A 57671-nucleotide genomic window follows, 5' to 3' on the forward strand; every position below is an offset into this window, starting at 1 on the left:
CATTAGTAATCCTGTATGGAGATGCTTCACAATACCCTTCATCCCACCTGTATTGGATACAATCGTTGGTTTACCTAAGATCATCGTTTCAAGTACCACTATTCCGAAAGGTTCATATAAACTAGGAATGACTGCTAGTTCACTTCCAGCAATGAGTGAATTCCTTTGCTCATCAGTAACATATCCCACAAATGTAATATGGCTTTCTATATTTCGCACGTTAATTTGTCTTCGATACGTTTCGAGCATCGGTCCTTTTCCTGCTATCACAAAAAAGCAGTCTATTTCCCTCTCTTTTGCGATCGAGGCTGCCTCTATTATGGTTTCAAATCCTTTTTCTTTTACGATTCTACCAATAGAAAAAATGTATTTCTGATCCTTAAGTTCCGGAAATATTTCCTCTGTATCAAGTTCATTCAAGACAGGTTCAATACCATTTGGAATAATGGCTATCTTATCATTTTTCGCCTTAAAGATGGAGTTGAGAACATCTTTCATGTAATCGCTGCAAACAATAATTTGATCGGATTCGCAAATTAATTGCTGTTCCTTTTTATGAATAAACTGTTGCATTTCAGTATAAATACCGTTGTTCCTTCCATACTCTGTCGCATGAATGGTTGCTAGTAGTGGAATTTTCAGTGTTTCTTTTAATACAATCGAGGCTGAACCAACAAGCCAATCATGGGCATGTATGATATCAAAATGGATTTCCTCCGCTAATTGTTCTGCCTTGAAAGCCATAGCTAAATTAAGTCCACCTATCCACGAAAGAAAATTATCATCGTATTGGTTTAATGGTTTGACTCGATGAACATTTACGCCGTCCATATTTTCAAATGAAGGAAGATTACCATTTATTGCCGTTAACACATGAACTTCATGTCCTTTTTCTGCCAAATGAACGGATAATCCAAATACATGTCTTGAAAGACCCCCAACAATATTAGGAGGATATTCCCAGCAAAGCATCAGTATTTTTAAAGTCCGATAATTGGATGGGGTTTTATGCAAACCATCGAGCTGGGAGAATATATTATCCATTAATATTCTCCATGTTTTTTGAGTCCACGTAATAACTATACGTACTAACATGATCAATCCACTTTGGCGACTGCTCTTCATGTTGCTTAAGCTGGATTAGATCATGATTCATTTCAGTTCCATTCGGTATTTCCATCATCGGAGTTTGAATGGAATTAGAACGATATAGGGGGAAAAATTTCTGGTTGGAAATAGTAATCCCTAATTCTGCTACATAGCTGCGATTTGCAACCAATCCTTTGATGAACCAATGTCCTTTCTGATAAGGAACCGCGATTTCAAAAAAATGATGAGCATTTTTTCCGGTAAAAACCAAATCTGTTACATCATAGATCCGAACAACAGGGATAAGACTCTCAAAACTAAGATGAAAAAATAGTTCAATCATTTTTTTGGGTATTTCGGAAACTTCCCAGAAGAGAAGCAATTTGCGGGGGGTAACAAGCTTTGCGGCCAACTCACCTTTAATTGGAATAAAATCTGTAGATGGATTGTTAGTTATATTTCCTCCATCTCCTTTTAGGTTACTAATCTCATTAATCATGTCTTCCTCCATTTCTGCAAACAATCAATATATGCACCAAATTCCAAATTATGCTTAATACATGATAATTTAATCGTACCACCAGATTCAACCGCGCACAATAAACGCAAATTGTCGTTTCTTGAAAGACTTTAATATTAAATGCCAATCCGTTTCCCTTGTAAAATAAAAAAAGATAAGGCATAAAAATCCTCATCTTTAATAAACACTATTTATCATTAGTCATTTAAATTCACGCGGTTACCTGTCACAAGGTAAATGACATGCTCTGCAATATTGGTTGAATGATCTGCGATTCTTTCAATATATCTACATACAAACGCTAATTGAATAATTTGGTTTGTTGAGTTTGGATTTTGTGGAATATAGCCCAATAACTCTTGAATTAAGCTTCCAAACATTTTGTCCACTGCATCATCTTTATCCGCGCACTTCTTTGCCAACGTAACATCTTCTGAATAATAGGCTTTTATGGAATCAGAAACCATCTCTAAGGCCATTTCCATCATTTTTGGTATATCTATTATTTCTTTAAAATGCTCTTCATTGCCAATATGGATGGTCGATTTTGCTATATTTACGGCTATATCTGCAAAACGTTCAACCTCAGATGAAACCTTTAATGCCACATTTATTTTCCTAAGATCGGTGGCTACGGGTGATTGTCTTGCGATTAATAATAATGCTTTATCATTAATTTCATATTCTAACTCATCGATTTCATTATCACCATCAATAACCTGTTGTGCCTTTTCCATGTCCTGATTAATTAGGGCAATCATCGATTCTTGGATTGCGTGCTCCGATTTTTCGGCCATTTTTAATAGAAGATCTTTTAATTCTTTTAAATTATTATCAAAATTTGTCCTCGTACTCATAGTAGACACCTCATCATCCGAATCTTCCTGTAATATATCCTTCAGTCCGTGAGTCATTTGGATTAGAAAAAATTGTCGAAGTTGAATCTAGCTCGATTAATTCACCCATTAGAAAGAAAGCTGTTTTGTCTGAAACCCTTGATGCCTGCTGCATGTTATGGGTAACAATAACAATCGTATATTTTTCTTTTAATTCTAGGATCATTTCCTCAATTTTTAACGTAGAAATTGGATCTAATGCTGAAGTAGGTTCGTCCATTAACAACACTTCAGGTTTCGTTGCAAGTGCTCTTGCAATACATAGCCTTTGCTGTTGCCCCCCTGATAGGCCTAAGGCAGGAGCATTTAAACGATCCTTTACTTCCTCCCATAATGCTACATCCATCAGTGATTTAATGACAATCTCATCTAGATGCTTCTTTTTAGTGATACCATGGACTCTCGGGCCATAGGCAACATTATCAAAGATAGATTGTGGAAAAGGATTTCCCTTCTGAAAAACCATTCCAACATGTTTGCGTAGTTCGACGAGATCCATTTTCTTATCTAATATATTTTGCCCATTTAGATTAATTTCGCCCGTCATTTTTACATTTGGGACCATATTAATCATTAAGTTTAAAGTTTTGATAAATGTAGATTTTCCACAGCCCGAGGGACCGATGATTGCGGTAACCTCTTTTTTGTCAATTGGAAAGTTGATGTTTTTTAACGCATGATGTTCACCATACCATAAATTTAGGTCTTTAATATCAAATACTTGTCTGGTTAATGTTGATATTGGCACAACTTTCCCCCCTTATCCAAACCTTCCAGAGATATATTCCTCTGTCTTTTTAACAGATGGATTGGTAAAGATTTTTTCCGTATGATCATATTCAATTAAATCACCGCTTAAGAAGAAGGCTGTTTTATCGGAAATACGCGATGCCTGCTGCATATTATGGGTGACAATAATAATTGAATACTCTTTTTTTAACTCAACAATTAAATCCTCAACTTTAGCATTGGATATTGGGTCTAGTGCCGAGGATGGTTCATCAAGGAGCATGACAGTCGGTTTCATCGCAATCGTCCTTGCAATACAAAGACGTTGCTGCTGCCCGCCAGAAAGTGACAAAGCCGATTTATGAAGCCTGTCTTTTACTTCCTCCCATAATGCTGCTTTTTTCAGACTCACTTCCACCATTTCATCAAGTTTGCTTTTCTTTTTGATTCCTGCAAATTTAAGGGCGTGTGTAATATTCTCATAAATTGATTTTGGAAATGGGTTGGGCTTTTGAAAAACCATGCCGATTTCCTTACGGAGAGCAACGACATCTATTTGTTCCGACAGAATATTAAGATCTTCATATATGATTTCTCCCTCCGCCCTTGCTCCAGGGATGAGGTCATTCATTCGATTAATACTTCTTAAAAAAGTGGATTTCCCACAGCCTGATGGGCCTATGAGTGCTGTAACGGAATTTTTTTCAATATCAAGTGAAATCCCATTGACAGCTCGTTTTTCTCCATAGAATATTTCTAGATTATTTACCTTTAAGATATGTTCCTTTTGCAAATGGCTGTTAGACTGAACAGCTTGATTATCGGTCGATTCTTCTTTAAATGCTGTAACCATCCTATCTCCCCGCCCCTTATTTTGATGCTGTTACCTTTTTATGAATCATACTTCCTATCCACCTAGCTAATAAGTTAAATATTAATACCGATATTACTAAAACAGCAGCTGAACCATTAGAAACCTCTTCCACATCTGGAATTAACCCTTGTGTATTTACAGACCAAATGTGAACTGCAAGCGTTTCTGCTGGACGAAATATATTCAACGGTGATTGAGGTGAAAATGGATTCCAGTTTGCGTAATCGAGTCTTGGTGTTGAAAGACCGGCTGTAAATAATAAGGCAGCGGCTTCACCAAATACACGACCTGCAGCAAGAATCGCACCAGTTAATATCGTCGGAAAAGCACTTGGTAATAAAATGGTTTTTATCGTATGCCATTTGGTAATCCCTAAGGCAAGACTAGCCTCTTTCAAATCACTTGGGACGGCACGGATCGCATCTTCACTCACCCTTACAATTACAGGCAGGTTAAAAACCGTTAAGGCTAAGGCTCCTCCTAAAATGGTGTAGCCCCAGCCTGTTAAATTAACGAACATTAATAAACCAAACATCCCAATGACTATGGATGGTAAAGAGGCTAGAACTTCGATACAAGAACGGACCATGTCTGTAATTTTCCCCGGCTTAGCATACTCAGCCATATATATTCCACCGCCAATACCTAACGGAAGGGCAATTAACATCGTAATAAATAATATATAAAATGAATTGAACAATTGGTCACGAATTCCCCCGCCCGCACGTACATTGCTTGACGGAGAGGTTAAAAAGTCAAGCGAAATATGTTTAAATCCATTAATCAAAATATAAGAAAATAAACCAACTAATATAGAAATGATTATGATTGCAATGGCTATAAATACTCCTGTGGCAATCCGATCTGCAGTTTTACTGTTCATCACATTTTCCTCCTTGACGAAAGGTAGCGAATGAGGAGAATAAACGCAAACGACATGATTAATAAAATTAAGCCCATTGACCAAAGAGTATTATTTTCTACACTACCGTATGTTGTATGGCCCATGTTAAGAGTAATAATTGTCGTTAAGGTTGCTGATGCGTCTAATAAGCTTGTTGGTAAGTCTCTAACGTTACCGATGACCATTTGTACCGCAAGAGCTTCTCCAAATGCTCTTGCCATCCCAAGAACGATAGCAGTCAAGAGGGTAGGTAATGCAGCAGGTATTAAAACTTTTCTTATAGTTTGCCAGCGAGTAGCACCTAAAGCATACGAACCTTCACGAAGATTTTTAGGCAGTGAACTCATCGCATCGGTTGCAATTGTAGTTACTGTCGGCAAAATCATGATTGATAATACAATGGTACCTGAGAGCAAGCTAAAACCAAGTCCGCCCACATGTTCCCTGATAAATGGTACTAACACTGTAAGTCCGATGAAGCCATAAACTACAGATGGAATTCCGACCAAAAGTTCTATCACTGGCTGTAAAATTTTCCTTCCCCATGAGGGTGCAATTTCGGTCATAAAAATCGCTCCGCCAATACCTAATGGCGCTGCCACAATTGCTGCAAGAAAGGTTACCGCAAAGGAACCAAAAATAAACGGTAAAGCCCCATATTCAGGTTTTGCTTGATTTGTAGGATTCCAGTGAGTACTGGTTATGAACTCAATAAGACTTACACCATTTTTGATAAAGGATTGTAACCCCTTTGAACCTAGGAATATGGTTATCGAGATGGTTGCTGAGATCATGATGACAGCACACAAGATCACGAGAATTTTCCCGCGCAATTCCCCATCGAGCCAATTTTTCTTAGACCTTAACAATCTGTCTTTTGCAGGAACTAACTTTTCCATAATGCACCAAACACCCCTAAAATACGTCATAATAGGGTAAATGCTTAATAGCATTTACCCTTTCATTATTCAACCTGTTTTTATAGGTCTTTTTGATTTCCTTTTGCATCGCGCTCAACTTTCATTTTTGTTACAGGAAGATATCCTTGTTCTTTTAATAGTGTGTTTTGGATATCGTCAGACATTAAATAGTCAAGGAACGCTTTTGCAAGATCTTTTGCTTCACCTTTTGTATAAGAGTGTTGGTATGCCCAAACTGGGAATTTACCAGATTGCACATTTTCTTCAGTTGGTTCTACTCCATCGATTGCAAGTGGAGTAACAGATTCGTCAGTGAAGTATGAGAATGCAAGGTAACCCACTGCACCATCAGTTTCATTGATAATCTTTTTAACGGTGTTTGAAGAATCTTCCGTAATCCCTTCAGCAGGTGTGGCACCATCAAGGGCGAACTTATTGAATACTGCACGTGTTCCTGAAGAGTCCGGACGGTTTACAAGAACGATCTTCTGGTCTTTTCCGCCAAGTTCTTTCCAGTTTGTGATTTTTCCAGTGAAAACTTTAATTAAATCTTCCTTTTTAATATCTTTAATACCAACTTTAGGGTTAACTGCTGCTGTCATACCTACAACAGCTACTTTATGGTCAACAAGCTGATCAGCTGGAATACCTTCTTTTTCTTCAGCGAATACGTCTGAGTTACCAATTTGCACAGATCCTTCGGCAACTTGTGATAAGCCTGTACCAGATCCACCAGCGTTTACTTGAACATCAACATTTGGATTTTCAGTCATAAACTCTTCAGCAGCAGCGGCAACTAATGGTTGCATTGCAGAGGAACCTGAAACGGTTAACGAGCCAGAAAGTTCTGTAGTTTTATTATCTTTATTAGCAGCTTCATCTTTTTTATCAGTAGAGGCTCCACCACAAGCAGCTACAAATACCATTAATGCTGCTAGAGTAAGTAATAAGCCAATTTTCTTAAAGCTTTTCATTTGTTTAATTCCCCCTGTGAATTTGGTTTGTTAGTAATTTGTTCTGCCTTACATGTACAATAATAATCCGCAACTGTTAACCGAGTTTTAATTGAATGTAAAGGTTTTGTAAAGATATGTTGAGTTTGTGTAAATCAGAAAAATTCTCTAGATATAAATTGTCCTAAATACGTTAAATCAATACAGAGTAGAACTTAAAAATATAAAAAACACCTGCCTCAAATTGAGACAGGTGTTTCAGTAATATTAATGATCAGCTTGACTACTGTTTTGGGTTTATTCGTTATTTACTTCCTGTTGATCAGAGGTTGCATTTTTTTCTGTATTTTGACGTTCTTTCTTTAAGTCAAAGTACGCATCCAAGACTCTTCGGCCGATTAAATTATTGATGCTTGGACCGCTATTCCCTTGATATGCCCACGGTACGACAACAGCCATTGCCACCTCTGGATTATTAGACGGTGCAAAACTTACGAGACTTAGGTTCATTACTTCTGTCCCACGCTTTGACTTATCAGAACCGTCATAAAATGCCTGTGCTGTCCCCGTCTTTCCTGCAGGGTGATAATCTGCGCTCTTAAAGTAACTTACAGCTGTACCGTCACCCACCTGCATGACCATCCGAAAACCTTCTTGAACCCGTTTAATCCAAGATTGCTTCATATCTAAACGATTTAATACTTTCGGCTGAATTTCCTCAACAATAGGACCCAATTCATTATTTTCCATTTCCGGTTCGCGAATTTCCTTAACCAGATGCGGCTGGATCCGATTCCCACCATTTGCGATTGTGGAGACGTACTGTGCGAGTTGGATTGGTGTATACGTATCATACTGACCAATCGAAAGGAAAAGAAGTAAACCAGGAGTCCTTTCAGGACCTGGAAAGCCGCTCATTTCATTAGGTAAGTCAATCCCTGTACGCGTACCTAAACCAAATTGACTAAATGACTGCCGCATAGTATCAAAGGCAGAATAATCTAATGGGAGCGGTTGATTTGGTCTATATTGGCCACCAGCCATCGCAATAACAGTTTTCCACATATATACGTTGGAGGAGACCTGTAGTGCCCTTAAATCATTTATCCTGCCAAATGTCCTCCATGAAGACATGACAGGTGAGCTTGCTATTCTCAAAGGCTCATCTAGTTGTGTAGATCCTGGTTGTATTGCCCCAGTTTTATATCCAGTTAATATCGTCGCCCCTTTAACGGCTGACCCAACGTTATAAGAAGTGGTAATATTTCCTCCCGCAAAGTCCTTCATGACTGTTTTTCCTTTTTTATCTTTACCAATTTGTTTTCCTGCCAGTGATAGGACTTCACCGGTATGTGGATCCATCAGAACGACGAAGGCGCGATCTAGAAGGGAGGTATTCGGTTTTTGCTTTGCACTCCACATTTCTTCTTCGATGATATCTTCTACCTTCTTCTGAAGATCCATATCAATGGTTAAAACAAGATCTTTACCCCTTTTTCCTTCCGAAACTACTTCAGTTGAAAGTATTTTCCCGGACTTGTCCGTTACATTTTTCACTTTTGCCTTTTGACCATGTAATACATCTTCATATTTTAATTCAAGATAACTTTTTCCAACTCGGTCATTACGGCTGTAGTCACGGGCCATATACTTTTCTAATTGCTCCTTAGGAATCCCTGCATCGGAGGAAGTTACATCTCCTAATATGGATTTTAATGTATCACCGAAAACATACTTTCGTTCCCAATCAGTTGTTGTATCAACACCAGGTAAGTTTTCTAAGTTTTCACTAACAATCGCAAATTCTTCAGGTGTAACATTTTTATTTTTAACAATTTGTGGCGTCAAGGCATAACCACTATTAAAGTCCCTATAGATGGCAAGGGTTTCAAGATCTTCTCCAATAATACTGTTTACTTCATCCTCAGTTATTCGATCGATCTGAAGTTTATAAATTTGCTTATCATCCAATTTTTTTTGTTCATATAATGCCCATTCTTTTTTCGTAACTTTTGCTTCTGCTTCTTTGGGATGTTTTAAAATCCAATAATCCTTTTTATCACGAACAGGAACTTTCGATGTATCCTTGTTTATGATTTTTGCTAATTTTGCCGCGCTTTCCAACATTTCCTTTTGGGTGGTTTGTTGATATTTTGTGTAAGTAATCGCGTTCAAGGGTGTATTATCAACAATGATTTTACCATTGCGGTCGAACATCTTCCCCCTTGGTACAGGGTTATTTACGGTAATATCTTCCGTCCGTTCAATTTCACGTTTAAAATCATCACCAAATACGATTTGCAATTCACCAAGTCTAAGTATAAGGATAGAAAATAGCAAAAACACGACAAAGAATAACATGTTTAAACGAAAGGGCACATGTTCCTTCTTTTTTTTCTTTTTATTATTCAAGGTATATAAACACTTCCTTTTTTCACGGCTTAAAGTCACTTTCTCTATTTTAAAGGATAATTCCGCTTTTATCTATGAAAAACCCTTACCATTTTCAGCATAAAAGCCTCAGTGAAAAATGAAAAATGCGGTGAGTAAATAAAATACTCATCGCATTACGTTGCTGGTAAATGTACTCTTTTAATAAAAAGATAGATGCATGTGTGCCCTGCACCCAAAGCAAGAAGTAGGATTGGTATACTGATTTCTGCATTAAACCAAGTGATAGCAGCTAAAAAGGATAATATGGAAACAATCCTTCCCAAATTCAAGAATATTTCCCGAACTACAATGTACTCAATCCTCATTTCTGCTGCTTTCCAACCTGTTCCAATCACGTCATATGTAGTGGACATATATGGGACGAGCAAAAGCGGATAGGCAATCGCAATCATCCCGCCATAGATTAACAATTTGACAAAATTCACGTCCCAAACAATTAACAGGACAGACGCATATAGGATAAGTCCACCAATAAGAATCGCTTTTTTTCGAAACTTTTGTTTAATTAACCTAGACGCAAGATAATACGCTATAAATGATATTCCTGAATTAAGGAGACCAAATGTTCCTAAAGACAGTTCACTTCCTGTCGAAATATAAACAAGCACTGATATGACAAATGCAAAGGTCCCTTCCCTCAGTCCCTGGAAAAAGTTAGCGTTTGTAATCAAACGCCAATTTTCATTTTGTTTTCTTTCAATAAAGATCTGTTTAAAACAATAGCTTCCTGCCGATGGTCGTGGTTTCAATGAAAAACTCATAAAAACCGCAAGTGCAAATAAAGCTAGCGACATCCCAAAAACAATGGTATATCCAGTGAATTTGTCAAATCTAGTTATGATGATTCCAGCAGCGATTGGTCCAATCATTCCACCCGCAGACGATAATATCCCTAAAAAACCATTAAAAAAATCTCTCGTATCTGGTTCAGTGATTTCGAAAGTTAACACATTATAAGCAAGCCAATAAAACCCATAACCTACTCCTAACAGACTTCCTAATAAAAGTAAATAAGTAGAAGCCTTTGTGCCAGCGATTAAAACCATGACATAGAATAACGCTAAAAAAATCACACCGATTCTAAGCACGATTACTCTGTCAATTTTCTTGGCCCATCGGCCCGCTAAAATGAAGGTGAGCAGCTGTAAAACAACAATTGATAAATTAAAGAGGGCGATATCTGAATACTTACCCGTTTGTTTCCATAGATAAATATTTACAAACGTATTGGATAAAGCAACACTTAATGAATATAACCCACCAATAATCAGCAAAAGTGATAAATCTTTTGTTAGTTTAACATCACCTAGAATCTTAAATTTTTTTGCCATAAAAAACTCCCCTTTATCTTATGGGTAGTCTTTAACAAGCAAGTTTTTCTTATTCACTTATTCAAATCCAAAAAAAGAAGACAGCCTAAGCTGCCTTCTTACCATTGCTATTATTTTGCTTGACTGTAACGTTTTGAAACTTCATCCCAATTTACTACATTCCAGAAAGAGGAAATATAATCTGGGCGTTTGTTTTGAAATTTCAAGTAGTAAGCATGCTCCCATACATCAAGACCAAGAATTGGAGTTTTACCTTCCATTAATGGAGAGTCTTGGTTAGGCGTACTTGAAACTTCTAATTCTCCGCCAGACACAGATAGCCATGCCCAACCAGATCCGAAACGAGTAGTTGCTGCTTTAGCAAACTCTTCTTTGAAGCTTTCGAAACTGCCAAATTTGCTGCTGATTGCGTCAGCTAATTCACCAGTAGGTGCACCGCCGCCATTTGGAGAAAGGATTTGCCAGAATAATGAATGGTTAGCATGACCGCCGCCATTGTTACGAACTGCTGTACGTGCAGCTTCTGGAACCGCATCCAAATTAGCAATAACTTCTTCAACTGATTTAGAAAGTAATTCTTCATTACCAGCTAAAGCGTTATTTAGATTGGTTACATATGTGTTGTGATGTCTAGTGTGATGAATGTTCATTGTTTCTTTGTCAATATGTGGTTCAAGTGCGTTTTCTGCATACGGTAATTGTGGTAATTCAAATGCCATGATTATTCCTCCTATGTATATGGTGATTTTTTCAGCCTTAGAATTTAGAATATTTCTAAAGCTTTCCATTTTAAGATACCAAAGTCAGTGCTCAGTTTCAAATATAATGCTTAGGCTCTTAACATAAATACCATACCCTTAATGAAGGATTTTATTCTAAATTTTATTAAAACGTAATCCACTACCGTTCCTATCAATTATTCGAAAATTTGTCACCCTTCATCCAAAGGGCAATCTGTCAACGATTTTTGTCATATCCGACTTTTGTCACTACCAATTCATGTAAGGGCTCTATTGACACCTTGTTAATAATTTATTTTAATTAAAGAGAAGGGTGCCAAGGAGTGATTTTCTATGCAGAAAAGTAGTAATTCTATATATAATTTACTAGTTTACTTTTACGAAAAAAAAGAACCAATTCAAAAGATTAAAGCCGGTTCCGTTCTTTTTCAAGAGAAGGACCCTGCCCAGTATGTTTTCTTATTGCTTAAAGGAAGTATTTCACTTGGAAGAGTTCATTTACGCGGCAAGGATTTTATCTTAAAAATCTTAAATGACCAGGAATTAATTGTAGAGTATCAACTTTTCAAACCATCTCCTCATTATCAATTTTACGCAAAAACGATGACAGATTGTGAAATGATCTTTATCAAGAAGGAGCAATTTGAAGAATTTATTAAAAATGATCCAGAAGCAATGAGCGCTCTTGTTGCATGGCTAAGTACAGGTTATTTAAAGGCACAAATGAAATGCCAAGACCTAATTATGAATGGTAAAAAAGGCGGTTTATATTCTATCCTCATCCGCTTATCTAATACTTATGGAATTAAGACAGAAGATGGAATTCTTATTGATCTGCCCTTAACACATCAAGAATTAGCTAATTTAACCTATGGGACGCGTGAAGTTATTCAACGAGCCTTAAAAGATCTTCGCGAGAAAGAGATCATTACCTACGATAATCAAAAGTTTACTATAAAAAAACTCAACTATTTAAAAGAAGAAGTTGACTGTCAAAATTGTTCCTTTGAAATTTGCGGATTAAATTAACCAAACAAATCCACCCATATAAGTGGCTCAGGCTGTCGAAAAACTTTCGATAGCCTTTTATTTTAACCACTTTCTTTAATAATTCACCGCATTAATTCGCTATAATATAATAATATATAGGATTTTCAACTTGTCTGTTGATTTGCGCTCCAGGCGCTTCGCTCCCCGCGGAAAGCGAGTGCCCGGAGCGGAAATCAACAGGCCCTTTAGCAGGAGCAATCAATTACTAAAAATCGGGATTTTAGATTCAGACAAAATAAAAAATCACCGAGAAAACGACCCTTTCTCGACAATCAAAGCCACCCATATAGGTGGCTTTTTTACAAGACTAAAATGAAAAAATAAACAATCATAAGAATTTGAATAATTGTTTTTGTAATAACACTGCTTACAAATCCAATGACCGAGCCAAAACCAATTTTAATACTATCAGTGATATTTCTTTTGTTGAAGATTAATTCAGCTCCTATTGCCCCGATAAATGGACCAATAAGGATTCCTAAAAAAGGGATAACAAATGGTCCAACGATAATCCCTATCGTACTTCCCCAAATTCCGGCCTTGGAACCTCCATATTTTTTAATTCCAATCATATTAGCAATAAAGTCGGCAACAAATAAAAGTACAATAAACAAACCTTGAATCAACCAAAAGTACCATCGAAAGGGTTGAAAATTAAAAAAGACTCCATATAGTAAAAAGCCTGCCAATATAAATAACACACTTGGAACAATCGGATACACCAGACCAACAAATGCAACAATAAATAACAAAATGATGATACTCCAATAGACCAATTCCATTTTATCCATCCTTCATAAAACTTTTTCTAGATATTTTATACAGTTTACACTTTCCTTCATACGATTAAAACTTGGAATAGGTTTCAAAATATTAAATTGAGTTGCTGTCATTCTTGTATATAACCTTTACTAAAGATACAATAGATGCTGAAGCAATCATTTGTGATTTAATGTATAAAGGTGGTCATTATGAATATTTTCAAGCAATTGTATAAAAGTATCTACTCTCCTAAAGATATTGCCTTATTTCGATTCCAAGGGATAGGAAAAACAATATTATTTGTTTTCTTCTTAACATTAATTTCGATTCTGCCGTCAGTAATTTACTTAAGTACCGCACTTACCACGGGTGTCGATACGGCAAGAACCATTATTACTGACGAATTACCTGATTTTTCAATTCAAGACGGGCATCTAACAGCCGATACTAAAGTGCCCATTACATTAAATAAGGATGATTTTTCTATTATTTTAGACCCAACTGGAGCTATTTCTGCAGATGATATCCAAGATGAGGGAAATTCTTTTGCCATGTTAGAAGATCAATTTGTTTTAGCTGCAGGCGGCCGATTTGATACATATCCCTATTCCATGTTAGAAGGGCTAAACATTGCAAAGGGAGACATTGTGGATTTTATTAACACAATTGGCGGAATAAAATGGATAATAATCCCTGTGGTTTCTGTGTTTATCTACTTGTTTGCATGTGCTGGCAGTTTTATCGAGGTAACGGTATTGGCTCTAATTGGTTTATTATTAAAGAACCTTTTAGGTAGAAAACTAAATTACCGGCAGTTGTGGCGAATGGCTGCATACAGCGAAACATTACCAACATTGTTTTTTACCATTATGGCGGCAATTAAAACAACCGTTCCTAACAGCTTCTTGATTAATTGGTTTGTTGTGATCATCGTTTTATACCTGGCCATTAATGAAATTCCAAAACCCAAAAAAGTGAACTAAGAAGCGCCCAAAGCGGGCGTTTTTTTTATTAACTCGTTCTTTTTCCAATCGGACAAGCATACCAATGTACAAACTGTCTATTTGGAGGCTTGTCCGATGAAAAAGTTATTTGGTTTCTTATTAGCCGTTTTAATCATATATGTAATTTATATTGATTTAACTGTTGGCACCCTGCCATCCCAATTCACACAGCAGGTGGATGCTAAAATCCAAACACAAAATACGGAGTTGAAAACAGAAACAGACATCCCTTCTTTCGAAGCACAAGTTGAACCAGGTGAAACAGTTCTATCTATCGTAGAACATCAACTAGATAAATCACTTCCCGTATCGATTTCCAACTTAATCGAGGACTTTCGAAAATTAAATCCTGGGGAGACTCCAGAAAAAATTCAAATCGGGTCTACATATCATTTCCCTGATTACTCAAAATAAAGAGGATAGTGCTTATTCTTGTCAAAAATAGTGAAAGGCTGATAAAATAGAGTCGGATTGTTTTTATATACCTTATTCGAATCCCATTTTGAAGGAGCGAATTACACGTGAGTGAAATATTACACCGCACAAAAACCCGACCAATTAAAGTTGGTAACTTAACGATTGGCGGGAGTAACGAATTATTTATACAAAGTATGACCACAACAAAAACACATGATGTTGAAGCAACCGTTGCTGAAATAAAGCGTCTTGAAGAAGCTGGCTGTCAGATTGTTCGGGTGGCTTGTCCGGATGAACGGGCTGCGAATGCCATTCCTGAAATCAAAAAAAGAATCAACATTCCACTTGTTGTCGATATTCATTTCGATTATAAATTGGCTCTTAAAGCAATTGAAGGCGGAGCAGATAAAATCAGAATCAATCCCGGTAATATCGGAAAACGGGAAAAAGTCGAGGCTGTCGTAAAAGCCGCGAAGGAGAAAGGCATTCCCATCCGAATCGGGGTAAATGCTGGCTCACTCGAAAAGAGAATTTTAGAGAAATACGGATATCCAACAGCAGATGGTATGGTTGAAAGCGCGCTACACCATATTAAAATTCTTGAGGATTTAGATTTCCATGACATTATCGTTTCCATGAAGGCCTCTGATGTAAATCTTGCCATTGAAGCTTATGAAAAGGCATCGAGAGCATTCGATTATCCCCTACATCTTGGGATTACTGAGTCTGGAACCCTTTTTGCAGGCAGCATCAAAAGTGCGGCAGGTTTAGGCACTATTTTACACATGGGAATCGGTAACACACTACGTGTTTCCTTAAGTGCAGACCCAGTTCAGGAAGTAAAAGTTGCTAGAGAACTTTTAAAGGTGTTCGGTCTCTCTTCTAACGCGGCCACATTGATCTCTTGCCCGACATGCGGCCGGATTGAAATTGATCTCATTAGTATTGCTAATGAAGTCGAAGAATACATTGAAAAAATTAAAGCTCCGATCAAAGTAGCTGTTTTAGGCTGTGCCGTTAACGGACCTGGAGAGGCCCGTGAAGCCGATATTGGCATTGCCGGTGCTCGAGGTGAAGGGTTATTATTCAGGAAGGGTGAGATCGTCCGCAAGGTTCCTGAAGCGCAATTAGTTGAAGAATTGAAAAAAGAAATTGACCAAATTGCCGAAGAATATTTTCAGAAAAAAGCAGAGGAAGATAAAATTACGAATTAACATCAAGAAACCCGGTATTTTCACCGGGTTTCTTTTTGCTCCTATGCAGGTTGTGTTAAAAGAACGGAAGAATAAAGATACCAATAACAATTGATATTGCACCGATACCAATGGCCCAAGCACCTAGTCCTGTGGCCCCTCTCCTTCTGGCAACAAAACCTAACACAATACCTGCAGCTCCAAAAAGAATAGGTAATACAAACAGTGATAAAATCGAAAGCACTAAAGCAAGCGTTCCTAGACCTGTACCACCTGCAGCATTTTCCTTTTGCCCCGTCTGTTCCTTTCTTCGAATAAGTGGAACAGGAGCAGCTATTTCCGCTGCTGTTTCTTCCCTATATTCTGAAGATCGTATCGGAACAGAAGCACCAATCGTAGGATTATTGTCATCTTTTTTCAATGTGTAGTGAGCCCTAATAGGTGCGGCAATTTCTGATGCTGTTTCCTCCCGATATGATGTAGGAGAATTGGGAATATCTTGGCCAATATTTGCACTTTGAAGAGCTTCCTGCACTTTCGTGTCTCTTTCATCTGCCATCCTAATCCCTCACTTTCAGTAATAGGAGCATTAATTATTGTTCGCCTCTATCTGCTTTTTAGTATGTTAATGTTTGCCTAAATTAGTTTTTTGTTTCTTTTCCCCCGTTGACCACTCAATTTTGGTAAACTAAAAGGAGAATCCTAAAAGCTATATGAAGGTGAGAGCAAAAATGAGAAAAAGGTTTGGAATCGATATTGATGGAACGGTTACATGCCCCAAATCCATCATCCCTTTTATTAATAAAGCATTTGACATGAATATTATGTATGAGGACGTTAATCAATATGAATTAACTCCATTCGTAAATGTTTCAGAAAAAGAGTTCGCCACATGGTTTTCCGAAAATGAACCCATGATTTATAAAGGCTCTCCTCTCGCTGAAGGAGCGGGAAAAGTCTTAAATAAATGGGAAAAAGAGCATGAATTGTTTTTCATTAGTGCACGTGGCTCCCATTTACTTGATGTAACCATCCAATGGTTCCTTGATAAAGGCTTAACCTTTGACCACATCGAATTAATTGGATCACATGACAAAGTAGCCACAGTGAAAAAGCATTCGGTTGATATCTTTTTTGAGGATAAACACGATAATGCTGTAATGATCCATGAAGAGTGTCAGATTCCTGTCATATTATTTGATACACCATATAATCAAGATCCTCTTCCAAAGGGTGTCATCCGGGTTAATAACTGGAAAGAAGCTTATATTTGGGTAGAAAACTGGGAAAAGCAGCAGCAGGTCCACAGGGAAATGGTTAGTTCCAGCATTTAATTTTAGATACAAAAAACAGCTTGTATGCAGACAAGCTGTTTTTTAATGACATTCAGGACAAAGACCGTAAATCTCAAATTTATGACCTGAAATATCGTATCCTTTTAAATTTTCACTTAAGTCGTTCATTGGGCAAGTTTCAATTTCTTTCGTTTTTCCGCAGGTCATACAGATAAAATGATGATGATGGTGATGTCTTGAACATGTAAAACGGAAATGTTTCTCTCCTGATAATTCTGTCATCTCAAGAATCCCCATATTCACAAACAAGGAAAGATTACGATAGATAGTATCAAAGCTCAGACCTGGATAATCATCTTTAAGCTGATCTAAGACGTCCTTAGCCGTTAAATATTTATCACTGTCAGCAAACAATTGAAGCATATCTTCTCTTTTACCAGTTTGTTTAAATCCTTTTTCTTTTAAGTATTGGATTGCCTCATTAACGTTCACCTGACGGCACCCCCTTACGAATTAAGAATTTTTTATAAAAAATAGAAAAAATTAAGATAAGAACAGCAATCATCACGATTGTTCCACCGGGAGCTAAATCTAAGTAATACGCAGTAAACAAGCCGCCAAGTACTGACACTTCACCAAAAAGGACAGATAAAAAAATAGTTTGCTTAAATCCTTTGGCTAGCCTTATACTGGCTGCTACAGGTAACGTCATTAAAGATGAAACCAACAAAATTCCGACAATTCTCATAGAAGCTGCAATTACCAAGGCCACCATCACAATAAAAATAAAGTGAATACTTTTGGCCGCTATCCCTGAGGCTTTCGCGTGTTCTTCATCAAAGGATAATAAAAAAAGCTCTTTATACAATAAAATAATCACTAAAATTACTAAGATACCAATAATAAATACGACCCATAAATCGGTTCTGCTAACTGCCGAAACACTGCCAAATAAATAACTAAACAAATCAGTATTAAAACCATTAGCAAGCGAAATAAATATCACCCCTAAGCCAATACCACTAGAGAGAATAATTGGAATCGCAAGTTCTTGGTAGTGCTTATAGACGCCCCTAAGTTTTTCGATGAATAGTGATCCCCCAACAGAAAAAACCATTCCTAAGTATAGTGGATTTACTCCTGCCATCATCGCAACATTTCTTTCAAGAAGCAGGCTCGCTGCTATGCCTGCCAGAGTAACATGACTGAGTGCATCCGCAATTAACGATAGTCTTCTTACAACAACAAATACTCCTAGTAACGGGGCAATAATTCCGATCATAAGCCCCGTTAAAAAAGCATTTTGTAAAAATTCATAGTGAAAAATTCCTTGAATCATTTTACAACGCCTCCGTGCTCATGATGATGGTCTAGCATGTGAACATCATGGCCATAAATTTTAGAAATACCATCAGCCCGGAGCTGTTCAAATTCCATTGTTTCCCCATGAAAATGCAAATGTTTATTCAAGCACGCAACATGTGAGACTTTTTCCGAAATCGTCCCAATATCATGAGTAACCAATAAAAGGGTAATATCATGACTTTTATTTAAATCACCCAGCATTTGATAAAAATTATTAACATTCTCGGCATCAACGCCTACCGTAGGTTCATCCAGAATGAGGAGACTTGGTTCACTAACGAGGGCTCGTGCAATAAAAACTCTTTGTTGCTGACCTCCAGAGAGCTCACCAATATTTCTGTTGCTAAACCCTTCCATACCGACTGCCTCCAAGGCTTCGATTACTTTTTGCGCATGTTCTTTTTTAAAAAACTTAAACATCCCAAGCTTTTTGGTTAAACCACTCTCGACAACTTCAAATACAGTAGCAGGAAAACCAGTGTTGAAGGAATTAGCCTTTTGAGAAACATAGCCAATTTTTTGCCAATCTTTAAACTTATTAATTTCCTTACCGAATAAAAAGATGTCCCCTTTTTGCGGCTTTAATAACCCTAAAATCAACTTCAATAGTGTGGATTTTCCAGATCCATTAGGACCGACAATCGCTAAAAAAGAACCACTTGGAATAGTAATGTTAATGTCCTCTAGCACAACATCTTTTTCATAACGATAAGAAAGTTTTTTTACTTCTATAATTGATTGCATAGTCAGCGCATCACCTTTAATTATAAGAATCATTCCGATTTAACCTAAAGTAGTATACAATAGGTATTCTTGAATGTAAAGTCTGCCACTCCGGCATTCGTCCATTTGATTCACAAAAATCTCTAATCACACTCCCGGAACTTCTTCATACATTAAGGTGAGGAGTGGTGAGGGTGACAATTTTTCAGAGCATCATTAATCATAAAATTAACACGATCACAGCTGAAGAACTGGTAAAATATGCGGATCAATTTAATATATCAGTGACTAGGCAGCAGGCAGTGAAAATTGCCGAATACTTAAGAGGGAAAAATGTGAATATATTTGATGATTCACAGCGGACTCAATTAGTGAAAGAAATTGCCAAAACAGCGGGTCCAGCAACGGCCCGAGAAGTAAATAAATTATTTATACAGTTAACTAAAAAGTAAAAGCTGTGCACTTTGCACAGCTCTTTTTTATGATTGCATGATAAGGTCAAACAGGTTCTCATTGAACTTTTGTTCCCGAAGCATATGAATCTCAAATTTATATGGGGCTTTTTTATTATTCTTATCCTCACCCACATATGGAGTTTCTAAAATCTTTGGAACATCGGTAAGCTGTGGATGGTGGACAATATAATTTAGGGCCTTAAAGCCGATATGGCCAAACCCAATATTTTCGTGTCTATCCTTTCGCATTCCGACCGCATTTTTACTATCATTAATGTGCAGTACTTTCAATTTGTTCAAGCCAACTATTTTGTCAAACTCATTTAATACACCATCAAAATCCTCAACAATATTATAGCCTGCATCATGCGTATGGCAGGTATCAAAACAAACGGATAACTTATCACTATAGTTTACTCCATCCATTATCATCGCTATTTCTTCGAAGGATTTTCCACACTCGGAGCCTTTTCCAGCCATCGTTTCCAATGCAATTTGTACTTGCTCTTTGCCAGTCAGTACTTCATTTAATCCTTCGATAATTTTTTTAATACCAGCCTCGGTACCAGCACTTACATGTGCTCCAGGATGCAGGACGATTTGCTTTGCTCCAATTGCCTCTGTTCTTTCAATTTCTGTTCGAAGAAATCTAACACCCAATTCAAAAGTATCTGGATTGGTTGTATTTCCAATATTGATAATATAAGGAGCATGAACGACAATTTCGGAGATACCGTTCTGTTCCATATGCCTCCGCCCTGCTTCAATATTGAGATCTTCGATTTTTTTTCTTCTTGTATTTTGCGGTGCCCCGGTATAGACCATAAACGTGTTTGCACCATAGGAAATTGCTTCTTCACTTGCGGCAAGCAGCATATCTTTCCCACTCATCGAAACATGTGATCCTAATTTAAGCATACCTTTTTCTCCCTGGTTTGATTATTTTTTTCTTTGCTCAACCCTTCGTTCGCGCTTTTTAATTTTATCCATTTCCCATTGCATTTTCTTTTTATAACCCGGTTTTACTTTGTTTGGCTTCTTAACCAACGATTTAGCTTTTTGATCGGCCTTATCCTCTTGCCTTACACGCGTCTTCCTTTTATTACGTTCATCGACGGTAACAAATTCGTTATTTTTAAGATCGACATTCTTAAATTGAATCCCCATTTTTTCTAACCGGTTTAACGCATCTTCATCCGATGACTCATAAATTGTGAGGGCAATGCCCGAATTTCCGGCACGCGCTGTTCTCCCGACTCTATGGATATAAAAATCTAAGTCTGAAGGGAGTTCATAGTTGATGATATGGCTGACCCCTTCTATATCAATTCCTCTAGAAGCAAGATCTGTTGCGACAATATATTGATAATCCAAATCCTGAATTTGCTTCATCATTTGTTTCCGTTCCCGAGGATTTAGATCACCATGAACTCGGCCAACTTTTAAACCTTTTTCATTTAAAAAGTACGCCACTTCTTCAGCCATTTTTTTTGTATTCGTAAATACAATCGCTAGATAAGGATTGTAGGCAAGAAGGGCATCATGAACAAGCTGCTTTTTACTCCGGTGTCTTGATGGCAAAAGATAATGCTCTAAATTTTCTGCTGCTCTTCTTTTCGGTTCTATCTGAACAGTTTTTGGATTTTCCATATATTTTTTAAGAAAGGGTTTTAATTTTTCAGGGATCGTTGCTGAAAAAACGAGCATTTGCAAGTTTTCTGGCATTTTAGCCGCTACTCGATCCAAATCTTCAATAAATCCCATATCTAACATCATATCAGCTTCATCCACGACCAGCATTGCCGCAGTATGAACAAATAAAGCTTTTTCACTCATCAGGTCCTTGATTCTACCCGGAGTTCCAACAACTATATGTGGCTGAACCTTTAATTTTTCAATCGACCGCTGCTTATCCGTCCCCCCAATATAGCATCTAGTCATAATGGATTGCTCTGGGCTGCAATGTGTCGTTATTTTTAATATTTGGTGATAAATTTGAGAGGCAAGCTCTCTTGTAGGTGCAGTAATGACAGCTTGAACTTCCTGTCGTGACGGGTCAATTTTTTCGAGGATTGGAAGAACATAGGCAAGAGTTTTTCCCGTCCCTGTTTGTGACTGACCAATAGCACTCTCTCCCTTTAAAACGACAGGAATCATCCGTTCCTGAATTTCAGTCGGCTCAGTAAAACCGAACTCCTTAACGGCTTCTATAATAAATGGTTGAAACGTAAAACGATCAAAACGATTTTCTTTCATATATTTGCTCCTTATAATTAAAATCTCATGATTTTGGAGTAGTTTTCTTATTTAAGCAAGTGCAACACTTTCTATTCCATCATGCAATTATAGTCAATATTTCATCAAAACTCCAGTTATCTTTCGTTTTAATATCATTTTCTACTTATTACTGACTTTTAAACAACTAAATTTAGACTTTGTCCTGTGTATAATACCTAAACCAAATTAGGGTAAATGCATAATTTAAAGCATGAGGCAATTGAAAGGAGGCAACGAGATGCAACCAAGACCAAGAATGCCTATGCAGGGGGGAATGGGACCAGGACCTTTTGGACCACGTAATCAGATGATGAACCCTGGTTTTAACCCTTTTAGCGGCAGGAATCCAATGATGGGTGCCCCTTCCAATCCGTTTGGAGGGCGAAATAACCCCATGATGATGGGGCAAATGATGGGAAGACCTAATCCTATGAACAAAGGCGGCGGGGGATTACTTTCGAAAATTCTCGGAGGAAGAAGCCAGGCTGGCGGCTTTATGGGAATGCAAGGAGCAGGAAAAGCAGCATCAGGAGGCGGAGGACTGCTCCAATCTTTGAGTAACCCCGGCGGACTAACTAGCATGTTGAACAATACGCAGCAGGTGCTAAAGACAGCCCAGTCGATTGGGCCCATGATCCAACAATATAGCCCAATGATAAAAAATCTTCCTGCAATGTGGAAGATTTATAAAGGATTCAAAAATGCTTCAAAATCTACGGATGAAGCAACAGTAGAAAATAACCAATCAACTGATGCCGCCGTCGATGAATCATCCAATCATGAAGAACCTGTAAAAAGTACTTCCAATAAAAAAGGGCAACGCAAAAATAAGCAACAGCAAATACCTTCAAAGAAAAGTCCAAATCAAAAAGGAAGTTCTGTTCCGAAAATGTATATTTAAAAGCAGAATGCTGGAGACAGCATTCTTTTTTTCTTCCTAAAACTGCTAAGGAAAATTGTATCTTTGTATTATTTCTATTAGTTTTATATAATAAACACGTAAAACTATTAAACAATGTCTTTTTTAGGAGGACTTTTAATATGCAAATTATCAAAATTTCACCACGAGGCTACTGCTATGGTGTCGTCGATGCCATGGTTATTGCAAGAAACGCTGCTTTAGATAAAACATTACCACGCCCAATCTACATTTTAGGGATGATTGTTCATAATAAACATGTTACAGATGCTTTCGAAGAAGAGGGGATTATTACCCTAGACGGAAAAAACCGTAAAGATATTCTCGATAAAGTAGAAACAGGTACTGTTATCTTTACTGCTCATGGAATATCTCCAGAAGTTAGAGAACTCGCAAAACAGAAAGGGCTAGTAACGATAGATGCGACATGTCCTGATGTAACGAGAACCCATGATTTGATTGAAGAAAAAACAAAAGAAGGCTACCAAGTAATTTATATAGGAAAAAAAGGCCATCCAGAACCGGAGGGTGCAGTTGGTGTGGCCCCTGGCATGGTCCACCTGGTTGAAACTCCAAATGATGTTGATGCATTAACGATTGACTGTGAAAAGTTACTTGTTACAAATCAAACAACGATGAGTCAATGGGATGTGGCTGATACGATGAAAAAAGTTCAGGAAAAATATCCAAATGTGGAAGTCTATAATGAAATTTGCCATGCAACGCAAATTCGCCAAGAAGCAGTTGCAGAACAAGCAACAGAAGCTGATGTGACGATTGTAGTAGGTGATCCAAAAAGTAATAATTCCAATCGCCTTGCACAGGTCTCTGAGGAAATTGCTGGAACAAAGGCGTATCGCATTGCTGATATAACTGAGTTAGAAATTGAGTGGATTAAGGATGCCAAAAATGTCGCGGTAACATCCGGAGCCTCTACTCCAACACCGATAACAAAGGAAGTAATCACATTCCTTGAACAATTTAACCCAAATAATGAAGCCACATGGGAACGTCGAAAAAAGGTCCAATTAAGCAGAATATTACCAAAGGTTAAAAAAACTGAAGAGTAAAATAGTGAAAGAACCGAGTCTGCGGACCGGTTCTTTGCTTTTATACAAATTGGAATGGATCTGTATTTACTTCAGAAGGAAAAATCTCCACGGTATAACCCGTTTCTTGACACATCTTTTGTAATGTTGCAGTCAGGCCTTTTTTCATCACTTTTTCAACATTATGGCCTGGATCAATCATATTCAAGCCCTGCATTGCTGCATCATGGGCGGTGTGATAATAAATATCCCCTGTAACATACACATCTGCCCCTTGAAACTTGGCATTCATGAAGTATTTATTTCCATCCCCGCCTAAAACAGCAACCTTTTTAATTTTAGTGCTTAAATCGCCAACCACACGGACAGTTGAAACTTCAAGTGCTAATTTCACTTTTTCCGCAAATTCTCCTAATGTCATTTCATGGACTTTTCCGATTCGGCCAAGACCGAGTATTTCTCCTTTGTTCTCAAGCGGGTAGACATCATAGGCCACCTCTTCATATGGATGCGCTTTTATCATAGCAGTAATCGTTTTCTTTAGAAGTGGTTCAGGAACAATGGTCTCGATTCTTACTTCCTCCACTTCTTCTAACCTGCCTGCCTCACCAACAAATGGATTGGTATTTTCACCAGGCACAAATCTTCCTGTCCCATTTGCGGAAAATGAACAATGGCTGTAGTTTCCAATAAATCCTGCGCCTGCATTTCCAAGGACTTTTCTAATAACTTCTGCATGGCTTGCTGGGACAAAAACAACTAATTTCTTTAGCTTTGTATCAAAAGTCGGCACGAGTACCTCTGCATCTTCTAATTCTAAAGCATTTGCAAGCAGGTCATTTACGCCGCCTTTTGCGACATCAAGGTTCGTATGGGCTGCGTAAACAGCAATATCGTGTTTCAATATTTTTTCGATCATTTTCCCTTGAACCGTGTCAGTTAGCAAATTCTTAAGAGGTCGATAAATAATCGGATGGTGGGCAATAATGAGCTGAACATTTTTTTCAATTGCCTCATCGATTACATTTTCCAGGACATCAAGGGCAATCATTATTCGTTCAACTTTTTTATTTAAGCGTCCTATTTGTAAGCCAATCTTATCCCCTTCCATCGCCAAACCTTTCGGGGAAAACTGTTCAAATAGTTGAATGACTTCGTGACCATTAGGAATTTTCATTCTGTAAAGCCTCCTCTACCAGCTTAATTTTGGCGATCATCTCTTGTTTTTTTTCATTCGTTTCAGGAGATTGGCTTGCACCCTCAAGTGCTTCATAAATACGCTGCCAATTGTTTATTTCTGCTGTCCATTTTTTCTTAAAGGTTTTATCCTGTTTTTGTAGAAGGAATGGACCCACTAAAAGCCCCATATCAAGATTTTTTTTATAAGGCTTATTAGGATCGCCCTTTTCACCTATTAAAATCTCGTATATTTTCCCATCTTCCTCGAGTATTTCTTCGTCAATTAGTTCCCAGTTATTTTCAATAAACCATTTCCTGATCGAAATCGCGCTAATATTTGGTTGTAACACCAGGCGCTTGACGGAAGTCAGTTTATCCTTACCATTTTCTAGAATGTTTGCAATTAAGGCACCGCCCATTCCAGCAATTGTAATACAATCCACTTCACCCGGTTGAATAACTTCCAGACCATCACCTAATCGCACGGAAATGACCCCCGCTAACCCTTCTGCTAATACATTCCTCTCAGCCAACTGGAAGGGACCCTTAGCAACCTCACCAGCAATGGCAAATGGTAATCCCTCATTTTTTGCTAAGAAACAAGGTAAATAAGCATGGTCTGAGCCAATATCTGCGAGCCTCGCTCCTTTTGGAACATAGTTAGAAACCGCAGTCAATCTTGCTGACAATTTATCTGTATTCAAACATACCACCACTTTTTATATGTAATTTATATAGTATAAAAAAAGTCCTTTACAGATGCAAAGGACCTTTTCTAATTATTTAATGTTTGCTAACCAATCTGCCATTGCTGCAGCCTGTTCTGGTTTAACAAGACCTGCTGGCATGCCTGTACCCTTACCTTTTGTAACAAAAGTCATAAGTTCTTCCTTAGAATACTTGCTGCCCACACCTTTTAATGTAGGTCCTACTACCCCTTGATACTGGTCGCCATGACAGCCAATACAAGATTGCTTGTAAATGTCTTCTGGCTTTGATGCGGCAACCTCTGTTTTCTCATTGCCTTCACCATTTTCCTTAGCAACTTCTTTCATATCACCAAGGCCTTTGAAAGACAAAATTAGAATTAACACAATTCCAAATGCCATGATGAGAACGTAAGGAATAACCGGATTTCGCTTCATGATATAACCTCCCTTATGTACGAACGTCTGTTAAATATTGAATAAAGTCTACAAACAACTACTATTTTACTTGAAAATGAACAGAAGGAAAAGCCCTAAACTTATTTTATCACTATAATCTTAATAAAAAAAAGAAAACAAGCCAAATTAGTGAAAATATCTAGTTTAGCCTGTTTATAAATTTGCTATTTTATTTTATTAATCATAGGCTCCCTGAGCAATCCCTACGCCTATTGCACCAATCCCTATACGTCCGATACATCTAACCATAATTAAAAACTGTTTAAGGCCTCTCCAAGCTTCCCTAAAAGGTTCTCAACAGGTACTCAGACATCTTCTAACACACGTTCGGTTGTATTTGATAAATTCAAGCCCATCTCCTAAAATAAAAGAATAAAAAGCGGGCCATGAATTTTCTTAAGTCTATTTGCAAAATGAGAGACAATTCAGTAAAATGGATTCAAATAGAGAAAGTGCTTACATTTACTTAAGTGTTTCCACTTGTGTATTCATTAATTGATGCACAAGAAAAAAGCCTACTTCAGTTATGAAGTAGACTATTCATTAGACATATTTTATTCTAAGAAATCTTTTAATCGTTTGCTGCGACTAGGATGGCGTAATTTCCGCAATGCCTTTGCTTCAATTTGACGGATACGCTCACGAGTAACACCGAAGACCTTCCCTACCTCTTCGAGTGTACGAGTACGTCCATCATCCAGTCCAAAACGCAGGCGAAGGACATTTTCTTCCCTGTCTGTTAAAGTATCTAAGACATCTTCAAGTTGCTCTTTTAATAATTCATAGGCAGCATGCTCTGAAGGTGAGGTTGCATCCTGGTCTTCAATAAAATCACCGAGGTGGGAATCGTCTTCTTCACCAATAGGTGTTTCCAGTGATACAGGCTCTTGGGCAATTTTCAAAATTTCCCTAACCTTATCAGGTGTTAGATCCATATCTTCACCAATTTCTTCTGGTGTTGGTTCACGGCCAAGATCCTGAAGTAATTGACGCTGAACACGAATTAATTTATTAATGGTTTCAACCATATGCACAGGAATCCGGATGGTCCTTGCTTGGTCTGCAATCGCACGTGTGATGGCTTGACGAATCCACCAAGTTGCATAGGTACTAAATTTGAAGCCTTTTCGATAATCAAACTTCTCAACAGCTTTGATTAGACCCATATTACCTTCCTGAATAAGATCAAGAAAGAGCATTCCACGACCGACGTAGCGTTTTGCAATACTTACTACAAGACGGAGGTTTGCTTCAGCTAGACGTCGTTTAGCTTCTTCGTCGCCTGCTTCAATTCGGTTAGCCAGCTTAATTTCCTCTTCAGCAGAAAGCAAATCAACACGGCCGATTTCTTTTAAGTACATACGAACTGGATCATTAATCTTAACCCCTGGAGGGACGCTAAGATCATTTAGATCAAATTCATCATCATCACCTTTAGCTAATTGCTTAGGATTTGGATCTTCCTCGTCACTTTCACCAACTAATTCAATACCTTGATCACCGAGGAACTCGTAAAATTCGTCCATTTGGTGTGAATCTAGTTCAAAATTAGCCAATTTCTCAGCAATATCATCATAGGCAAGGACGCCGGTTTTTTTACCCAGTGCCGTTAACTGGTCTTTCACTTGTTCAAAAGTGAATTCATTCTCAACTTCTTTTGAACGGGCTGATTTTTCAGCAGCCATATGTCCCCCTCCTTCCAGAATCAAAGACAGTAAAATGGAATCTATAGAGATTTACGCAATTGAATAATTTCCATTGCAATTGCAGCAGCTTTACCAAGATCACTTTGTCGCTCTGCTTCTTTTTGTTCCACTTCTTTTTCTTTTATCTTTAACAATTTTTGATAATTCAACACCTGTTTGATATAATCAGTTAATTCTTGATTGCTTAATTCGTCATTTATGGACATCATTTCAATATTAGCAACCATTCTTCTTAGATTATCATCTTGAATATAGGATAAAAATGCACTTGAATCAGGTTGGAAATGATCCTCATAAAATCCTAGCAGATAGGTTATTATTGCCTGATGTTCATCAATATTAAACGTATTTCCTTGTAATAAATCCTGAACTTTATAGGCAACATCTCGATCTTTTAGCATGTGTGCGATTAATCGCCTTTCTGCTGTGTAATGCGCTGGCTTGAGTTCACTTACTTTCTTAGGAATTAAAATAGGTTTATCAACAGGTTGGTTTTTTCCGGTAGTTTTTCTTTTATCAGCGAAGAAAATTTGCTTTTGCTGCTGTTTCAATGCATCTAATGAGAGTGAAAATTCTGCTGCAAGTTGCCGCAAATAATGATCTCTTTCAACTGCTTTATTCAAATTGCTGATTTCTTTAATTATCACTTCGATATATGCAAGCCTATCTCCTTCTAGCTGAAGATTTTTACCTCTGCGAAAGTAAAGAAATTTAAACGCCATCCATGTTAAGCCGGCCGCGATAACCTCATTTCGGAATTTCTCAGGACCGTTCTTTTTAATGTATTCATCGGGGTCCATGCCGTCTGGCATCATCGCTACCTTTATTTGAAAGCCAGCATTGTTAAGATGGTTCCCCGCTCGAAAAGCAGCTTCAATTCCTGCCTTATCTGAATCGTAACAGATGGTTACGGATTGGACACTTTGCCTTAAAAGGGCTATATGTTCATCTGTCAAGGATGTCCCCATTGTGGCAATGCCATTTTCCACACCCGAGCGATCTGCGGAAATTACATCGGCAAATCCCTCAAATAAAACAGCATATTGCAATTTTTTTAAACTTGGCTTCGCATTATGATAATTATATAAAATTTTACTTTTATTAAAGATTGGCGTTTCAGGACTATTTAGATATTTGGGCTCTTCGGCCCCGAGTGATCTGCCTGAAAAAGCAATCGTATTACCATTTCGGTCAAAAATCGGAAACATTATTCGATCCCTAAATCGATCGAAATAAGTCCCATCCCTTTCACGTTTGATAATTAATCCGGCTTTCTCCATCCATTCAGGTGGGAAATCTCTTTTAGATAGAAATTTATAAACAAAATCCCATGAATTTAGGGAATACCCAATTTGAAACTTATCAATCGATTCGCGAGTAAATCCCCTGCTCAGCAGATACTCTAAAGCCTGCCCGCCTTCTTTTGTATTTACAAGCAAGTGATGGTAAAATTTCTGTAACAGCTCATGAGCCCCTAAAAAAGCTTGGTGCTCTTGAGAAACCTTTTTCTCGCCTTGTCCCCCAGATAAATTAATTTCAAGGTCGATATTTACCTTCGAAGCTAGTTTAATGGCAGCTTCCTGAAATGAAATCCCTTCAAGTTCCATTAAAAAAGAAAAAACATTACCGCCAGCGCCACAGCCAAAACAATGGAAAATTTGTTTATCAATTGATACTGAAAATGATGGGGTACTTTCTCCATGGAATGGACATAATCCGAAGTAATTTCGCCCCTGTTTTTTCAGTTGAACATAATCGCTGATTACTTCGACAATATCAACAGCCTGACGAATTTGATTAATCTTTTCTTCGGCAATACGCTCTGCCATGAAAACAACTCCATTTGTACTATCAGGTATTCGGCAGGCAATCTTTAAATTCCTGCAAATTTCGACAAAATTTTTATTAATTTTGTCATAAATTTTGAACGATCTTCAGTTTGGAAGGTTTTAGGGCCTCTCCCTTCCCAGCGTCAACATATTTCCAGTCTTCCTATGTAGATTTTTCTTCATTCATATGGAGACGGAAGAAGCAACAAAAAGAACACGGACGCTAAACTCGGTTCCAATTTCGACAATCTCTGCCCAGAGGGCATGAATCTGCATCGACATAAATAGTCGGATTGCCTTCTACATTAGTATTAATTCTACATCTCTCCGCATATTCCTTCTTTAACAAATAACTTTTGTAAAAGGATTTATGTCGAATTCTTTTTAGGGGGTCCCCTTGACATCTAACAATAAATAGTTTATTCGTTCACAAGCAAGTCTAAACCTAAAAAGATATATTTTTATCACAATTTTTTATTATAGTACATTTATTATCATTTTACCATAACTTTTTATCATTATTATTCCACTTTCTATCAGAAGAAAACACATAATCAGATGATTATGTGTTAAGGTCTCCCTTTATGAATATAATTTAGGATAACATTTGCTGTTTCTTCAACCGCTTTATTGGTTACATCAATAACGGGACAATTTATTTTCTCCACTACTTTTTCAAAAAAGATTAACTCCGCTTTAATCCGTTCAATATTGGCATAACTTGCCTTATCATTTAATCCTAAGGAAATTAATCGTTCTCGTCTGATATTGTTTAACTTTTCAGGACTTATTTTTAAACCGAAGCATTTTTCGATCGGAACCCTATATAGTTCTTCTGGCGGATCCACTTCAGGTACCAGCGGGACATTAGCAACCTTTAAACGTTTATGGGCTAAGTACTGGGAAAGTGGTGTCTTTGAAGTTCTTGATACGCCAATTAGGACAATATCTGCTTTTAGGATTCCTCTTGGGTCACGGCCATCATCATATTTTACGGCAAATTCAATCGCTTCTACTTTTTTAAAATAATCCTCATCAAGTTTTCGAACAAGTCCTGGTTCACATAAAGGTGTCTTCCCACTAAAAGCTTGAATCTTGTCCATTATTGGACCAATTAAATCGACTGCCAGAATCCCTTCCTGTTCCGCTCTTTCCTTGATATATGTACGCATTTCAGGTTTGACAAGCGTAAATGCAATCATGGCTTTATCCAGTTTAACAAGTGAAAGAACTTCATCAATATGTTCCTGGTCCTCTACATAGGGAAACCTTTTTAAATTCATTCCTGAGCCATTAAACTGGCTTATTGCTGCTTTGGTAACTAATTCAGCCGTTTCCCCTACTGAATCAGATACAACATAAATAATTGGTACACCCATTCTCCCTACACAACCCCTCTACAAGTTAACTTGTGACTTACTCATCACCCAGTCCAACAAACGCTTTTGTAATGTTTGTTTTCGTTAATCTGCCGATAACCTCATATCCATTTTCTGATTTTCGAACCACTGGCAGGGCATCAATTTGTTTTTCAATTAATTTTTTGGCGATATCGATTAATAAATCGTCCCGTTCACACATAGTTATATTCGGCATTCTAGTCATAATAATGTTGACAGGAATGGTGGAAAGCTCTTGTTTACCTATACTTGCTCTAAGCAAATCTTTTCTGGACAATACCCCGACAAGGATGGTATTTTGATCCACTACAAATAATGTTCCCACATCTTCAAGGAACATGGTACAGATCGCATCATATACAGAAATATTTTCATTCACCACAATAGGGATGGATTGATAATCTTTCACATATATTTTTTGTAAATTTTCAGTTAACAGCTGTGTCCCAGATTTACCCGTATAAAAATAACCCACACGCGGTCTTGCATCTAAAAAGCCAGCCATTGTCAAAATTGCCAGATCCGGCCTCAATGTTGCTCTTGTCAAACTTAATTGATCGGCAATATGCTCTCCGGTAATCGGCCCATTTTCTTTTACAATTTGTAAAATATGTTCTTGCCGTTTGGTCAGTTCGATTGTACACACCACCTTTGTATTACAATATGAAGGGTTACCCATAACCTTCAAATAGTCATACTTTATTAGGAATATTATATACTAAGGAATGTATTAAGAAAACTCGCCAATTGGCGAGTTTTCCATTAAAACGTCATCTTTTCTTGCAAAAAGCTAACAAGATCACTTACTGGAATCCGTTTTTGTTCCATTGTATCACGGTCTCGAACAGTAACCATATTGTCTTCTTTAGAGTCAAAATCATAAGTGATACAAAAAGGTGTACCAATTTCATCATGACGACGATAGCGTTTCCCAATGGAACCTGATTCGTCATAATCCACTGAAAAGTGCTTAGCTAAAGTAGCAAATACTTCTCGTGCTTCTTCAGACAGTTTCTTCGATAATGGAAGGACTGCCGCCTTAAATGGGGCTAGGGCAGGGTGGAAATGCATGACCGTTCTTGATGTACCATCTTCAAGCTGTTCTTCATCATAGGCATCAATTAAGAAGGCTAACGTAACCCGATCCGCTCCTAAGGAAGGTTCAATACAGAATGGGACATACTTTTCATTTGTTTCAGGATCAAGATAATGGAAATCTTCACCGGAATACTCCATATGCTGCTTCAAGTCATAATCTGTTCTTGAAGCGACACCCCAAAGTTCACCCCAGCCAAACGGGAACTTAAATTCAAAATCAGTAGTCGCATTACTATAATGGGATAATTCATCTTCAGAGTGGTCGCGAAGCCTTAAATTTTCTTTGGTAAGACCTAAAGACATTAACCAGTTTTCAGCAAATTGTTTCCAATAATCAAACCATTTTAGTTCTTCACCAGGCTTACAGAAAAATTCAAGTTCCATTTGTTCAAACTCTCTTGTCCTGAATGTAAAATTCCCCGGAGTAATTTCATTTCGGAAACTTTTTCCTATTTGAGCAATTCCAAACGGCATTTTCTTTCTCATCGTACGCTGAACATTTTTAAAGTTAACAAAAATACCTTGGGCCGTTTCAGGGCGAAGGAAAATTTCATTCGTACTTGATTCTGTTACCCCTTGGAAGGTTTTAAACATTAAGTTGAACTGACGGATACCAGTAAAATCATGACTGCCACAATCCGGGCATGCGATATTGTGTTCTTTAACCAGTTCTTCCATTTTTTCAAATGGTAAGCCGTCGACAATCATTTCAATGCCTTTTTCATCTAGTGCATTTTCAATTAATTTATCCGCGCGATGGCGTGCTTTACAATTTTTACAATCAATCATTGGGTCATTAAAGTTCCCAATATGCCCTGATGCTTCCCAAGTACGAGGATTCATCAGAATACTTGCATCTAAGCCTACATTATAAGGCGACTCTTGGACAAACTTTTTCCACCATGCCTGTTTAATATTGTTTTTAAATTCAACGCCTAGCGGGCCGTAATCCCACGTATTTGCAAGTCCTCCGTAAATCTCTGAACCTGGAAAAATAAATCCTCTGTGCTTTGCATGTGAGACGATTTGTTCCATTGTTACATTCATTGAAATTGCTCCTTTTAATAAATTTGATTCAAACAAAAAAACTCTCGTTCCTATGCTTGTTAAGCATAGGGACGAGAGTTACCCGCGGTTCCACCCTATTTGCTGCAAAAAACAGCCTCTTTAATCGTGTTAATAAACACAAAGATTGCTCAGGAACGCCTTCCTTAGTGCCCTATACCCTAGCTTCCACCACCCTAGGTTCGCTTTTATAGAGATGACTAAGTACTTTTTTCCGTCAATGCAAATATTTTATTAATGAAAATAATAACGAAAACTCCAAAGATTGTCAACAGGGTGTTTATAAGAGATTTCTGAATTTATCCATGGAATTAAGAAACTTCTTTGTTTTGAGATGAAGTCCGGAATACTCTTCATAGTAAGAAGTAATAACATTCTTAAGTTCAGCCTTTGTATCTTCTTTAACAGAAATATTTCCTAACCTAGAAAGATCAAAATAATAAAATAGCCTTAATAATTTAATCGTACTCGGTGTTAATTTGAAATGGTAAGGATCTTTATCCAGACAACGATGACAGATAAGCCCACCTTCACGAATGGAAAAAGAAAAATGTCCGTCTGTACTGCCGCAAACGGAACATTGATTTAAGATTGGGTTTAATCCCAACACATTTAACATTTTCATCTCATAGATATTCATGAGAATATCTGGGTCATAGCCCTCATTCAAATAATTTAATGTTTGATAGAGCAATTCAAAATGAAAAGGGTTTGGTTTTTTTTCTTCCGTGCATTTATCGGTTAACTCGACAATATAACTAGCATAGGCAGTTAAAAAAATGTCTTCACCAATCGATCTTAATGATGTAGCAGTTTCACCCTGCTGCATGCTTCCTAAACCAGATCCTCTAGTAATTAGAAAATAACCATGTGTAAAAAGTTGTGTAATAGAGGAAAGGCGGCTGTTTGGCTTTTTCGCACCACGCGCCATCACTCCAATCTTTCCCCATTCCCTTGTATATATTGTCACTATTTTATTTGTTTCACCATAATCTGTTGTTCTAATAACGATGCCTTCACACTTCTGAAGCATTATTGTCACCTTCTAAAGTAGCACGAAGACAAACTTATGAAACGGGAAAATCGATTTGTGCTAGCTCATCATTCAGATTTCCGGGTATTTCTTGGTTTTCCTTCTCAAGTTCTTTAATGAGAAGATATGTGTCAATATTACCTGTTTGGAGGAATACTTTCCACGTAAAATCCATCATCGAAAACCCCACCTTTCATATTTAGACTAGCTTTCATTCGGTCCCAAACCTTACAATTATCATAGCCTGCCAGCGCAAAAATCATAAGACGAAATATTTGTTAATGTTGTCCATGCATAATTTGAAATAATCGGTAATATTTTAGTTAGGGTTATTAGAAAAGCGGAACCGCCTTGGTCGGCCATTATTAATCAATATTCATCCTCATTGAAGCCATAATCTCGAAGCTGGGACATCTTATTGCGCCAATCTTTTTGAACTTTTACCCATAGCTCTAAATATACTTTTGACCCTAAAAGATTTTCAATATCTACTCGTGCACGCTTGCCTATTTCTTTTAACATGCTGCCTTGCTTACCTATAATAATTCCTTTTTGTGAATCACGTTCGACAATTACGGTTGCCATGACATCAATAATTTCTTTACCCTCTCTCCGCTCCATTTTGTCAAGAACCACAGCTAAAGAGTGGGGAATTTCCTCTCGTGTTAAGTGGAGGGCTTTTTCCCTTATTAACTCGGTAATAATAAACCGTTCTGGGTGATCTGTGACCTGGTCTGCTGGATAGTATTGTGGTCCCTCCGGCAAGAAGGACTTAATCTGTCCTAACAATTGCTCCACATTGTTTCCTTCAAGCGCTGATATTGGGACAATTTCTTTAAATGGGTATTTTTCTTTATATGATTCAATAATCGGCAATAATTTATCAGGATGGACTTGATCAATTTTATTAATTACAAGAAAGATTGGCGTATTTACTGTTTGAAATTTTTCAAGAATAAATTCTTCACCACGTCCAAATCCTTCTTCAGCATTTACCATAAATAAAATCAAATCAACTTCTTTTAGCGTATTTACAGCAACCTTCATCATAAAATCGCCTAATTTGTGCTTGGGTTTATGGATACCTGGTGTATCTATAAAAATCATCTGGGCATCATTTACTGTTAACACACCTTGGATTTTGTTACGAGTTGTTTGTGCTTTATCACTCATTATGGCAATTTTTTGGCCAATCACGCGATTAAGAAACGTGGATTTACCTACATTCGGCCGGCCAATAATCGAAATAAAACCTGACTTGTATCCTTTTCTTCCGTTGTCATTATTCAGCATATAGATCCTCCTGTATGAAGGAACTTGCCTTTTTTGTTTCTTTAATTAGTTGATCGATGTTCACTAGTGTTCTTCCCTTCCAGCAGGAATCTGCTGTTTCTTTATTTTACCCCAAAATTGATTGAAAATCATTAGGTTGAAGTAAAAAATTTATAAAAATTAGAATTTTCTCATAAATCAGCAAGTCTTAATAATTTTGCTGATAAGTTATTTTACCTAATCCAGTATCTCATTTCAAATGATGGTAAATAAACTCTATTTAGCTTAATTTTTTAAAGCCTTTGTATGTAGGGTAAAAATATTAATAGGCCAATTACAACCGATAGGACGGCATAAACTAACACCGCCCCTGCTGCCAAATCCTTCGCTTGTTTTGCTAATGGATGATACTCTTGTGTAACTAGATCGACAACTCGTTCGATTGCGGTATTGGCTAATTCCAATGCAAACATTCCCGCAATAGCAAAAAGGATGATTATCCATTCAGTCTTTGTAATGGAAAAATAATAAGAGACGAGTAAAACAAGAATGGAGCAAAAGAAATGGAACCGCATATTTTTCTCAGACTTCAGGGCCACTAAAATCCCGGCGATTGCATTTGAAAATGTACCCAACCATGACTGCTGTGGTCGTTTATCGTTTGAGTCCATACTCGTCTAATATTTCCTTTTGCAATGTGAACATTTCTTTTTCCTCTTCATCGGTCATATGATCATATCCAAGAAGATGAAGGAAACCATGTACAGCTAGAAAACCAAGCTCACGTATAAAAGAATGTCCATATTCTTCTGCTTGCTCGATTGCTTTTGGTATAGAGATAATAATATCCCCCAAGACACGAGGCATATCAACTCCTACCAGTTCCACCTCACCTTCTCCAAGCTCTTCCATTGCAAACGAAATAACATCCGTAGGCTTGTCTTTATCGCGGTATTCCCTGTTGATCTCCTGTATTCTATCATTTGAAACAAATGTTACTGAAACTTCGCTATGCTCTTCAACATCCTGTTTTCTAGCCGCAAAGGTAAGGATCCTTTCGATTTCAAGCATTTGTTCTTCTGTCAGTTTTTCCGTTTCGTCGATACAATCAATTAGTAATGTCATGCTTGCTTCACCTTCTTTATCATTTCTGGATATTCAATTCTGGAGTGAAAAATCCCCTTTAAGGTCTCACATAAAGCCTCTGATACGATTTCAATTTCTCTTATTGTGATATCACATTCATTTAATTGTCCATCTTGGAGACGATCAGCAACAATTTTTTTAACCAGTGATTCTATTAATTCAGGCGTAGGCTGGGATAATGAGCGAACTGCCGCCTCGACACTATCTGCAATACCAACCACCGCAGACTCTTTTGTTTTTGCCTTTGGACCAGGATAGCGATAATCCTCTTCCTTTACTTCAGTTTCACCTTGGATAGCCTTATGATAAAAGAATTTTAGCAAGGTTGTCCCGTGATGCTGTTCAGCGATATCGATAATTTCTTTTGGCATATGGTACTTCTTTAATATATTAGAGCCATCTGTTACATGGGCAATAATAATGTTTGCACTTTTATCTGGCGGCAGCCGATCATGAGGATTTTCTAGATGCATCTGATTCTCGATATAAAAATTCGGACGTCGTGTTTTTCCAATATCATGGTAATAGCTGCCCACTCTTGCTAAAAGTCCATTTGCACCGATTGCTTCACATGCAGATTCCGCTAGATTAGCAACCATCACACTATGATGATATGTACCTGGTGCTTCCATTAATATTTTTCTTAATAGTGGATGGTTTGGATTGGATAGTTCAATCAGCCTCATCGTCGACAGAATTCCAAAACTCGCCTCAAAAAAAGGCAGTAATCCAATCGTTAACACAGCAGAACCTATACCTGAAACAAGAGCAGTGGTTAAATAATATCCATACTCCATACCAGAAAATTGTCCATTTGGAAGAAACATTAACGCTAAAATAGACAAAATATTTACGATTGCCGCAAACGAACCAGCCTGCAAGATTTTTGAACGCTGGTTTTGGTTACTAAGAAACAAAATTCCTGCTAAGGCACTGAATAGGATGTAAATCCCCTCTGAAAAATTTAGTGTCCCTGTAATTCCCTCGTTAAATAAAATACTTCCGCATACCGCCATAATAATCGACATAAGAATGGCAAGCTTTTCATCAATCAAGATCTTAATTAACATTCCCCCTAAAGCCGCAGGGAAAAGATAGCCAATTCCGGCAAAATTAAAAATTTGCAGCATGCTGATTATTTTCATAATAAAGATTGAAAGCATGAAAACAATCCCATACAACAACAAGTCTGTCTGTCTCTTTTCTGGAATTGATTTTATTTGGTAAAAATAAAAATAGATTGAAGACAGAATAATGGTTATCAATACCATTAATCCAATAAAAGGCTTAAAGGATCTCTCATTATCTAGAAGGCCGACTAATTTTAACTGCCTATAAATATCCTGGTTGATTAATTCTCCTTCTTCAACAATAATTTGCCCCTGAAGAATTTTGGCTGGCTCCACACTTTCTACCGCTTGCTGTCGCAGCTCTTCTGTTGCATTGGGATCATAAAATTCATTTTGAATAACAGCATACCTGCCGAGTTCAATGACACCATTTCTTAAATTATCATTTAAAGTTGTATATTTTAATTCTTCCTCCACTCTTTTTTTGGCATTCTCTACTTCATCAGCAGAAATCCGTTGGGCCATAACATTGTTAATCGCAGTAACAGTTAAATCCTTCGCGATCGATAATTCATCATTACTAGCTTGGACTAAGGCCGTAAAAACCTGGTCAGAAAGTCCCTTTGCTACATTCGATGTTAATTTTGCCTTTAACCTGATCACTTTTTCAGAATCACTAGGTTCCGTTTTTGCTGGTTTTTCTTCTGGGGCCAGTTCTTCAAACTTCTTGATTTCTGCATTTATTTCATCATTCACTTCTGTAACCGCTTGAAAAATGGAGCTAATTAAATCGACCCGATTTTGCGTATACTCTTTTTTTAATGCATACACATCCTGTACTTGGTCAAGAGCATCCCTACGCTTATTTTCAGTACTTTTCTTATCCTCCACTGTTCCAGGGGAACGGATGGTTTTTTCTGCTACTGAAAACAAGCTTAAATCCAACTTTTCAGGTTTTACATTACTATACATTGCTGCAAATAATACGGTACCTAACATGATAAAAAAGAGAACTAGAAAAAAAGTGATATCTAGCAGTTTGCGTATCCGTATGAAGTATTGCTGTAGTTTACCCAACTAAATCCCTCCAACCACGGCCCATGAAAATGATTTTATATTAAAAAAATCATTTCTCAAAAATTGTCATATTTTCACTGTTCCTGCTTTATGTAAAATGATAACAGTTTTTCGAAGAAGTTTCATCTTCTTTAGAAGAAGATTAGTTTGAAGTTCACTTTTCCATACAAAAAAGAGGTAAACCACAAATAGTTTACCCCTCTTGATTTGCTTTGTTCTCGTATGCCTCAATAATTCTGCCAACAAGCGGATGACGAACCACGTCAGTTGTTTCTAAAAAGACAAAGGAAATGCCCTTTACATTTTTTAAAATTCCTTCGGCTGCAATTAATCCTGATTTTGCACCTTTTGGCAAATCGATCTGTGTTTGATCACCCGTAATGACCATTTTTGACCCAAAGCCAAGTCTTGTCAAAAACATTTTCATTTGTGCATGGGTTGTGTTTTGGGCCTCATCAAGTATAACAAAAGCATCATCTAATGTTCGACCTCTCATATAGGCGAGCGGAGCAATTTCAATGGTTCCTCGTTCAATTAACCTTTGCGTATGTTCAGCCCCAAGCACATCATGGAGAGCATCATATAGTGGTCGCAGATATGGGTCTACCTTTTCTTTTAAATCACCTGGAAGAAACCCAAGACTCTCGCCTGCCTCAACAGCAGGCCTTGTTAAAAGTATTTTATTCACTTGCCCATTTTTGAGAGCACCCACGGCCATGACAACAGCAAGATATGTTTTTCCTGTTCCGGCAGGGCCAATCCCAAATACAAGATCTGTTTTTTTAATTGCTGTTACATATTCTCTTTGCCCAAGCGTCTTGATCCGAATCGTTTTACCTTTTACATTTTTGCCAATTTCTTCTTCATATAAATTCACAAAATATTCAAGTGTCCCAGCGTTCGCCATTTGAACCGCGTATAGGACGTCTCTTTGACTAATATTAATTCCCTTTCGAATCACAATCATTAATTTATTTAGTATTTGTCCGGCCAGATTTACCTTTTCCTCATCACCGGATAAACTGACAGCTTCACCCCGAGTAATGATGGTAACATCAAGCTCTTGTTCAATAATTTTTAAATTGGTATCAGAATTCCCTAGCAAACTAATTGCTTCTGCAGGATTTTCAAGTTGTACATTTATGGTAGTTAACTTTTCTGTCATTCACTAGTCTCCTTGGAAATCGGTTGTCCGACTGCAATATTTTCTATTACCTTAAAATGAATATCCAGTATAACTTTACCATTTTTAATTGCTTTGTGTAAAATTTTTTCATCTTTTATCATAGCATCTTCATCTAACCGACCTTTTATTTGTTTTTTTGCCAGCTCAATTGCAATTTGTTGGGCCTCTGTATTTGAATAGGTACGCTGAATTTCTTCCCGCTCGCGAAGGGTTTTGTTGAGATAAGAAATTGGCAATTCCCACTTTAAGAAATGAATTTTATGAACATTCATTTCAGTTTCATATTTCAAGAATTCAGGCTTACCAAAGCCCCAAACAGGGAGTTCGAAATCCCCCAGTAAAATAAAATGTTTTTCCTTTTCCTTTCCATTATATACTTTAAAGTTGGTTACTAACGGGAGCTCCACATGACTTTTATACCACGTTTCACCCCAAACCTCACCTTTGGCCGCAACCAATTCCGGAGTACCTTCTTGTCCAAATTCACCTGAAACGAGTAATTGCCCCGGTTCCACATGATCATTAATTTCCACCATTTTTTGGCCATTTTCAATATACATATTTACGATTATCGCTTTCTTTTTTGCGATAAGGTTCCTCGGTGATAAATGCTCTGGCTTTTTTGGCTCATTTTTCTCGACAACTTGAAGGTGGAAGGTTGTCCCTTCTAATTCCACTCCAACCCATGTTAGATCCCCAACATTATTAGTCAGTTGCCTTTGAATACCTTCCACATTATCTACAAATAATTGCAACTTTCCAATCTTAACACCCATCTTGTCCAATTCTTTACGAATCTGATACTCTGTCGCTGGTTTTGCCCCTTTTATTTCAATCCCCCAAATCACATTGGATAAAACCATTAAGATAAGCAAGAAAATTCCTGCCCCCACTAAAAAGCCACTATTTTTAAGCACTCTCTTAATTAAAAAAGGCACTCCGCTCCTTCGCAGGAAGGAAATGGAGCATTCACTTTTCCTTGCATAATGTCTTATGTTCTTGGCATCTCTAAGTCTCATCTTAAAAGTAATTGTCTCTGTTCCATGACGTTTGACATGCCAAATATGAAGTCCATTCCTGGTAAGAACATTTAAAAAGCGTTCAATACCCTTTCCTGATACTTTAACAGTAACCCTGCCATATAAAAATTCGACCCACTGATTATTCATTTTGTTCCTCCCGGATTATCATTTATATAAATGACCTGTTCAATTTTCCCTTCAAGCAAAATTTCTTCAGGTAAAATCGTTTTAATAACAAAGGATTTACCTTTTATTAATAACTGCCCTTGCTTTAATAGCAAACGGAGTTCTTTATCAGTAAACACAAGCAAGCCACGATGGTTCTCAATATATACATGAATTTGCCCAACCATCGTAATGCGGGGTAAATCCATCATGACATCTTGAGGAAGATCCATTTTTTCAGCCATCCAGTTACGGACCCGTTGGCCCCATTTTTTCGCCATAAAAAAAGAACCCCCTTTCATCTCATATTTATGAAATGAAAGGAGGTTCTAGCACACCTTTTTCTATTTAGCTATGTTGATTTACAACTAACCTTTTCTTGGGAAAAAGGGCTTTTTGGAACGCGGCTCACCAAGAATTTCTGACCAAACCATACCATTAATGAGCGTTTTTCCATCTGGATAAAGAGAAATGACGCTTCCTTCCTCTTGCCCGGATTTAACTTCTACTTTCTCGACCTTTGGCTGGGCTATTGACATTCCAATTCGTTTAACCTCAGACTCTTGTTTCAACTGCTGGTATTTATTTTCGAGCTTTTCGAGATTTTCCAGTGGAATTTCCGATTGTATATTCTTTGATTTTAAAGTGTTGGTTGTTGGAATTTCATCATAATTGAGTTGCTTTTTAACTAGTGTCCGAATTTCTTCAAAAGTATCCCTTGAAAAAGTCCTATTGCGAGATTGACCTGTCTTACCTTTTGCCTTACGGAAAATGACAGAGACAATACCCATGACAATCAAAAATACTAAGGTTTCCAAAAATCACCACCCCTTTATTATCCCAAAGCGGGCCTTATTGTCCGTCTTTTTTGTCTCCCGTTATCTTACCAATTGAACCTCTCATTTCAGTATCTGCTGAAATATTTTTAAAGTTCATATAATCCATAACACCAATATTTCCTGATTTGAGCGCTTGAGCCATTGCAAGAGGAACCTCTGCCTCCGCTTCCACGACCTTTGCCCTCATTTCCTGGACCTTAGCTTTCATTTCTTGTTCTAAGGCCACAGCCATTGCCCTGCGCTCTTCTGCTTTCGCTTGGGCAATTTTCTTATCCGCTTCAGCTTGTTCGGTTTGTAGTTCAGCCCCAATGTTTTTACCGATATCCACATCAGCAATATCAATCGATAGGATTTCAAAAGCTGTTCCGGCATCTAGTCCCTTCGAAAGAACCGTTTGCGAGATTAAATCTGGATTCTCGAGCACCTTGCTATGACTATCCGATGAACCGATGGTGGAGACAACCCCTTCACCGACACGAGCAACCACGGTTTCTTCCCCAGCACCACCGACAAGACGCTCAATGTTAGCCCGAACGGTAATTCTCGCTTTGGCCTTTACTTCGATACCATTCATAGCTACCCCGGCAATAAATGGAGTTTCAATTACTTTCGGATTAACACTCATTTGTACCGCTTCTAAAACATCACGCCCTGCTAGGTCAATGGCAGCGCAGCGTTCAAACGATAATTCAATATTTGCCCGATGTGCAGCAATTAGAGCATTGACTACTCTGTCAACATTCCCGCCGGCAAGATAATGGCTTTCCAGTTGATTGGTGGTAACGTTTAAACCAGCTTTATGGGCTTTTATGAGTGGATTAACCACTCTGCTTGGCGTTACCCTTCTAAGCCTCATCCCAACTAACGTAAAGATACTAATACGGACTCCTGCCGCAAGCGCAGAGATCCAGAGCATGACTGGTACAAAGGATAATAAGATCCCAAATAAGATTAAAGCGACAACGACAACTGCAATGATAAAAATCGTTCCACTACCTACAATCATTTTTTAACCCCCTTCTTTTATTCTAATTCTCTTACAACAATACGTGCTCCTTCAACCTTTATGACTTTAACGATAGCATTCTGCTCGATAAAGCCTCCTTCGGTTACCGCATCAATTCTTTCGTTGTTAATAATAACGGTTCCTGCTGGGCGTAAAATGGTCAAGGCAATCCCTTCCATTCCCAACAGATCGGTACGATTAATATTAGAAACATATCCATCTTCTTTTCTGGCTGAATCAAAAAGAACCATTTTATTAAATAAAACAAGCTTTTTATCAAAAATTTTAATCATCATAAAGAAAACTAGGACAGATAAGAAAATCGCAATTAAGATGGAAACCCCGATTTGGATGCTGTCCGCTCCTGCTAAAAAAAGACTTAAAATTAAAGCGGCAACACCAAGTGTGCCAGAAATAGCTCCAGGTAAAAAGAACTCCAAGAAAATCAGCAGTAATCCTGCCACAAATAATAGTAAAGTACCATAACCTGCAAGTCCTGCTTGAAAATGCCCATAAAAGAATAAAATGAGCGCAAACACACCAATAAATCCTGCCACACCAAACTTTGATGAAAAAAGCTCTAATACTATACCGATTCCCGCAATCGATAATAGAACGGTTACAACAATCGGGTCAGTAAGAAATTCAATCATTCGAAGGCCCCCTTTCTTACTTTAGCTTCGACAATTATTAATACGTATGAAAATCAATTAAGTTTCATTATTAAAAATGATGCTTTGTTAAACTTGGCTGTTAATTTCCGCTCCAGGCGCGTGCGGTTCGCGGGCGGTCCGGGGAGCCTCATCGGCGCTAAGCGCCTGTGGGGTCTCCCCTGCCCCGTCCTCCCGCAGGAGTCTTCGCGCCTTCCGCTCCAATCAACATGTGCCAAAATCAACAATGAACTTTAACATAGACAAAAATAAAAGACCGCAGGCCAATAGCCTACAGTCTTCATGTCAGAATACTATGAAAGGTGTTGTTGTACAAGTTTATTTACAAGTGCCCCATCTGCTTTGCCCTTTACTTTAGGCATAATCGCAGACATCACTTTTCCCATTTCTGCTTTTGATTTTGCGCCGACTTCAGAAATTGTTTCTTTAACAATTTCCACCAGTTCCTCTTCAGAAAGCTGTTTTGGCATATACAATTCTACGATAGCCAACTCTGTACGCAACTTATCAACTAGGTCATCACGACCAGCTTTACCAAATTCATGGAGGGAGTCTTTGCGTTGTTTTACTTCGCGAGAAAGGACTGTTAACTCTACATCTTCTGCAAGCTCTTTTGTGCCGAGCTTGATAGCTTCATTTTGCAATGAAGCTTTCACCATCCGAATTACTGAGAGTTTGTCTTTTTCCTTGTTTCTCATCGCTTGTTTCATATCATTATTCAAACGCTCGAGAAGACTCATGTATTGCACCCTCTCTTAAAACTTACGTTTTCTAGCTGCTTCAGACTTTTTCTTGCGTTTTACACTTGGCTTTTCATAGAATTCGCGCTTTCTTGCCTCTTGCAAAGTACCAGTTTTTGATACTGTACGTTTGAAGCGACGAAGAGCATCTTCAAGCGATTCGTTTTTACGAACGACGGTTTTAGACATTCTCTTTCCCTCCCTCCGAAACACAACACACTAACATTCAATCCATGTACCTTGCAATTATAATATAACCTTGATACAAGGTCAACTGAAATTCACAGTGATAGTACATGCTTTTTATTTTTTATTCAATTAAATAAAGACTTGTCTTAATTTCCCTTAAAAAGTAGCATGTCCCTCCTTCCACCACCATACAATGAAGCGAGGGGGGCCATACAATGTTATACATATTATCATTTGTTCTTTGCATTTTATTATTTGTCTTTGGAATGACTATTATTAGATTTGCGCTGTTTAATTTATCAGCAAATAAATTAAAGGGCTGGCTGATTAAACTGACTAGTACTCCCTTAAAAGGGATGCTAACAGGGACATTTATTACGGCACTATTACAAAGCAGTACTGCCGTAATGGTGATTACGATTGGATTAATTTCAGCAAGGATCATGACGTTCCCACAGTCGATTGGGATTATTCTAGGAACAAATATTGGAACTACCTTTAAAACAGAATTAATTACGTTTAATATTGATAAAGTCCTCGTTCCACTCGCTATTTGTGGAGCTCTTCTTATATTATTTAAAAATAAAAAAGCGAGAAGTATCGGGATGCTACTATTTGGAATATCCTCTGTTTTCGCAGCTATGAAAGGCTTCGAAATGCTTGCTGTCCCGTTAACATCGATGAATATAATCAATAATTTTATCCTTTCCATTAATGATCAGATTCTTTTAAGCCTGTTAACCGGCACCATCATGACAGCTATTATTCAATCGAGTACGGCGATGACTGGAATTGCAATGAGCTTCCTAACAGCTGGGCTCTTGCAGCTTGATGCAGGTATTGCTATTGTCCTCGGGGCGAATATTGGGACATGTATTACCGCCCTTATTGCTTCGATTGGCGGGGGAAAGGAATCGAGATTAGCTGCATTTGCGCACGTTTGGCTCAATGTATTTGGGGTACTTCTTTTTATCCCGCTCATCCCAACACTTACTGACAACGCCCCACTCCTTGCAGATACAAAAAATGTCCAATTAGCCCATATAAGTGTCATCTTTAATGTTGCCACTTCTTTATTGGTCTTACCATTTGCAACGAAGTTTGGGAAAATGATTTTATTTTTACATGATAAAACACCTAAAAATCCAAGTACATGAAAATAAGACGGCTTTTTAGCCGTCTTATACTGAATTCACTGGATATTATCGGTAGTTCTCTTTAAATTTAGATACTTCTTAGATGATTTTCGGAACTTATGACATATTTCCAGATACTTATTACCTATTTTTTGGCACTTATGACATATTTCTGGACACTTACTACTTATTTTGTAAAACTTACGACATTTACTGGATATTATTGGAGTTTATATCATCTTAATAATCTGAAGTAGCAGTTTGTCCCTTGACAATGGCGATACTTGAACTGGCCCCAATCCTTGTCGCTCCAGCCTCAATCATTTTTTGAACATCTTCCGTATTTCTAACTCCACCTGATGCTTTAACACCCAAATCTGGACCGACAGTTTTCCTCATTAAGGCGATATCTTCCGCTGTCGCTCCTCCAGTTGAAAATCCTGTGGATGTTTTCACAAAATCTGCACCTGCTTTAACGGAAAGTTCACAGGCGCGAATCTTTTCTTCTTTTGTTAACAGACTTGTTTCTATAATAACCTTTGTATGTGCTTTGCCCTTTGCAGCCTCAACTACCGCCCGAATATCTTTTTCCACCAACTCATCGTTATGATCCTTTAATGCCCCTATATTTATGACCATATCCACTTCTTCCGCACCATTTTCTATAGCGTTTTTTGTTTCAAACGCTTTAGTTTCAGAAGTAGCCGCTCCTAACGGGAATCCAATTACGGTACAAACCATCACACCACTGCCTTGTAGCAGTTCTTTAGCTGTGACTACCCATGTAGGATTTACACACACTGAAGCAAATTTATATTCCTTCGCCTCTTGGCATAAAGATTCAATTTGCTGTCTCGTTGCTTCCGGCTTCAGTAGGGTGTGGTCAATCATTGCAGCAATATTTGTAGTAGCCATTATCATGCTCCCTTCGATGTCCATTCGAATTAATAAAACGCTCCACAGTAGATTAAAATGAAATTTGCGGTTGAAAATAGTTTAACCAAAATACCACAAAAAAAAAGGACCTAAATGGTCCTTATATGGCAGCTTCTTCTTCTATTAACAATTCTGTTTTTGAGACGGAATCCTCAATAACTTTCACAAATTGTCCCTGGTTGTATGGGTAGCCTGCTTTGGAAATCTTTACTTTAACAATTTTACCAATCAAATCTTCTGTCCCTGAGAAAACAACTTTCATGTAATTATCAGTATATCCGATTAGGAAACCAGAATTAGCTTCGTCCTTAGATACCTCTTCAGGGATCACTTCTACCACTTCATCCTCAAATTTTGAGGCATATTCCTTTGCCAGCTGATCTGAAAGGGAAATTAAGCGGTGAACTCGTTCATTTTTTACTTCTTCATCGACTTGATCTTCCATCCGAGCTGCTGGTGTTCCTGTACGTTTAGAGTACGGGAATACGTGAAGTTCAGAAAATTTATGGTCATTAATAAAATTAAATGTTTCCATAAACTCTTCTTCTGTTTCACCTGGGAAACCTACAATTACATCGGAGGTTACTGCTAATCTCGGAAGAACTTCCTTAAGCCGATCCAATCTTTCTCCAAAGAACTCCATCGTATATTTGCGTCGCATTCTTTTTAGAACTGAATTGGAACCAGATTGCAACGGAATATGCAAATGACTGACAACAATAGTTGAATGTTTAATTACTTCGATCACTTCATCCGTAATCTGACTTGCTTCAATCGATGAAATACGTAATCGTTTTAGCCCAATGACTGTTTCCAAGTCACGAAGTAATTGTGCCAGATTGTAATCCTTTATGTCTTCTCCATAACCGCCAGTGTGAATACCTGTCAGAACAATCTCTTGGTAACCAGCATCAACTAATTGTTGGGCTTGACGGATAACTTCCTTGGGATCACGAGATCTCATTAAGCCGCGTGCCCAGGGAATAATACAGAAGGTACAGAAATTGTTACAACCTTCTTGGATTTTTAAAGAGGCACGTGTTCGGTCGGTAAAGGACGGGACATCAAGTTCTTCATAGATACGACTTTTCATGATATTGCCTACACCATTAATCGGCTGACGCTCAAGCTTATATTGCTCAATATATTCCAACATTTTAATACGGTCCTGTGTTCCGACCACAACATCCACACCAGGAATAGCCATAATTTCTGCAGGAGAGGTTTGCGCATAACAACCTGTTACACAAATTACCGCATCAGGGTTTTTCCTGACTGCGCGACGAATGACCTGTCGGCTTTTTTTGTCGCCGGTATTTGTGACGGTACATGTATTAATAATATAAACGTCCGAAATTGATTCAAAATCAACTCGTTCATAGCCTTCTTGTTTAAATAATTGCCAAATAGCTTCAGTTTCATAGTGATTAACTTTGCAACCTAATGTATGAAACGCAACTGTTGCCATTATTTTCACCTCATTAATTCAAAATGATAGGAAATAGCCGCTAATGCATATAATGGAGCGGTTTCCGTTCGTAGTATTCTTGGGCCTAACCCACAAACTGCAAAATCGTTATTCTTTAATTGCTGTACTTCTGCATCAGATAAGCCGCCTTCTGGTCCAAAAACCAAAAGAAGAGAATCACCTTTGCTCATTTTATTGAGGGTAGACGTAAAAACGGATGTTTCGCCATTTCTACTCTCTTCTTCAAAAGCAACCAATTTATATTCAAATTCTTTGCTTTTTGAAAGCAATTCTTTAAAGCTAATCGCACTACTAACTTCTGGTAAAAAGGCGCGGTGGGATTGCTCAGCAGCTTCTTTTGCTATTTTTTGCCATCTATCTATTTTTTTCGCTGCTTTTTTTTCGTCCCATTTTACAACTGAACGAGCCGCTGAGAATGGGAGAAACTGATGTGCACCCAGTTCTGTTCCTTTTTGAATGATCCATTCCAGCTTGTCCCCCTTGGGTAGTCCGCTAGCAATCGTTATTGAAATCGGAAGCTCTGAGACCTCATCCTTCCATTGTACAACGTCTGCAACAACACTTGTATCGGTAATTTCTGCAAGGGCGCATACAGCTTGCTTCCCCGCTGGGTCAACACAAATAATCTGATCACCGAGTTGCATGCGCATAACCTTGACGATATGATGGCGGTCCTCTTCATCAATCAAAAAACGCTCACCATTTGCTCGTTGTTTAACAAAGTATCGTTGCACACTTCCTGCACCCTCTCTAAACATTTACAATTTATTTTACTAAAGAAAATCTTGATTTAAAAGTATAGCATGAAAAAAAGGGGTAAGTATCACCCCTTTTTTCAACCATTATAACCTTTTGGCAATGATTGCAACCCAATCTTCCATCAAAATCGTTTCGATAATTTCAAAACCAGCCGCTACTAATGAATCTTTAACCTGATCTTTTTTCTGATTGATAATTCCCGAGGTAATAAAAGATCCGCCAGGTTTGACAACCTTGGCAGCATCCTCAGTAAACCGGAGAATTACTTCAGCTAGTATATTAGCAACCACTACATCAGCAGAATTTTCTTCCACGCCATCGAGCAGATTATTTTGTGCGGTTGTTGCACGATCACTCACTTTATTGAGTTTAATGTTCACTCTCGCAGTTGTTACCGCTACCTCATCAAGGTCAAAGGCACGGACATCTTCGGCACCAAGCATGGCTGCTGCAATACTTAATACGCCCGAACCTGTTCCCACATCAATAACCCGGTCACCAGGACGAACCGTTCTTTCAAGTGCTTGAATACACAAGACAGTTGTCGGATGTGTACCTGTTCCAAATGCCATTCCTGGATCTAATTCAATAATTAATTCATCACTGCTGACCGGGGTATAAATCTCCCAAGTCGGAACAATTGTAAACTTTTCAGAAATTTTCACAGGATGATAATATTTTTTCCATGCTGTTGCCCATTCTTCTTCATTTACTTCACTTATGGTTACTTTATTTTTACCGATATCGATATTGTGAATAATTAAATTATTAATTGATTCTTTAATCGCATCCACCGTTTCGCCTAAAAAGCTGTTAACCGGAAGATATGCCTTTAATATTACGCCTTCATCTGGATAATCATCGGGATTGAGTTGATAGATTTCACCAAATTGATCTTCTCTTTCTTTCGTCAGTTCAAATGGATCTTCAATGACTACACCGCTCGCCCCAGCTTCATGCAAAATATGAGAAATAGGTTCAATCGCCTCATTTGTTGTGTGAATACTGATTTCGGACCATTTCACATCTACCAACTCCAATCCTTACTCGCTTTTAAAGGCTCGTTTTACTTTTGAGAAAAAACTTTCTTCGTGTTCACCAATGGGAGAAGAGCCACTAAGCTCTGCAAATTCTTTTAAAAGTTGCTTTTGTTTATCTGATAGTTTTGTTGGAGTAATGATTCGAACTAGAATATATTGATCTCCAACACCGAGTCCGCGGACGTTAGGAACACCTTTTCCTTTTAATCGGAATTTTTTCCCTGTTTGCGTCCCAGCAGGAATTTTCAACTTTACTTTCCCATGCAATGTAGGAACTTCAATCTCATCACCCAAGGATGCTTGAACAAAAGTGATCGGCATTTCACAATATATATCATCGCCATCTCTTTCAAAAAACTCATGCTGTCTCACATGGAAAACAACATAAAGATCTCCAGCTGGCCCACCGTTAATTCCTGCTTCTCCTTGACCTGACATACGAAGCTGCTGTCCATCATCAATACCTGCAGGGATTTTAACATGAATTTTCTTGCGCTTTTGTACTTTTCCTTTACCACCGCAAGTTGAGCACTTATGTTTAATTTCTTTCCCGGTACCATTACAGTGATTACATGTACGACGATTTACAATTCTGCCGAATGGGGTGTTTTGCTCCACATTTAACTGCCCGGTTCCATGACAGTGCTGGCAAGTTTCTGGTTTGGTTCCAGGCTTTGCCCCAGATCCACTGCATGTACCACAGGTTTCTTCACGTGGAATTTCAATATCTGTTTCTTTTCCAAAGGCCGCTTCTTCAAAAGTTACGGTCATCGTATACTGAAGGTCAGCACCTTGTCTTGGTGCGTTCGGATCACGTCTTCTTCCGCCTCCACCGCCGCCAAAAAAGGTATTAAAGATATCTTCAAACCCGCCAAAGCCGCCTCCGAAATCTCCACCGCCGCCAAAGCTTTGGTTTGGATCCGTATGACCAAATTGATCATAATGTGCCTTTTTCTGATCATCGCTTAATATTTCATAAGCTTCAGTTATTTCCTTGAATTTATCCGCCGCATCTGCTTCTTTATTAATATCTGGATGATATTTTTTTGAAAGCTTTCGATAGGCCTTTTTTATTTCATCCTTTGAAGCACTTTTACTAATCCCAAGTACTTCATAGTAATCCCGTTTACTCATGATTACCCACTCCCGAATCTGTCACATAAAGATTATTCTATCATTTATTCCGATAGTATTGCAATAAAAAAGCCAAAGCCCATAGTTCTGACTTTGACTTTTTTCTAAGCTGTAAAAAACTCTTATTTGTCCTCTTTTACTTCTTCAAATTCTGCATCGACAACATCATCTTTACCGGCAGTATTTCCAGCCTCAGGGCCACCCTGTTGTGCTTGTTGCGCAGCTGCTGCTTGCTCATAAAGCTTAACTGTCAAAGCTTGAACGATTTCTTGTAATGCATCCTTTTTCGCACGGATTTCAGTAAGATCGTTTTTCTCAATCGCTTCTTTTAATGCATCCTTCGCTTCATTTGCTTTCGCAACTTCACCTGCATCTACCTTACCTTCAAGATCTTTTAAGGTTTTTTCTGTTGTAAAGACAAGTTGGTCTGCTTCATTACGAAGTTCCACTTCTTCTTTGCGAAGCTTATCTGCATCTGCGTTTTCTTCTGCTTCACGGACCATTTTTTGGATTTCTTCGTCTGATAGTCCTGTTGAAGACTTGATGGTAATTTGTTGTTCTTTATTTGTACCAAGATCTTTCGCACGAACATTTACAATACCATTCTTATCAATATCAAAGTTTACTTCAATTTGTGGAATTCCACGTGGTGCTGGTGGAATATCTGATAATTGGAATCGTCCTAGAGTCTTGTTATTGGCCGCCATTGGACGTTCCCCTTGTAGAACATGGATGTCAACAGCTGTTTGGTTATCAGCAGCAGTTGAGAAAACCTGCGATTTAGATGTAGGGATTGTTGTATTACGATCAATTAACTTCGTAAAAACGCCGCCCATTGTTTCAATACCAAGAGATAGTGGTGTAACGTCAAGCAATACAACGTCTTTTACATCACCAGTAATTACACCGCCTTGAATGGCAGCACCCATTGCTACAACTTCATCTGGGTTAACACCACGATGAGGCTCTTGTCCAGTTGCTTGTTTAATTGCTTCTTGAACAGCCGGAATACGTGTTGAACCACCAACCAGGATCACTTTATCAATTTCTGAAGGAGTTAAACCAGCATCGCTTAATGCTTGACGCGTTGGACCCATTGTCCGCTCTACAAGATGCGCAGATAATTCGTCAAATTTTGCTCTAGTCATCGTTACTTCTAGGTGAAGCGGGCCAGCTGGACCAGCAGTGATAAATGGTAGTGAAATTTGAGTAGAAGTCACACCAGATAGATCTTTTTTCGCTTTTTCAGCTGCATCTTTTAGGCGCTGTAACGCCATTTTATCTTGAGCTAGGTCAATCCCATTTTCTTTCTTGAATTGATCAACGAGGTAATCAATAACGACTTGGTCAAAGTCGTCCCCTCCAAGTCGATTATCACCGGCAGTTGACTTAACTTGGAATACACCGTCGCCTAATTCAAGGATTGAAACGTCAAATGTTCCACCGCCAAGGTCATAAACAAGGATTGTTTGATCTTGATCCGTTTTGTCTAATCCATAGGCAAGAGCTGCTGCAGTTGGCTCGTTGATAATACGCTCTACTTCAAGACCAGCAATCTTCCCAGCATCCTTTGTTGCCTGGCGTTCAGCATCATTAAAGTACGCAGGAACTGTAATGACGGCCTTTGTAACTGGTTCGCCTAGATAATCTTCTGCATAAGATTTTAAATATTGAAGAATAATGGCAGACAGTTCTTGTGGTGTGTACTCCTTGCCTTCAATCTCCACTTTATAATTTGTGCCCATATGGCGTTTAATCGACATAATTGTATTTGGGTTTGTAATTGCTTGGCGCTTTGCTACTTCCCCAACTTGGCGTTCCCCATTTTTAAAAGCAATAACTGAAGGAGCCGTACGATTGCCTTCTGGATTTGGAATAACCTTAGGTTCGCCACCTTCAAGGACAGCAACACAAGAGTTGGTTGTACCAAGGTCAATACCGATAATTTTACTCATTTCCTTTTCCTCCTAAAAAAATATGTAGTTTTATTGATTTACTTTCACCATTGCTGGGCGAATGACACGATCCTTTAACAAATAACCTTTTTGAAATTCATCCGTCACAATGTTAGAGCCATAGTTCTCGTCCTCACCCTGCATTACAGCTTGATGCTGATACGGATCAAACTCTTTGCCTACCGATTCAATAGGTTCAACACCTTCAATTTTCAAGGCATCCAGCAAACTACGGTAAACCATGTCCATCCCTTGCAGAAGTGTCTTTGTTTGTTCATTATCTGCTTCAACTTTCATTGCTCTTTCAAAGTTGTCTATTGCAGGCAGTAAATCTGTAATTAATTTTTGTGCTCTATATTTTTGGCTTGCTTCTAGATCTAATCTAGTACGCCTCCGGAAATTATCAAAATCTGCTTGTAGTCGTAGATATCGATTATCTGCTTCATCTAATTTTGCCTTCAGCAATTGAATTTCTTGTTCCTTTTCATCAACTGGAAGGACATCAACTTTTTCTGTTGTGCCATCCTCTTCAAAAACAGTCTCAACCGTTTTTTCATCGGTAAGTTCAACATTATCAGTATTTTCAATCTCAACTTCTTCATTTATCGTGTTATTATTCTCATTTGTCAACTTACTCACCTCCCTTAAAGCATTTGCACCCATTTATTTTAAAATTCATATTCACAAGAAAGGGGATGAAATTAACGGCATTTCACCTAGGTGAAATAAACGGTTTTTCACCCTTACTCAATATTTCCAGTGCTATTTATTTTGATACAACTTTGTTAAAACAGCCGTTAAATCCTTACTAAAAAATTGTAATAAGCTAATGACTCTAGAATATTCCATTCTTGTAGGACCAAGGATGGCAATCGTTCCTAAATTTTCAGCACCTGCTGAATAGGTAGCTGTGATTAAGCTGCAATTATCCATGACACTATTATTATTTTCTCTGCCAATTTTGACATGAATACCCGCTGAATCATTTCTGATTAAGTTATAGATCCACTCTTCTTGGTCAATCATGGTTAGCAGGCTGCGGAGTTTTGCTACATCATGAAACTCCGGCTGGCTTAACATATTTGTTTTTCCACCAAAGAAAAGTTTTTCATTGCTAGGCATTTTTAATGAATCAGCGATCGTATACAGCATTAGATCATAATTATGGATATGCTGCCTTAAGAGCATGGCAACTTCCTTATAAATTTTATCATTTAAGTCTTCAAGTGGAACTCCCGCTAAACGATCATTCAAGATATTTACTGTTTTTTCTAAATCACTTGCATCCACGGAGGGCGGTAAAGAAAAGGTCCTGTTTTCAACATGTCCCGTATCTGTTACAAAAATGGCCACCGCGGTTTCTTTATTTAATGGGATGATTTGAATTCTTTTTAACTTATTAATACTTACTGCAGGACCAAGGACAATCGATGTGTAATTGGTTAGTTCCGATAATATTTTTGCTGACCTCTGAATAATTTTTTCGAACTCGAAAATTTTCTCAGCAAAAATCGACTGAATAATGGATACATCATGCTGATTTAACACCTGTGGAGACAGGAGATGATCAACATAATACCGATAACCTTTTTCCGATGGGACACGTCCTGAAGAGGTATGTGTCTTTTCAATATATCCCAACTCTTCAAGGTCGGACATTTCATTGCGAATAGTTGCCGAACTAAAAGAGATTTCCTCTTTTTTCGACAAGCTTCTTGAGCCGACTGGTTGGGCAGATCGAATAAAGTCATCAACAATAACCTGAAGAATTAACAATTGACGATCTGTTAACAACATTCATCACCTCTGTTAGCACTCCTAGTTACCGAGTGCTAATTATACTAATAAATTATCAAAAAAGGGGGGATGGTGTCAATCAAAAAGAAACATAGACGAGCTGAAGTATGACTGTTAATAAAATCCAATGCGTTATCTTAAAAATGCCTGAAAAACTTCATTTCCTAACAACCGGCCCTTTTTTGTTAAAAATATATGATCTTTCCCCACTGCTAACCACTGTTTAGCAGTTAATTCCGCAATCTCTTTTTCGAATAACTGAAGTGGATCAACAGAAAACTTTTCAATAAAGTGACGGACCGATACCCCGGCTGTTTTGCGTAAACCTAAGAACATTTCTTCTTCCATTTGTTCTACTTTTGTGGTCTGATGTTCCTCAATAACAGGGAGTATACCACTATTAATTTGGTCCATATATCTTTTTAACGGACCTGTATTTGAACGTCTCATCCCATTTAAATAACTATGTGCCCCCGCTCCAAACCCATAATAGGATTCGTTGTTCCAATAGGTTAAGTTATGCCTGCTTTCAAAACCAGGTTTGGAGAAATTACTAATTTCATATTGGTTAAAGCCATGCTTTTCCATTTCTTCCATTAGTAATTCATACATGGCTGCTTCCACATCCTCACCAGGAGTTGGAAGCTTTCCTTTTTTCAGTAAGTTATAAAAGACCGTTTTCGGTTCAATGATTAAGGAATAGGCTGAGTAATGTGAGATATCAAGGGAAAAAGCTTCTGTTAACGACTCTTTAAAATCAATTATCGTTTGTGACGGTAAACTGAAGATCAGATCGATGCTGATATTGTCAAAGCCTAAAGATTTTGCGTTATCAATGGTTTGATAAACATCTTTCGCTTTATGAACGCGACCGATTTTTTTTAGTAATTCCTCATTAAAGGTTTGCACACCAAGACTAAGGCGATTTACACCTGCATCTTTTAATATTTGTAATTTTTCCTTTGTTAAATCACCTGGGTTCGCTTCAAAGGTAAATTCCAACTGCTTGCTCTTGGGTAAATTCCTGTTAATACTCTCACAAAAACGATCCAGTTGCTGCTCATTTAACGATGTCGGCGTACCTCCACCGACAAATATCGTTTGCAGATCACTTGTGGGAAAATGGTTAACCGTCATTTTCATTTCTTGATCAAGAGCATTTAAATAGTCATCTACCGGCTGTCCCTTAAGAAATACTTTATTAAAATCACAATAATGGCAAATATGTTCGCAAAAGGGGATATGGAGATAAGCAGATTTAATCATTTCTTTCACTTCCTCTGTTCTTGTAACAAAAAGAGGCTAGAATTCGCCCGAAAAAATGGCTTGTCCTAACCTCCCGCTAGTTTATTTTTTTGTGTTGTTATCATCCATTTTTAAGACAGCCATAAATGCTTCTTGTGGTACTTCAACGGATCCAACCTGTTTCATCCGCTTCTTACCTTCTTTTTGCTTTTCTAACAATTTACGTTTACGAGAGATATCTCCACCATAACATTTTGCTAATACGTTTTTACGCATGGCTTTAATTGTGGAACGAGCAACAATTTTTTGACCAATTGCAGCTTGAATAGGAACCTCAAACTGTTGTCTTGGAATAAGTTCTTTCAGCTTTTCGACGATGATTTTTCCGCGTTCATACGCAAAATCTTTATGGACAATAAAGCTGAGTGCATCGACTTTTTCAGCATTTAACAATATGTCCATTTTAACCAGACTCGAAGGCTTATAACCAATTAATTCGTAATCAAAGGATGCATATCCTCTTGTGCTTGATTTTAATTGATCAAAGAAATCGTAAACAATTTCCGCTAATGGCATCTCATAGATGATACTCACCCTATTTTCAGCCAGATATTCCATCGTAACAAAAATACCGCGTTTAAGTTGGCACAGTTCCATAATCGTTCCTACATAATCATTCGGTGCCATCATTGTTGCTTTTACATATGGCTCTTCCACACGGTCTATTTTTTGCGGATCTGGTAAATCCGATGGATTATCCACCTTTATTTCAGAACCATCTGTCATGTGAACGTGATAGATAACACTTGGTGCAGTCGTAATTAAGTCAATTTTGAATTCACGCTCAATCCGTTCTTGAATGATTTCCATATGAAGAAGTCCTAAAAATCCACAACGGAAACCGAATCCAAGTGCTTGCGATGTTTCAGGTTCAAATTGAAGTGATGAATCATTTAACTGCAGCTTTTCAAGCGCTTCACGCAGGTCATTAAATTTCGCTGTATCAATTGGATATAACCCGCAATAAACCATTGGATTGAGTTTGCGGTAACCAGGAAGGGCTTCTGTTGCCCCATTTTTCGCATTTGTAATCGTATCACCGACGCGAGTGTCACCGACATTTTTAATCGATGCAGATAAAAAGCCAACATCTCCGACGGTTAACTCATCAAGCAACGTCGCTTTTGGTGTAAATACACCTACCTCATTCACTTCAAATTCTTTCCCAGTAGCCATCATTCTTACTTTGTCGCCAACTTTAACAGTTCCTTCTACAACACGGATGTAGGCAACAACACCACGATAGGCATCATAGAGGGAATCGAAAATCAGCGCTTTTAATGGTGCTTCCGGATCTCCTGTTGGTGCAGGAACTTTTTGCACAACCTGTTCAAGGATTTCT

Annotated in this window: 59 protein-coding genes, 1 pseudogene and 1 other annotated feature (2 of these 61 only partly in view); of the genes and pseudogenes, 9 read left to right on the top strand and 51 right to left on the bottom strand. The window is 37.9% G+C overall.

Annotated elements, in window-relative coordinates; all coding sequences use genetic code 11:
* The 11 genes from AB7942_RS06985 to AB7942_RS07035 all read right to left on the bottom strand — a co-directional run.
* Positions 1–1044, bottom strand: partial view of a glycosyltransferase family 4 protein gene (locus AB7942_RS06985; RefSeq protein WP_369446302.1) — the 5' portion only. The gene continues 225 nt to the left of window position 1, outside the view; the window shows 1044 of its 1269 coding nt (coding positions 1–1044); the start codon lies at positions 1042–1044; its stop codon lies beyond the left edge, outside the window.
* Positions 1037–1588 (bottom strand): DUF4912 domain-containing protein, encoded by a 552-nt coding sequence (locus AB7942_RS06990; RefSeq protein WP_369446303.1) that lies wholly within the window; start codon positions 1586–1588, stop codon positions 1037–1039. Before AB7942_RS06990 ends, AB7942_RS06985 begins: the two co-directional genes overlap by 8 nt.
* A 218-nt stretch (positions 1589–1806) precedes the next feature.
* The gene (phoU, locus tag AB7942_RS06995) at positions 1807–2466 is read right to left on the bottom strand and encodes a phosphate signaling complex protein PhoU (RefSeq protein WP_335712159.1); all 660 of its coding nucleotides are present in this window, start codon (positions 2464–2466) and stop codon (positions 1807–1809) included.
* 13 nt (positions 2467–2479) lie between these two features.
* The gene (gene pstB, locus AB7942_RS07000; RefSeq protein WP_369446304.1) at positions 2480–3253 is read right to left on the bottom strand and encodes a phosphate ABC transporter ATP-binding protein PstB; all 774 of its coding nucleotides are present in this window, start codon (positions 3251–3253) and stop codon (positions 2480–2482) included.
* 12 nt (positions 3254–3265) lie between these two features.
* Positions 3266–4087 (bottom strand): phosphate ABC transporter ATP-binding protein PstB, encoded by an 822-nt coding sequence (pstB, locus tag AB7942_RS07005; protein WP_369446305.1) that lies wholly within the window; start codon positions 4085–4087, stop codon positions 3266–3268.
* 16 nt (positions 4088–4103) lie between these two features.
* Entirely contained in the window at positions 4104–4991 is an 888-nt protein-coding gene (gene pstA, locus AB7942_RS07010) for a phosphate ABC transporter permease PstA (RefSeq protein ID WP_335712161.1), read from the bottom strand.
* Positions 4991–5911 (bottom strand): phosphate ABC transporter permease subunit PstC, encoded by a 921-nt coding sequence (gene pstC, locus AB7942_RS07015; protein ID WP_214713380.1) that lies wholly within the window; start codon positions 5909–5911, stop codon positions 4991–4993. The genes pstA and pstC overlap by 1 nt, the downstream gene beginning before the upstream one ends.
* 80 nt (positions 5912–5991) lie before the next feature.
* Positions 5992–6906 (bottom strand): phosphate ABC transporter substrate-binding protein PstS family protein, encoded by a 915-nt coding sequence (locus AB7942_RS07020; RefSeq protein ID WP_369446306.1) that lies wholly within the window; start codon positions 6904–6906, stop codon positions 5992–5994.
* A gap of 276 nt (positions 6907–7182) precedes the next feature.
* On the bottom strand, positions 7183–9246 hold the full coding sequence (locus AB7942_RS07025; RefSeq protein ID WP_369446439.1) for a peptidoglycan D,D-transpeptidase FtsI family protein: 2064 nt from the start codon (positions 9244–9246) through the stop codon (positions 7183–7185).
* Between the two features lie 206 nt (positions 9247–9452).
* Positions 9453–10670 (bottom strand): MFS transporter, encoded by a 1218-nt coding sequence (locus AB7942_RS07030; protein ID WP_369446307.1) that lies wholly within the window; start codon positions 10668–10670, stop codon positions 9453–9455.
* 110 nt (positions 10671–10780) lie between these two features.
* Positions 10781–11389 carry a superoxide dismutase gene (locus AB7942_RS07035; protein ID WP_335712164.1) on the bottom strand — a complete coding sequence of 203 codons (609 nt, stop codon included), beginning with the start codon at positions 11387–11389 and terminating at the stop codon, positions 10781–10783.
* Positions 11390–11743: 354 nt separating this feature from the next.
* On the opposite strand from AB7942_RS07035, the gene AB7942_RS07040 reads away from it, so the two are divergent.
* Positions 11744–12439 (top strand): Crp/Fnr family transcriptional regulator, encoded by a 696-nt coding sequence (locus AB7942_RS07040; RefSeq protein ID WP_088088993.1) that lies wholly within the window; start codon positions 11744–11746, stop codon positions 12437–12439.
* Positions 12440–12759: 320 nt separating this feature from the next.
* Here the strand turns inward: AB7942_RS07040 and AB7942_RS07045 are convergent, their stop codons facing one another.
* Positions 12760–13242: a DUF456 domain-containing protein gene (locus AB7942_RS07045; RefSeq protein ID WP_369446308.1), complete on the bottom strand. Its 483-nt coding sequence runs from the start codon at positions 13240–13242 to the stop codon at positions 12760–12762.
* 189 nt (positions 13243–13431) lie between these two features.
* Between AB7942_RS07045 and AB7942_RS07050 the strand changes: the two genes are divergently transcribed.
* From AB7942_RS07050 to ispG, 3 genes are all read left to right on the top strand, one after another.
* On the top strand, positions 13432–14205 hold the full coding sequence (locus AB7942_RS07050; RefSeq protein WP_369446309.1) for a DUF1189 domain-containing protein: 774 nt from the start codon (positions 13432–13434) through the stop codon (positions 14203–14205).
* Positions 14206–14301: 96 nt separating this feature from the next.
* Complete coding sequence (locus tag AB7942_RS07055; protein ID WP_369446310.1) at positions 14302–14640, top strand: hypothetical protein; 339 nt, start codon at positions 14302–14304, stop codon at positions 14638–14640.
* A 116-nt stretch (positions 14641–14756) separates the two neighbouring features.
* Positions 14757–15857 (top strand): flavodoxin-dependent (E)-4-hydroxy-3-methylbut-2-enyl-diphosphate synthase, encoded by a 1101-nt coding sequence (ispG, locus tag AB7942_RS07060; RefSeq protein ID WP_179196035.1) that lies wholly within the window; start codon positions 14757–14759, stop codon positions 15855–15857.
* A gap of 55 nt (positions 15858–15912) precedes the next feature.
* Here the strand turns inward: ispG and AB7942_RS07065 are convergent, their stop codons facing one another.
* Positions 15913–16395 (bottom strand): DUF4190 domain-containing protein, encoded by a 483-nt coding sequence (locus AB7942_RS07065; protein WP_088088999.1) that lies wholly within the window; start codon positions 16393–16395, stop codon positions 15913–15915.
* 172 nt (positions 16396–16567) lie between these two features.
* On the opposite strand from AB7942_RS07065, the gene AB7942_RS07070 reads away from it, so the two are divergent.
* Entirely contained in the window at positions 16568–17170 is a 603-nt protein-coding gene (locus AB7942_RS07070) for a 5' nucleotidase, NT5C type (RefSeq protein WP_098931407.1), read from the top strand.
* A 42-nt stretch (positions 17171–17212) separates the two neighbouring features.
* On the opposite strand, the gene zur is transcribed toward AB7942_RS07070, so the two are convergent.
* Genes zur through AB7942_RS07085 form a run of 3 tightly spaced genes read right to left on the bottom strand, consistent with a single transcriptional unit; the run spans position 17213 to position 19240 of the window.
* Positions 17213–17623, bottom strand: coding sequence for a zinc uptake transcriptional repressor Zur (zur, locus tag AB7942_RS07075; RefSeq protein WP_088089001.1), 411 nt, complete (start codon positions 17621–17623; stop codon positions 17213–17215).
* Positions 17613–18470 carry a metal ABC transporter permease gene (locus AB7942_RS07080; protein WP_088089002.1) on the bottom strand — a complete coding sequence of 286 codons (858 nt, stop codon included), beginning with the start codon at positions 18468–18470 and terminating at the stop codon, positions 17613–17615. The genes zur and AB7942_RS07080 overlap by 11 nt, the downstream gene beginning before the upstream one ends.
* Positions 18467–19240: a metal ABC transporter ATP-binding protein gene (locus AB7942_RS07085; RefSeq protein ID WP_098931403.1), complete on the bottom strand. Its 774-nt coding sequence runs from the start codon at positions 19238–19240 to the stop codon at positions 18467–18469. The genes AB7942_RS07080 and AB7942_RS07085 overlap by 4 nt, the downstream gene beginning before the upstream one ends.
* Positions 19241–19413: 173 nt before the next feature.
* Between AB7942_RS07085 and AB7942_RS07090 the strand changes: the two genes are divergently transcribed.
* On the top strand, positions 19414–19671 hold the full coding sequence (locus AB7942_RS07090; RefSeq protein WP_369446311.1) for a DUF2624 domain-containing protein: 258 nt from the start codon (positions 19414–19416) through the stop codon (positions 19669–19671).
* 27 nt (positions 19672–19698) lie between these two features.
* Here the strand turns inward: AB7942_RS07090 and AB7942_RS07095 are convergent, their stop codons facing one another.
* Entirely contained in the window at positions 19699–20592 is an 894-nt protein-coding gene (locus AB7942_RS07095; protein WP_369446312.1) for a deoxyribonuclease IV, read from the bottom strand.
* Between the two features lie 21 nt (positions 20593–20613).
* A complete protein-coding gene (locus AB7942_RS07100) occupies positions 20614–21930 on the bottom strand; it encodes a DEAD/DEAH box helicase (RefSeq protein ID WP_369446313.1) in 1317 nt (438 codons plus the stop codon).
* Between the two features lie 259 nt (positions 21931–22189).
* Between AB7942_RS07100 and vrrA the strand changes: the two genes are divergently transcribed.
* Positions 22190–22852, top strand: coding sequence for a VrrA/YqfQ family protein (vrrA, locus tag AB7942_RS07105; RefSeq protein ID WP_369446314.1), 663 nt, complete (start codon positions 22190–22192; stop codon positions 22850–22852).
* 140 nt (positions 22853–22992) lie between these two features.
* Positions 22993–23940, top strand: a complete 948-nt coding sequence (locus AB7942_RS07110) for a 4-hydroxy-3-methylbut-2-enyl diphosphate reductase (RefSeq protein ID WP_369446315.1) — start codon at positions 22993–22995, stop codon at positions 23938–23940.
* 40 nt (positions 23941–23980) lie between these two features.
* Here the strand turns inward: AB7942_RS07110 and AB7942_RS07115 are convergent, their stop codons facing one another.
* From AB7942_RS07115 to rpsU, 23 genes and pseudogenes are all read right to left on the bottom strand, one after another.
* Entirely contained in the window at positions 23981–25096 is a 1116-nt protein-coding gene (locus AB7942_RS07115; RefSeq protein WP_369446316.1) for a Nif3-like dinuclear metal center hexameric protein, read from the bottom strand.
* Positions 25083–25802, bottom strand: a complete 720-nt coding sequence (locus AB7942_RS07120; protein ID WP_369446317.1) for a tRNA (adenine(22)-N(1))-methyltransferase — start codon at positions 25800–25802, stop codon at positions 25083–25085. Before AB7942_RS07120 ends, AB7942_RS07115 begins: the two co-directional genes overlap by 14 nt.
* A gap of 75 nt (positions 25803–25877) precedes the next feature.
* Positions 25878–26243 carry a cytochrome c550 gene (gene cccA / locus AB7942_RS07125; protein WP_088089011.1) on the bottom strand — a complete coding sequence of 122 codons (366 nt, stop codon included), beginning with the start codon at positions 26241–26243 and terminating at the stop codon, positions 25878–25880.
* A gap of 201 nt (positions 26244–26444) precedes the next feature.
* Positions 26445–26623, bottom strand: a pseudogene (locus AB7942_RS07130) (acyl-CoA dehydrogenase); the annotation flags it as partial.
* Between the two features lie 195 nt (positions 26624–26818).
* Positions 26819–27949 carry an RNA polymerase sigma factor RpoD gene (gene rpoD / locus AB7942_RS07135; protein ID WP_088089012.1) on the bottom strand — a complete coding sequence of 377 codons (1131 nt, stop codon included), beginning with the start codon at positions 27947–27949 and terminating at the stop codon, positions 26819–26821.
* 41 nt (positions 27950–27990) lie between these two features.
* Positions 27991–29799, bottom strand: a complete 1809-nt coding sequence (gene dnaG / locus AB7942_RS07140; protein WP_369446318.1) for a DNA primase — start codon at positions 29797–29799, stop codon at positions 27991–27993.
* Between the two features lie 569 nt (positions 29800–30368).
* Complete coding sequence (locus AB7942_RS07145; RefSeq protein WP_369446319.1) at positions 30369–31178, bottom strand: pyruvate, water dikinase regulatory protein; 810 nt, start codon at positions 31176–31178, stop codon at positions 30369–30371.
* Between the two features lie 37 nt (positions 31179–31215).
* Positions 31216–31878, bottom strand: coding sequence for a transcriptional regulator CcpN (gene ccpN, locus AB7942_RS07150; protein ID WP_369446320.1), 663 nt, complete (start codon positions 31876–31878; stop codon positions 31216–31218).
* An 83-nt stretch (positions 31879–31961) separates the two neighbouring features.
* The gene (locus AB7942_RS07155) at positions 31962–33344 is read right to left on the bottom strand and encodes a glycine--tRNA ligase (RefSeq protein ID WP_369446321.1); all 1383 of its coding nucleotides are present in this window, start codon (positions 33342–33344) and stop codon (positions 31962–31964) included.
* Positions 33345–33408: 64 nt separating this feature from the next.
* Positions 33409–33592: a binding site (T-box leader), on the bottom strand.
* 50 nt (positions 33593–33642) lie between these two features.
* Entirely contained in the window at positions 33643–34395 is a 753-nt protein-coding gene (recO, locus tag AB7942_RS07160; RefSeq protein WP_369446322.1) for a DNA repair protein RecO, read from the bottom strand.
* Between the two features lie 34 nt (positions 34396–34429).
* On the bottom strand, positions 34430–34573 hold the full coding sequence (locus tag AB7942_RS07165) for a YqzL family protein (protein WP_066257674.1): 144 nt from the start codon (positions 34571–34573) through the stop codon (positions 34430–34432).
* Between the two features lie 191 nt (positions 34574–34764).
* Positions 34765–35688: a GTPase Era gene (era, locus tag AB7942_RS07170; protein WP_088089017.1), complete on the bottom strand. Its 924-nt coding sequence runs from the start codon at positions 35686–35688 to the stop codon at positions 34765–34767.
* Between the two features lie 272 nt (positions 35689–35960).
* Positions 35961–36338 carry a diacylglycerol kinase family protein gene (locus AB7942_RS07175; RefSeq protein ID WP_335712109.1) on the bottom strand — a complete coding sequence of 126 codons (378 nt, stop codon included), beginning with the start codon at positions 36336–36338 and terminating at the stop codon, positions 35961–35963.
* The gene (gene ybeY / locus AB7942_RS07180; RefSeq protein WP_088089019.1) at positions 36322–36792 is read right to left on the bottom strand and encodes an rRNA maturation RNase YbeY; all 471 of its coding nucleotides are present in this window, start codon (positions 36790–36792) and stop codon (positions 36322–36324) included. The genes AB7942_RS07175 and ybeY overlap by 17 nt, the downstream gene beginning before the upstream one ends.
* Positions 36789–38960 carry an HD family phosphohydrolase gene (locus tag AB7942_RS07185; RefSeq protein ID WP_369446323.1) on the bottom strand — a complete coding sequence of 724 codons (2172 nt, stop codon included), beginning with the start codon at positions 38958–38960 and terminating at the stop codon, positions 36789–36791. Before AB7942_RS07185 ends, ybeY begins: the two co-directional genes overlap by 4 nt.
* A 193-nt stretch (positions 38961–39153) precedes the next feature.
* A complete protein-coding gene (locus tag AB7942_RS07190; RefSeq protein ID WP_335712107.1) occupies positions 39154–40125 on the bottom strand; it encodes a PhoH family protein in 972 nt (323 codons plus the stop codon).
* Positions 40122–41315: a sporulation protein YqfD gene (gene yqfD / locus AB7942_RS07195; RefSeq protein ID WP_369446324.1), complete on the bottom strand. Its 1194-nt coding sequence runs from the start codon at positions 41313–41315 to the stop codon at positions 40122–40124. Before yqfD ends, AB7942_RS07190 begins: the two co-directional genes overlap by 4 nt.
* The gene (gene yqfC, locus AB7942_RS07200) at positions 41312–41614 is read right to left on the bottom strand and encodes a sporulation protein YqfC (protein WP_088089023.1); all 303 of its coding nucleotides are present in this window, start codon (positions 41612–41614) and stop codon (positions 41312–41314) included. Before yqfC ends, yqfD begins: the two co-directional genes overlap by 4 nt.
* Before the next feature lie 87 nt (positions 41615–41701).
* Positions 41702–42151 (bottom strand): hypothetical protein, encoded by a 450-nt coding sequence (locus tag AB7942_RS07205; RefSeq protein WP_369446325.1) that lies wholly within the window; start codon positions 42149–42151, stop codon positions 41702–41704.
* 34 nt (positions 42152–42185) lie between these two features.
* Entirely contained in the window at positions 42186–43178 is a 993-nt protein-coding gene (gene floA, locus AB7942_RS07210) for a flotillin-like protein FloA (protein ID WP_168245118.1), read from the bottom strand.
* Positions 43179–43195: 17 nt separating this feature from the next.
* Entirely contained in the window at positions 43196–43831 is a 636-nt protein-coding gene (locus AB7942_RS07215; protein WP_369446326.1) for an NfeD family protein, read from the bottom strand.
* A gap of 311 nt (positions 43832–44142) precedes the next feature.
* Positions 44143–44589, bottom strand: a complete 447-nt coding sequence (locus AB7942_RS07220; RefSeq protein WP_088089026.1) for a GatB/YqeY domain-containing protein — start codon at positions 44587–44589, stop codon at positions 44143–44145.
* A 15-nt stretch (positions 44590–44604) separates the two neighbouring features.
* A complete protein-coding gene (gene rpsU, locus AB7942_RS07225; protein WP_007087607.1) occupies positions 44605–44778 on the bottom strand; it encodes a 30S ribosomal protein S21 in 174 nt (57 codons plus the stop codon).
* A gap of 215 nt (positions 44779–44993) precedes the next feature.
* Between rpsU and AB7942_RS07230 the strand changes: the two genes are divergently transcribed.
* Complete coding sequence (locus AB7942_RS07230; RefSeq protein WP_369446327.1) at positions 44994–45935, top strand: Na/Pi symporter; 942 nt, start codon at positions 44994–44996, stop codon at positions 45933–45935.
* A 219-nt stretch (positions 45936–46154) separates the two neighbouring features.
* On the opposite strand, the gene deoC is transcribed toward AB7942_RS07230, so the two are convergent.
* The 10 genes from deoC to lepA form a co-directional block, all read right to left on the bottom strand.
* Positions 46155–46829: a deoxyribose-phosphate aldolase gene (gene deoC / locus AB7942_RS07235; RefSeq protein ID WP_369446328.1), complete on the bottom strand. Its 675-nt coding sequence runs from the start codon at positions 46827–46829 to the stop codon at positions 46155–46157.
* Positions 46830–46950: 121 nt separating this feature from the next.
* Positions 46951–48318, bottom strand: coding sequence for a tRNA (N(6)-L-threonylcarbamoyladenosine(37)-C(2))-methylthiotransferase MtaB (gene mtaB / locus AB7942_RS07240; protein WP_369446329.1), 1368 nt, complete (start codon positions 48316–48318; stop codon positions 46951–46953).
* Positions 48319–48323: 5 nt separating this feature from the next.
* Entirely contained in the window at positions 48324–49073 is a 750-nt protein-coding gene (locus AB7942_RS07245; protein WP_369446330.1) for a 16S rRNA (uracil(1498)-N(3))-methyltransferase, read from the bottom strand.
* 108 nt (positions 49074–49181) lie between these two features.
* The gene (gene prmA, locus AB7942_RS07250) at positions 49182–50123 is read right to left on the bottom strand and encodes a 50S ribosomal protein L11 methyltransferase (protein ID WP_088089031.1); all 942 of its coding nucleotides are present in this window, start codon (positions 50121–50123) and stop codon (positions 49182–49184) included.
* A gap of 18 nt (positions 50124–50141) precedes the next feature.
* The gene (gene dnaJ, locus AB7942_RS07255) at positions 50142–51272 is read right to left on the bottom strand and encodes a molecular chaperone DnaJ (protein ID WP_369446331.1); all 1131 of its coding nucleotides are present in this window, start codon (positions 51270–51272) and stop codon (positions 50142–50144) included.
* 122 nt (positions 51273–51394) lie between these two features.
* Entirely contained in the window at positions 51395–53227 is a 1833-nt protein-coding gene (dnaK, locus tag AB7942_RS07260) for a molecular chaperone DnaK (RefSeq protein WP_088089033.1), read from the bottom strand.
* A 30-nt stretch (positions 53228–53257) separates the two neighbouring features.
* Complete coding sequence (gene grpE / locus AB7942_RS07265) at positions 53258–53857, bottom strand: nucleotide exchange factor GrpE (RefSeq protein WP_369446332.1); 600 nt, start codon at positions 53855–53857, stop codon at positions 53258–53260.
* 132 nt (positions 53858–53989) lie between these two features.
* Positions 53990–55021 carry a heat-inducible transcriptional repressor HrcA gene (hrcA, locus tag AB7942_RS07270; RefSeq protein ID WP_088089035.1) on the bottom strand — a complete coding sequence of 344 codons (1032 nt, stop codon included), beginning with the start codon at positions 55019–55021 and terminating at the stop codon, positions 53990–53992.
* 135 nt (positions 55022–55156) lie between these two features.
* Positions 55157–56290 (bottom strand): radical SAM family heme chaperone HemW, encoded by a 1134-nt coding sequence (gene hemW, locus AB7942_RS07275; protein ID WP_369446333.1) that lies wholly within the window; start codon positions 56288–56290, stop codon positions 55157–55159.
* A gap of 81 nt (positions 56291–56371) precedes the next feature.
* A protein-coding gene (gene lepA, locus AB7942_RS07280; RefSeq protein WP_098931368.1) for a translation elongation factor 4 crosses the window boundary here: on the bottom strand, positions 56372–57671 show its 3' portion. Its footprint extends 536 nt past the window's final position; only the last 1300 of its 1836 coding nucleotides appear in the window; its start codon lies beyond the right edge, outside the window — the gene reads right to left on this strand; its stop codon occupies positions 56372–56374.

The organism is Neobacillus sp. BF23-41 (assembly GCF_041106275.1).

Bases quoted from the DNA above. Each gene is read 5' to 3' on its own strand.
- AB7942_RS06990 (WP_369446303.1), bottom strand. From the start codon at position 1,588: ATGATTAATGAGATTAGTAACCTAAAAGGAGATGGAGGAAATATAACT.
- phoU (WP_335712159.1), bottom strand. From the start codon at position 2,466: ATGAGTACGAGGACAAATTTTGATAATAATTTAAAAGAATTAAAAGAT.
- pstB (WP_369446305.1), bottom strand. From the start codon at position 4,087: ATGGTTACAGCATTTAAAGAAGAATCGACCGATAATCAAGCTGTTCAG.
- pstA (WP_335712161.1), bottom strand. From the start codon at position 4,991: ATGAACAGTAAAACTGCAGATCGGATTGCCACAGGAGTATTTATAGCC.
- pstC (WP_214713380.1), bottom strand. From the start codon at position 5,911: ATGGAAAAGTTAGTTCCTGCAAAAGACAGATTGTTAAGGTCTAAGAAA.
- AB7942_RS07020 (WP_369446306.1), bottom strand. From the start codon at position 6,906: ATGAAAAGCTTTAAGAAAATTGGCTTATTACTTACTCTAGCAGCATTA.
- AB7942_RS07025 (WP_369446439.1), bottom strand. From the start codon at position 9,246: ATGTTATTCTTTGTCGTGTTTTTGCTATTTTCTATCCTTATACTTAGA.
- AB7942_RS07030 (WP_369446307.1), bottom strand. From the start codon at position 10,670: ATGGCAAAAAAATTTAAGATTCTAGGTGATGTTAAACTAACAAAAGAT.
- AB7942_RS07035 (WP_335712164.1), bottom strand. From the start codon at position 11,389: ATGGCATTTGAATTACCACAATTACCGTATGCAGAAAACGCACTTGAA.
- AB7942_RS07040 (WP_088088993.1), top strand. From the start codon at position 11,744: ATGCAGAAAAGTAGTAATTCTATATATAATTTACTAGTTTACTTTTAC.
- AB7942_RS07045 (WP_369446308.1), bottom strand. From the start codon at position 13,242: ATGGAATTGGTCTATTGGAGTATCATCATTTTGTTATTTATTGTTGCA.
- AB7942_RS07050 (WP_369446309.1), top strand. From the start codon at position 13,432: ATGAATATTTTCAAGCAATTGTATAAAAGTATCTACTCTCCTAAAGAT.
- AB7942_RS07055 (WP_369446310.1), top strand. From the start codon at position 14,302: ATGAAAAAGTTATTTGGTTTCTTATTAGCCGTTTTAATCATATATGTA.
- AB7942_RS07065 (WP_088088999.1), bottom strand. From the start codon at position 16,395: ATGGCAGATGAAAGAGACACGAAAGTGCAGGAAGCTCTTCAAAGTGCA.
- AB7942_RS07070 (WP_098931407.1), top strand. From the start codon at position 16,568: ATGAGAAAAAGGTTTGGAATCGATATTGATGGAACGGTTACATGCCCC.
- AB7942_RS07080 (WP_088089002.1), bottom strand. From the start codon at position 18,470: ATGATTCAAGGAATTTTTCACTATGAATTTTTACAAAATGCTTTTTTA.
- AB7942_RS07085 (WP_098931403.1), bottom strand. From the start codon at position 19,240: ATGCAATCAATTATAGAAGTAAAAAAACTTTCTTATCGTTATGAAAAA.
- AB7942_RS07095 (WP_369446312.1), bottom strand. From the start codon at position 20,592: ATGCTTAAATTAGGATCACATGTTTCGATGAGTGGGAAAGATATGCTG.
- AB7942_RS07100 (WP_369446313.1), bottom strand. From the start codon at position 21,930: ATGAAAGAAAATCGTTTTGATCGTTTTACGTTTCAACCATTTATTATA.
- vrrA (WP_369446314.1), top strand. From the start codon at position 22,190: ATGCAACCAAGACCAAGAATGCCTATGCAGGGGGGAATGGGACCAGGA.
- AB7942_RS07110 (WP_369446315.1), top strand. From the start codon at position 22,993: ATGCAAATTATCAAAATTTCACCACGAGGCTACTGCTATGGTGTCGTC.
- AB7942_RS07115 (WP_369446316.1), bottom strand. From the start codon at position 25,096: ATGAAAATTCCTAATGGTCACGAAGTCATTCAACTATTTGAACAGTTT.
- cccA (WP_088089011.1), bottom strand. From the start codon at position 26,243: ATGAAGCGAAATCCGGTTATTCCTTACGTTCTCATCATGGCATTTGGA.
- rpoD (WP_088089012.1), bottom strand. From the start codon at position 27,949: ATGGCTGCTGAAAAATCAGCCCGTTCAAAAGAAGTTGAGAATGAATTC.
- dnaG (WP_369446318.1), bottom strand. From the start codon at position 29,799: ATGGCAGAGCGTATTGCCGAAGAAAAGATTAATCAAATTCGTCAGGCT.
- AB7942_RS07145 (WP_369446319.1), bottom strand. From the start codon at position 31,178: ATGGGTGTACCAATTATTTATGTTGTATCTGATTCAGTAGGGGAAACG.
- ccpN (WP_369446320.1), bottom strand. From the start codon at position 31,878: ATGGGTAACCCTTCATATTGTAATACAAAGGTGGTGTGTACAATCGAA.
- AB7942_RS07155 (WP_369446321.1), bottom strand. From the start codon at position 33,344: ATGAATGTAACAATGGAACAAATCGTCTCACATGCAAAGCACAGAGGA.
- recO (WP_369446322.1), bottom strand. From the start codon at position 34,395: ATGCTTCAGAAGTGTGAAGGCATCGTTATTAGAACAACAGATTATGGT.
- AB7942_RS07165 (WP_066257674.1), bottom strand. From the start codon at position 34,573: ATGATGGATTTTACGTGGAAAGTATTCCTCCAAACAGGTAATATTGAC.
- era (WP_088089017.1), bottom strand. From the start codon at position 35,688: ATGCTGAATAATGACAACGGAAGAAAAGGATACAAGTCAGGTTTTATT.
- AB7942_RS07175 (WP_335712109.1), bottom strand. From the start codon at position 36,338: ATGGACTCAAACGATAAACGACCACAGCAGTCATGGTTGGGTACATTT.
- ybeY (WP_088089019.1), bottom strand. From the start codon at position 36,792: ATGACATTACTAATTGATTGTATCGACGAAACGGAAAAACTGACAGAA.
- AB7942_RS07190 (WP_335712107.1), bottom strand. From the start codon at position 40,125: ATGACAGAAAAGTTAACTACCATAAATGTACAACTTGAAAATCCTGCA.
- yqfD (WP_369446324.1), bottom strand. From the start codon at position 41,315: ATGAATAATCAGTGGGTCGAATTTTTATATGGCAGGGTTACTGTTAAA.
- yqfC (WP_088089023.1), bottom strand. From the start codon at position 41,614: ATGGCGAAAAAATGGGGCCAACGGGTCCGTAACTGGATGGCTGAAAAA.
- floA (WP_168245118.1), bottom strand. From the start codon at position 43,178: ATGATTGTAGGTAGTGGAACGATTTTTATCATTGCAGTTGTCGTTGTC.
- AB7942_RS07215 (WP_369446326.1), bottom strand. From the start codon at position 43,831: ATGATTGAATTTCTTACTGACCCGATTGTTGTAACCGTTCTATTATCG.
- AB7942_RS07220 (WP_088089026.1), bottom strand. From the start codon at position 44,589: ATGAGTCTTCTCGAGCGTTTGAATAATGATATGAAACAAGCGATGAGA.
- rpsU (WP_007087607.1), bottom strand. From the start codon at position 44,778: ATGTCTAAAACCGTCGTTCGTAAAAACGAATCGCTTGAAGATGCTCTT.
- AB7942_RS07230 (WP_369446327.1), top strand. From the start codon at position 44,994: ATGTTATACATATTATCATTTGTTCTTTGCATTTTATTATTTGTCTTT.
- deoC (WP_369446328.1), bottom strand. From the start codon at position 46,829: ATGGCTACTACAAATATTGCTGCAATGATTGACCACACCCTACTGAAG.
- mtaB (WP_369446329.1), bottom strand. From the start codon at position 48,318: ATGGCAACAGTTGCGTTTCATACATTAGGTTGCAAAGTTAATCACTAT.
- dnaJ (WP_369446331.1), bottom strand. From the start codon at position 51,272: ATGAGTAAACGGGATTACTATGAAGTACTTGGGATTAGTAAAAGTGCT.
- dnaK (WP_088089033.1), bottom strand. From the start codon at position 53,227: ATGAGTAAAATTATCGGTATTGACCTTGGTACAACCAACTCTTGTGTT.
- hemW (WP_369446333.1), bottom strand. From the start codon at position 56,290: ATGATTAAATCTGCTTATCTCCATATCCCCTTTTGCGAACATATTTGC.